This window comes from Proteiniphilum acetatigenes DSM 18083 (assembly GCF_000380985.1).
Lineage (GTDB): Bacteria > Bacteroidota > Bacteroidia > Bacteroidales > Dysgonomonadaceae > Proteiniphilum > Proteiniphilum acetatigenes.
Genome location: NZ_KB905692.1, coordinates 1 through 57,671, shown reverse-complemented (window position 1 = coordinate 57,671; position 57,671 = coordinate 1). Strand labels below are relative to the sequence as shown.

Here is a 57,671-nt window from a genome sequence, read left to right as displayed (position 1 = left end):
ATACGGAGAGAAGAGAATGAAGCTGTGGCTCGATCAGCTCTCCTGTCCTGCGAATGACAGACTTTGCGGAGAAGAGGCCGTATGGCTCACACAGACGATGTTACTGGGCAGTAAAAGCGATATGGAAATGATTGCTAAGGGGATAAGAAAAATATCCCGTGAAGCAAAAGCGATCAGCAAGCTGTAATCAGATATATTGATCTTGCTTTTCAGAGCAGAATCAATCACACAGACAGATATTCATAATGATATGCAATATATTTTTTATGAGGAAAAGAATGCCGTTTATTTCCCTGCTGCTATTCTTGTTTCTGAAGCCCTCCTTTTCCCAGAAAATTTATGAAGTAGGAACGGGACAAGCCAGCCTTGAGCCGGATGGTAAATTCGTATCACTTGCACTTGCAGGATATGCATCTCCCTGGGACGGACGATTTACGATTCAGTGGAATGAAAAAGGAGAGATACCTTCCTTTATCAGTATTACAGGAGGTAAGAATGGTCTTTATTCAGTTGACGGTCAATCATTATTCAGGAGCAGTCTGACAAATCCATTGCGCTGGGAGAAGGTCGGTGATGCTGTTGATATCAGATATATCTCCATCGAAGAGAATATAATCATTGGTATTACTTCGGACGGACACCTGAAAAAGGGAGATTTATCCAAGAAGAGGTTGAAGTGGAAGGAGATCGGCATAACGGGTCGGTCGGTAAATGCAATTACCATTGCCGCGGACAGACTATACCTGGCAGATGGGGAAGGATTATTCTGGATTGCTGATATCTCATCAGGGAAAGTGAAATGGGAGAGGACAGGTATTCCTCTTTTGAAAGAGGTTGCCAGCCTCATTGACGTTGACGAAAAACTGGTCGCATTGACAACTAAAGGTGTTCTTTTTCAGCAAGGTAGTACATGTCAACATAATAAATGGATTAAGATTGGATATAAAAACGGGATAACCGTAGTTGAAGATATGGCAAAGATCGCTGTGGCAAATCATCATATATACGGGATAGACGGGAATAACAGACTCTACATAGCAGAACATTGCAGTAAAGGGGATCTCTCTGCCCGTGCGCTTGCCATCCGCTCCGGCGATAATATAGCGGTGATTGTTGGTCTGGATCTGACAGGAATCAACAATAAGTTTGCCGCTATAGTCAAGGAGGAACTCAACAGGAAGAGAGGTCTTCCCATTTCTGCTATCTTTATCAACTCATCACATACTCACTTTGCTCCCGTTACTCAAAATTGGCCTACATGGCAGGAAAGCAACCGATTACCGGATAGTACCTATCTGTATACGACAGTGAAGGAAGCAATCATCAATGCAGTATGTCAATCGCTCGACAATGTGAAATCCGCTGAACTCTTTTTCGGACGGGGCAAAGCACAACTCGGATATAACAGAAGTCTTCCCGATCGCCCCGATCTTTATGACGACGCGGTAGATGTGATCCGTTTCAGGTATTTGCATGATCACAGTGAGGGATATCTTTTTATGGCAGCCTGCCACCCGGTGTTGGGAACTATCGGAAAACTGAACTTCTCCATCTCAGCAAATTTTCCCGGAGTGGCAAGAAAACTGATTGAAGAGAAAAGAGGCACTTCGTGTACTATCTTTCTACAGGGTACCGCGGGTGATATCAATCCTCTGGATGATTCGGCGGATGTTACAGGCGAGAAGCTGGCTAATGAAGTGATAGCAGTGCTTAACCGGCCCATGCAGCAGATTAGCGGTGCGATTACCACTTTTCTCGATACTATAGAAGTGGATATAGATATGAAGAGCAGGGAGGAACTTCTCGTCTTCATCCGTGATGAAAAGAATAATACAAATGTAATGCTCGCAGAAAGGAATCAGATATGGGGGGAGATTATGCTCAGTCACCTGCAAAATGGGATGAAACAATTTTCGATGCCTGTATATGTGCATACTCTAAATATAGGGAACTGGAAGTTGGTGGGATTTTCCCGGGAAACGACCAGTCCTTACAGTTTTCGCCTAAAGGAACTTTGGCCGGGGAAGATGGTCTCGGTAGCAGGTTACACGAACGATGTCTCGAGCTATCTTCCTACTCGTTTACACATCGATAAGAGAAATTATGAAGGGATGGATTCCTTCTACTGGTATGGTATGCCCGATACCTATCCCCTAGATATTGAAGAGAGGATTATTTCCCAAATACAAAAAAATAACAGGTAAACAATTTATACTTTATAGAAAAACGATCACATTATTTATTTTGAATAGAACTATATATATGGAAAAAATTACTGAACAACCTTCGTTATACCGTGATCTGGAGAAAAAGGGCATAGAAGAACTGACCTCCGGATTGATTACTGAATACAAAAAGATTGCACTGGCTGTAGAAGCAGCAAAGCCGCAACTTGACAGGTTATTGACGGCGGTTGTAAATAAGGTAAAATCGGGGGGAAGAATGATTTATCTGGGAGCCGGTACCGGAGGGAGACTCTCCGTGTTGGATGTCCTGGAACTGCCTACTACCTTCGGGATGGAGGATGATACGATTTTTTCTGTACTGGCCGGAGGAATAGATAAGTTGATCCTAGCGCTGGAGGAAAAGGAGGATGATACGGAAGAATCCTGGGAGATGCTTACCGAAAGGAATGTCTCATCGAGAGATATTGTGGTGGGTATCTCGGCGAGCGGAACCACACCGTTTGTGTTGCACGGTCTCAAAATGTGCAGAGAACATGGTATCACTACCTGTTGCATTGTAAACAATCCGGATTCTCCGATTGCTGGGATGTCCGATTATCCCGTGGAAATAATTACCGGTCCTGAATTTGTTACCGGTAGTACCCGGATGAAAGCAGGTACCTCTCAAAAGATGATCTTTGATATGATCAGTACCACTGTTATGATCCAACTCGGGAGAGTTCTGGATAACAGGATGATCAATGTTCAACTCATCAATCACAAGATTACCGACAGGGCTGTTCACATCCTGATGGATAAATCCGATATTACCGACTATGATCAGGCGCGTGACTATTTACTTCAACACGGGAGTGTGGCCAATGCTCTGAAATCATTACACCAATCCGGGAAATAAATTCCATATGATGGATGTAACATATCCACACAAAAGGTGATACGGCTGCTGTTTTTTACACTATTTTTGATATATAAAGAAAGTAAATAAGAATATTTTACTAAAAAATACCCTGACATGATACTGATTGCCGATGGAGGATCTACCAAAACGAGTTGGTGCTTGTTAACCCCAAATGGACAGGAAACGCTGTTCGAAACCGAGGGATATCACCCTTTTTTTGTGGGAAGTGACTATATCAATGAATCTTTAGAGAATAATATGCCTGAAGGAGTAAAAGAAAAAAAACACCGTGTAGAACGGATCTTTTTCTACAGTGCTGGCGGGGGATATTCTTCCGAGACCGATGGAATCCTGATAGAAGGGATAGGAAGCTTTTTTCCTTCTGCTCAGATCACCATAGAGACTGACCTGCTTGCTGCAGCCCGCGCATTACTTGGAGATAGGGAAGGTTTTGCCGCCGTACTGGGTACCGGTACCAACAGTTGTATCTATGATGGAAAAAATGTGATAGCTAATATCGAATCACTTGGCTTTCTGTTGGGGGATGAAGGCAGCGGCAGCTATATAGGTAAGAAATTGATCGGTGATTATATCCGGGAGGTAATGCCCGATTTAGTTAAGCATACTTTCTTCCATACTTTTCAACTGACAGGGGTGGAGTTGTTGAACAAAGTCTATGAACACCCTATTGCCAACCGTTACTGTGCCTCTTTTGCGAAGTTTGCAGGAAAACATTTACAGGAGGCCGATTACTATTATGATCTGGTATACAATTCTTTTCAGGATTTTTTCCGGAATATTGTGATAAGGTATCCTTACTACCGGGAATACAGTTTCAATTGTGTGGGATCTGTTGCTTATTATTTCCGTGAGATACTGGAGAGGATAGTGAGGGAATATGGAATGAAACTTGGAAATATAGAAAAAGATGCAATGAATGGGTTGATTGCCTACCATGCCACGAAATATCTGAGTATTTAATAACAACTATTTATGAAAGAAATAGTAGAATAAATTCAAAAAGTCATGAAAGAAAAAGTAATCTGTCTCACATTTTTGTTCATTATAACGACTTTCAGTATAATGGCAAAATCCCGACTGTATTTCTACGGAGAAAAATCAAATGACCTCTACCAGCTATTGACCATAAATGAAATTCCATTTATATCCGTCTCATCCATTGATGAGATTGCAAAGCAGTGTAAACAAGGTGATGTCGCGATAATTACATCTCCTGGTTACCCCCATAAAACGGTTGATATCTCACCTGATAGTTACAAACAGTTTTTTAAGAAAAATATCAGAGTATATATTGAATATCCCACGTATTTACCCAATCATTCCATGGATTCGGTCGTACACAAAGGGTTGTTGGAAAGAGGAATCGTCTATTCCGATTTTTTCGGGGAAAAGCTTCCTTCCATGAGCATATTTAGCGTAAACGATTGTCATATCAGAATGATATACAATGTTACCGATACATTGCTTTGCTATGCCAAAGTTGCGGGATTTGACTTCGCTGAATATGGATTAACCAATACCACCGTTTATCCACTTCTTTTCAAGGAAAAGAATATACTGATTGCTGCTTCTTGTTTGTCAAATTTCAGTACAGCCCGTTATGGACCGCATAAAACTATGGAGATCATATGGGAAAAGATCCTCGGATGGTTGACCGGTAACTCGCTTGAGTTGATAAAATGGGAACAGGATCCGAAGCCCATGTACGGAAAAAATGAGAAATTGAATCCCGAGGCGATTGTTCAATGTATAGAAAATGGTCACAATTGGTATTATTCATCGAACCTGTTATTGGATCCTTCCTGGGAGGGTGAGTGGAAAAAATATCAGGGAGATGGTACATTTCCTTTTGGCCCTCCTGTAGGCAATGATAAAAAAAGAGGAGATGGCTCGAATGGGATTTTGGAAGGTCATGCATCCAGGATAAATTATGACGGCACTCAGGAATATCGTTATTGGATGAGAGCTGACGTACAGGCCGAATCGGCAATGGCACTTGCTGCTGGAGGAAGATATTTGCATAGAATGGATTCTGTTCCCGGTAATCTATTGTATTATCTCTATGATTCATCCATTCTTCGCAATGGACCACGCAATGATAAACTGAGTAAATCATACGGCTTAATCGGTTGGTCTGTTACCCATCCGTATGTGTTTTACGGTGACGACAATGCACGGACCCTCCTTGCTACGATAGGAGCCTCTGCATTTTTAAATAAACAGCACTGGAACAATAAAATTGTCGAAGGAATACTGGCTAATTATCGCCTGTCGGGTAAATATGGTTTTCAGGGAGAAAGGCTTAATGAAGGTGATATTATTGAAAGAGGGCTAGAAGTGTATCAGGGCTCAGAATTAACCCATTTGAGCGCTCATTTTGAATCATGGCTTTGGGCTAATTATCTCTGGCTTTATAAACAAACCCAATATGGACCACTCTTGGAAAAAGCAAAGGCGGGCATAAAAATGATGATGGACAATTATCCGGATAATTGGAGATGTGTGCAAAGTATTCAAATTGAAAGAGCGCGAATGATTTTACCTTTGGCATGGTTGGTGCGTGTCGAAGATACGCCTCTTCACAGAGAATGGTTAGAGTTGATGGTATCGGATATATTAAAATATCAGGTAGAATCCGGAGGAATTCGGGAAAGTTTCGGGGACAATGGTAAAGTTGATCTGGGAAAAACCATATCTAATGATCAATATGGTGTATATGAAGCGCCTTTGATCTTTAACGAAGGAGACCCCGCTTCTTGTAGTTTATATACCTGCAATTTTGCCATTTTCGGATTAAACGAGGCATATTATGCCACTGATAATATACAAATTAAAGCTGCTCGTGATAAATTGGCAGAATATCTTATAAGAATTCAGGTAACGAGTGATCGTCACCCAGACATCGCCGGGGCATGGTTCAGAGGTTTTGATTATAACAGATGGGATTATTGGGGTTCAAACGCCGATGCCGGTTGGGGTGTTTGGTCCACATTGGCCGGTTGGTCACAGCCATGGATCTTATTATCCCTAATATTAACTGATAAAGAGGAAAGTTTTTGGGATTATACTCATACTATGTTGGATATGAAAAAAGCGATGGAGGAATCATCCTGGATAGTAGAATAGAGGTTCATCAAAAGTCTTAGAAGCCAAAGTTCGAAAGAATGCAAATCGTACTTTTCGAAGTTGGCTTCTAAGTACTCCAGTGGGCTCAAAAGGGTATTTTATAACAGAATAAAGGGTAACTGTTTGGTTTTGATCGGGGGATGAGGATGGGATGACCAGTCAATCAAGTCTAAACTTTTACACATAAAGAAAAGTATTTGATTTACTTAGTCTGATATATATAATTAAATCGTCCTTCAGGCGCCACATCGCCGTTGATATACCAATCCATCGGATCTTCGGTTTGCATATTGTCAGACCATTTAAATTCAAAATTGAGTTCACCTTTGCGGCCGGAAATTGTTTTCAAGGGAAAACTATACATAAGTTTGTTTCCTTCCGTTTTGACTGTGATTTTACTGATTGTCTTCCATTGCCCATCGGTATACTGTTGCAAGTGTGTTCCCGCATTGATTCTAAAGTCATATCCCATCCATCCGGTAGTGTGATCTCTGTCGCTGTTGATATAGAGCCTCATCCACTGTTCGTCATTACTATTGATAATCGGTTTGGCAGTCTCTGCAAGAAAATAGATCGTTTTTCGGTCTCTTGCTACTTTCAGTATTGTGAAATCATTTCTGCCGGTGGTGTTAGTGTATTGGATATGAGGATTGATTACTGCCGATGGATGATCTCTTTTTTCAGTGTCCTCTTTATAGTCTGTATAGACCGGGGTAACTTCTTCCCAGTTGTTCCATCCTTTGATACTCTTTTCGTTACCGGCTTTTTGTACAGGATTCATACCCTTGTATTTCCGGATGTTTGCCACCATCTGCATATAGTAGTTGTCTTTTAATCCGGCTGTCATTGTGGGTTCTATGTCTCTGCTGTATTCCGGATCAGCCTGGTCGCAGAAGTAGGAGTGCTCCGGATTTCCATCCGTGCTGCCCCATCTTCCGGCTATCCACTCGTTCCATCCGGTGATAAACACAAAAGGAACATCCTGTTGAAGGGCATAATCCCACTGTTCCTGAAAATTATATCCGTAGAGAATATCCTTTTCCGGATTACCCGGGTTGCCATTTCGATAACTACGTCCCCAATTGTTCTTGTTGCCATAAAAAGCAGAACCCCCCATTCCCGCTCCCGGATCAGGGTGCTGGCATACCGACACATTGATGATTTCCCTTTCTCCCCTCCGGTTTTTGTATACATGCTGCGGCCTGATAAAATCAATCCATGGCCATCCGTTATCCTGGATTGGTTCATTGGGCCATTGTGATTCCCTAAAAGTAAAAAAGGGTTGGAACTCTTTTCCGTCGACCTCTTTGGTCCTCCCGATGATAAGGGGTTTTCCTTCCAGATAGTACCAAGTTTCAGGGTATCGGATTGGTGCGTCCAATCGATAAAATGCATCATAAATCTTTTGCATTGTTTTTCCCGATTCTGTATTGGTGTAATAGACTATTTTGGGCGGATTCCTGCCCTGTTGTTGAAGAGTTCGAATGGCCCTCATCAAAGCATCCGATTGCTCTTCATAGATGAGTGTGTTTGTAGCGTCAATTATCAGGAAGTCTACTTGTGCATCGGTCAATAACTGCATATTTCTCAGATGTACCCAGTAATCATCTCCCCTGTAGTAGCCATAAATCGGTTCTCCCCAGAAATAATAACGTCCTCTCTGACGTGATCCCCAGTTTTCGTGATCCCCTTTTTCGAGTACTTCCGGGTGACTGGGAATGATCTTACTTAGATCCCATTTTTGTTCTGATGTTTTAGAGGCATTATCTCCCTGCCAGAGGAAATAAAACATACCAACATTCCTGTTTCCCCTGATATCACCTACTTCCTCATGTTCCGGAAGTATTCTGCCTAACTCATCACATCCTGCCAACGGTTGAATAAGATCTATTGTTTTCGTTTCCTGTTTGGAAAGGAGAGGGGTGTGCACCACAGGATCATTCTTTCTGTCGGAACTGCTCAAAGTGAGAATTGCGAGGAAAAATAGAAAAAAGAAGTATATCGATTTCATACGATTAAATAAAAGTTAATTGGCACTGCCGAATACATTTCTTACTGCTTCCAGATAACCGTATCCCCATGTGATGTCAGGTTCCAGGTAACTTCCTTCAGACCATTCATTCCATGCATTGATGGTGATAATTTTCGGCTTAATAGCGTTCTCGTCGACATAATTCCTGGCTTTTATCAGGTACTTCTCAAATTTCTGAGGAGTTGAGTTATTGATATACCCTGCCTTGAAAGGGAATCGGGGATTGGCATCCCAGCTTACGGTGATGTTGGGATAGTAAGTCATGGAGAACTGATCTCTAAATCCGCCCCACATATCAGTGGAAGCATCCCCCCATACCTCGTAATCTCCATCCGGATTTTGAAGGTGTGCCCAACAATAGTTTGTCAGGCTCTTAAAACCGAAATAACTCAGTACATCATCCTGACTTTTGATCGGATCACCGGGAACACCTTCAATGGTGGAGGGTAGCGCTTCCCATAAAATACTTTGTAGATGAAGTCCGGGGAAACCGGCTTCCACGGTTTTTTGCCTGAAATAGTCAAGTGCTTCTTTTGTCTTTTCCGGTCCTCCCAGTCCATTGATCAGTGTGTTCAACTCATAGATACAGAAGACCGGCTCGCCATCGATTTTAAAATAGGATGGTTCTTTGAAATAGTTGGAGATCACCCGGTCCACTATTATATCAAACTGCTCCCTGTCCACTTCTCCATCCCAGTAAACCGAGTCTACACGAGGATTGTTTACGTCCCAGTAGGTGGTGGCATCGTGATTGGCCCACATAAGATAGAAGTTCATCCGGTCATTGTTCGCTTTAAGAAAACCATCGTTGATGCAACTTTCAAGAAAAGGTGCCTTTTCGAACCAATACCAGTCGAAAATAAATGTATTTACACCGTATTCGAGTGCTGTGGAGATTTTCAAGTCCATATCTTTGGGATTTGCTTCATCGAGATATCCCCAGAGCGGCACCTTGGGTTGTTGATGCCTTTCCTCTTTTGGGACGGCATTGCGGATGATTTCCCATTCACCGGTTTTCTCCGGGAAAAGGAATTCCGATCGTGGCTCATAATGATAGGCAGGCCAGTAAAAGGCTGCAATTGTGTAATCGCTCTCTTTTACGTTTTGTTTTTTATTCTCCGAACAGGAAGAGAGGAAAACAATCGCTGTAAAAAGGATAAAGAACTGAGAAAAATGTTTCATACAATTAAAAAAATAGACTCAAGAACCAAGAATCAAGACATAAGATATTTTTTAATCATAGTCTCGTGTGAACTTGTATCTTATGAGTGTTTTATATGATTGTTTTATTTTTTCCATATCAACCGGTAATTGAACCTTCTGTTAGGTGCGGTATCCCCGTTCAGGCAGAAAGAGATAGGATCTGCCAGTTCTTCCGGATTATCACTCCATTTAAAATCAATTACAAGTTGATCCTGACTGATATTCAGCAGGCGGCGGGGAATTTCAATCTCCATTTGGTTACCTGTGTAGTGGTAAGTAAGGTCACCGGTTTCGATCCACTGTTGACCGTCATATTTCATCAGTGTTGTCATATTTTCACCCTTCACGTTTTGATTAACCAGATAATCATAGCCATACCATCCAGTCTTGGAGTCGTTGTCTGCATCTATCAGTAAAAGCATCCAGTTCTTATCTGTATGTGGAGTAAGAGGTTCCGCCGTTTCCACGTAGAAGTAGATATTCTCTTTGCCAACTGCGGCCTTACCGGTAATGATATCATTCCTGCCCGAGTTGTTGACATACCTGATCCCGGCATACCCTATGGCATCTCTGTGATAGGTATCTCCCCTGGTATCCCTGAATTCATTTCTGATCTTTCCCCAATCACTGAAATTTCCATCGATCACGATCCTATCAAATCCTTTTTGTTCAGGGATAGGACGTACACCCTTATACCTCCTGATATTCTGTGCCATTTGCATGTAGTAGTTATCGGTATAACCTCCTTTCATCGGTTGAATGCCACGATTAAATTCGGCATTGTACTGGTCTACAAAAAAGAAGGGGTTGTCTCTGCCCAGCCAGGGAATGGTCCCTCCGCCATCGGGTTGATATTTTCCGGCAGTCCATTCATTCCAGTCGTTGATATAGAGAAATTCGGGATTGGCTTCAAGTGCTTCATCCCATCTTTCCTGAAAATAGATGCCGTAATCTGTCGGGTTTTCAACCTCTTTCCCCAACCATGGGACATACGCCGATTTGGGCATGTCCTGTTCATTGAGTTCAGGCTGGCCAAACTCTCTGGACCATGATTTTCCTACTCCCATATTTTCATCGGTCATGGTAACGGGATGCTGTGCTGTGGTGACTGCCGCCTGTTCCCTTTTGCCGTTATGCAATGAGAGAAGTTGTTCGGGGGGAAGACTCTTTATACGCTGATCCGCCATACTGTAACCGAAACTCCAGTTGTCTTCAGTACCGATAAAACGTTTCCCGCCCCATTCATAGTATCCCCACCACATTGTCCGCAGGGTGAAAAACTCTTTCACTTCATTGGTATAATCCTGATAAAACTCCTCCGCATAATCAGGATCCTGATAATGAGGATGATCGGGATCTGTGGCTGCAGCAGGGTCATAATGGGGATTAGGGTGCTGGATTCCTCCTCTGTTCGCATCGAGCGACGGTGTTCCATTGTAGAGCAGCAGGGGCTTGCCATCCCAGTAAAACCAGAGGTCACTGTATTTGCCCTCTTTGTAAACCTTGTCATAGAGGTCTTGTACTACTGTGATAGAGGGACCGTTAAAAGACCAGAATGCGAATTGGGGTACTTTGTTTCCCTCTTTTTTCATCTCCTGCATGATACGGAAAGTGACATCCCACTCATCCCAGTATCTGACCGCGTTTGTTACATCCATAATGAGTATGTCCACACCGGCATCTGCGAGCATCGACATATCCTTGCGGATCACATAGTCGTCCTGACTCAGGAAATAACCCATTTCCGGTTCTCCCCAATGATAGGAGTTAGTGTACCATAGCGGGTGGTCTGCTTTGATTCGGGCAGAGGGATCTTTCTTCAATATTTTGGTTACATCTGCATTATAGGGTTGTTCCAGATTTGCCAGTCCCTGGGTATGCCACGTTATATAGAAGATACCGACCACCCTTCTTTGATCTTTTTTTACATCACCTACTTCCTGATGGCCGGGCATCTCCCGGCCAATAGCATCGGTGGCTACCCATGTGTCGGAAAAGAGGTCTCTGTAGTAACTCTCTTCCGTGGAGCCATCCCTGTTCTCTTGTGAGACTCCACACGATAAAAGGATCACCGGAAGCGAGAGAATTAGAGTAATAAATTTGATTATTTGCATATTCGACATCCTCAATACTTTACCGACTGAATGGTTACAGGCCCGAAAAGACCGGATGGTTGTAACGGACTCTGTGCATTATACGGATTTACAAAACACCATGTCTCTCTTTGTTTTTCAGGAAGGTTCTGATCCCCGATCAGGCGATTCATCCAGTTATTGACCACCTCGATCACCAGTTCATTCTCTCCTGGTTTTACAAAATCAGAGATATCGAGTTTGTAGGGATATGTCCAAACTCCGCCCGCATAAGTGCCGTTTATACTCACTTTTGCCATTGCAGTCAGATTACCCAGATCAATCTCGATAGTCTCATTCTCTTTTGCTTCGGGAGCAGAGAAATTAATCCTGTAATGTGCTGTTCCCGAGTAGTATCTGATAGATCCATCCGGGGAGGAGGTCCAGTCATGAAGCGTTTCAAAGACCACTGGTTCGGCAGGACCTCTGAATGCGGGATCAAAGCTGACACTCCACGGCCCTTTCAAATCCTGAATAATTTCGGGTATAGGGTAATTATCCAAAATATCCGTCGAGTTGCTGTTTCGGGCTTTGTTCCTGAATACTATAAAAACGCTTTCATAGGCGGCCAACCTGATGGGTACGGAGGTTGTCTGTTCCTTTATCTCAAAAGCCGGAAGAATACGGATTGATCCGGAGGTTGCATCCCATAATTCAGGTTGTTTTCCCGTTACCCTGAATTCAGGATGGATCACTTTTTCCTCTCCTGCCTGGTTAGAGATAAAGTAAATATCGATACCTCCCATCGACCTGTGTCCGTAATGAATGGAATTGTCTTCGGGTAGTCTGCAATCGGGAGGGAGTTGGAGCATTCCAAAAACCTCCTCCAGCGTAAGACCGTCCATAATCCTACCCTTGCCATATTGTCTATGTGTAACTTTGACTCCATCAATTTCACCCCATAGTTCTGCGGACATCTCGCGAACCTGTGCATCGGCTTCAGGTTGGTTCCGGAGGCTTGGCGAACGGTTGGGTGCCGGACCGAGTACCACGGCCCCGTCATGGACCAGTTTTTTGATCTTTTTGAGCACTTCCGGACGCATAGTCTCTAATTTCGGTAGTACAAGTAGCCTGTATTGCGTGCCGTGTGGTAATGTAAGCATTCCATCTTTTACCTGCATGTCTCTCAGAATCACTTCTGCATTCATGTAGTCGAACTGGTAACCTATCGGGAGAGGAGGATCTGCGATCCCTGTCATTTTGGGTGCATCTTCCCCGATAAAATAGGCCACATCAGCGACATTGAGCCCCTGTTGTAACATGAAGTTGGTTCTTTTCAGATATTGCGTGAAGAGATCCAGTTGGGAAAACCATGTATTCTTCCTGTCAAATTCATTCCCAAACCACGCATTCACTCCCGGATTCTTATCCTCATAAGGTTGCATGATATAGACATGCAGGAGGGTATTGTTGATCCCTTCGGCAAAGAAGCGGTCGGTCCGTTGTTTCATCATCGCCGGATGCCGTGAATAAGCGGGCCCACCCGATGTATTGGACTCGGCGGAGATTTTTGTTTTTCCGTAGATATGCCCGGCAGAGGTAGCAGCCCGGTTTTCAATATCACCCAGTTCTCCCTGGCTCCAGAATTCTCCTCCGATCTCGTCAGACTGTCCGCCGTACATCAGGAATTCTCCGGGGAATCCCCAATGGCCGTAATTCTCCAGCCAGGTGGTCAACCCATGTTGATGACTTACGTCTCTCAGGCCGCCCACGTAATCATATGCCACTTTATCTGCTATCATTCTCCTTAAATCCCATAAGAACCGGTCTGATTCCTGCGGGCTGTTCACAACATATCCCCTGTAAACCGGTAAATAGGGAAGAGCATCATAGCCGTATCTCTCTTTGAATTCTTCCAGCATATTATCTGTAAAATTCTGGCCTCCGGTTTCGTAGCTGTCCTGTACAACTACTTTGAATGTTTTTCTGTCAGCTGCCGGGATCTTCCTGAGTATTTCCCCTATAAATTGATCGAAATGACTGGCGACCCATTCCTTGCTCATCTTATCTATCTCGAGACCGGTTGCTTCGGGTGAAGCGGGACTATTGGTTACCTGTGTGGGAGTCATTCCCATGCGTAATATCTTCCATTCTCCTTCCGGTACATCCCAGTTTAGCATTCCATCGGGGGACATCTTTTCGGAGATATCGACCACCTGATGAGCATGGATGATCAGGTTCTTATTGTCGATTTCCGGCTGTTCAGGCCATAGATAAGCATCCCAGTAGGGTAGAGGGGTGGGGTGCATTTTAGCCAGTATTTTTTCACTGTATCTTTCCATATGAGGGATAGCACTCAGATTTACTTCTGCCAGTCCCGCACCCTGTGAATGATAATTCAATATCAGCCTGAATTCTTTGGCAGTAGTGGCCGGTAAAGAGATAGTAACCGGCGCATAGGAATCAAAACCCACATTGAGCGACGGGTTCGATCTGTTAATTTCGAATCGTGAGATAGTGTTGAAGCCGTTATTATCCCCTTTTACCTGTAGTTCCGCATCTGCTCTCAATGGTGAAGGGGTTGTTTGAATAGTCAGGCTTCTGGCTGTAAATGGTTTTTCCGGTGTAAAAGTGATCGTTACATTATTGCCGGGTAAATTTATACCTGTGAGCGGGTTTTTGTCTGTCAATGCAGATAGATTGGGAATAGCAGGAGATGTTTCAATTTTAGTGTTGTTGTAATTCAACTCCATCCCTTCGCTTGTAATAGACGGAATGGCGATGACTTTTACATCCTGAAACATCTCATGCGGCTTTTTGAGCAGTTGCGTTATTTTTCGGGGTCCTTTGACAACTACTTCCGACGAGGCAAGATAGCGCATCGATTGTTCCGGTCTGACCCATGGTCCACCCGATTGACTCCACCCAGGAGAGTTGAAAATACCAATTTCTATATCCAGCTCCGTGGCAGTTTTCAATGCGACATGCAATATCTCCCACCACTCATCACTCAGCATTTTAATGTTTCCGTAAGGAAGATCGTGAATCCCGATATTACCGATAAATGCACGGTTAATTCCCGCTTTCTTCATTGCATGCAGATCTTTTACAGCTCCCTCTTTTGAAATGTTATCGGAAATCCAGTACCAATAGACACTTGTCTGGATTGAATCGGGTGGATTCACAAATCCTTTTTCCAATTCCTGCGATAGTTGTGGCAGATTTTTTTCGGAATTTTGCATACATGCAGTCAGATGTAAGGCGAAAATCACAATCAACAACATCTCCATTTTTAGCTTCATAATTTTAATCTTTTAAATACTGATTCGTATTAGTAATTCTTTTATTTTTACGTAGAACTGGTATTCTCCTGGCCGGAGTTTCATAATTACTCTTCCCTTCTCTTCTCCCACGATTTCAATATATTTTGATGATTCAAGCGATTTGTTGTTTTTACTTCATTTTAGATAAGTGAGAGAGGATATGTCTAATTCATGTTTGGTAAGTTATACAATTGTGACGTAATAGTTTGTCTGACGATTATTTGGATTTGTTTAATTGCATGCACTTCCCAAGATATAAGTGAAACTTAAATAACTAAATAATCCAAAGATAATTAAAAATTAAACTAATTAACTCAGGAAAATGATATATCAACTATGTAATATGGCTGTTTGTAAGAATTTCCCTTTGTCTGTACCTTTTAATGTGATTTCGTAATATGTTCATTTTACTGCGATTACGGATACACTTAAAGGGTTCTTTTGTTTCATACGTCCATTCGTCAGGATTTTATTCCATATAAAAAAATTCTATCAAAGGTATGGATATAGGAGAATTATCCTCATTTACTTCCATTATATCCGCCATGTAGTCCCACCATTTTTGTACTATCGGCTCTATTCCTATTTCCTGAGAAGATTGTTCTCCGTAAATTTTTTGAACTGCAAACAGGATATTTGTATCTTTATCCCAAAAGATTGAATAATCTTTTACTCCCGTATCGGATAACAGCTTCTTCAACTCCGGCCAAATCTCCGAATGTCTTTTTTTATACTCTTTTTCAAATCCGGGTTTTAAGAACATTTTGAAAGCGATTCGTTGCATAATTTTATTGTTTTATTACACTGATATATCGTTATTTTTATCCGCGAAACGGAAGAGGAACTTTTAAAAATGTCCAATTTCTGGTGATAGTTAATAGCTGTTCCGGAATTTCACCTTCATAGCCTTGAATAATTCCTTCGATCTCTCCGTTATCGTTTCTCCATAAAGCAAGATCAATCCGCTCTTCCAGGTCAATAATAAAGTCTTTGGTCTTAAAATATTTTAAACCGCCTGCTGCCAATGCCTGAACCTGACCGTCTTTATCGAGTCTGACAGCTGCAATGCCGACCGCATCAAAAATTACAGTATATTTCCCAATTTTCTTTTTTGAGTGTATCACATCTCCTGCCGGATTATCTTTTCCTGAGACTTGAATTAGGGTTCCGTCAATTAAACGGGCATATCCCTGTGTGGGAGGAGTATTGGAAATATATCCAAACCCCTCTGATAACCGTGTCGCCGGGATCTGAAAATCAATATTTTGCTTTCTCAGCTCTTGTGAAACCGCCAATACAATTGTTTTTATATCTTTTCCAACAATCATTTGTTCCGGTAAAGCAGTGTTACCGTCAAAAGCGTTACCTTCAAAATCCATAGTCCAATCCCCCATCCGAAAAAGTTTGCTTGGTCCCCGGGAGGCCTGATTGAAAAAACCGGCAGTAGTTATTTTTTCAAATTCGGGGTTATATAGAATAACCGCTGCGTATTGTTGTTCCCCATATCTTATTCCCCCATTTTCGCCAATATATAAACTGCCGTCTTCTATTTCACTGGACGGAATTAAATCCGTAGGAATGCCGGTATGCCAAAGGCTGTTCACCAATTCCATACCTACATCATCGAAAGACAAGCTGGCCGGATTTATTGCCGCCGGATGGCCGAAGACAACCGCCACGGGACAGTCCAAAGGGCTTTTGCTTATAAAATTTAATAGGCGAATCTTGCTTTCCGCATGCATCAGGTCGCCGCCAAAGAGTTGCGTATGTCTATCCGGACGTTTTTCTTTACTTGGATACAGAGGATGGTAGTTGATCCTGCCCCCGGCGAGTGCACAACTCCAGATTTCGTCTTCATAATCCTTCCTGCTGGTTGAGTAATACTGGTTATACCAGACGGGACTGTTCCACTTTTTTGCCAGGGCGGTCCGTATACCCAGAGGTGTTACTTCATCTGTTTGTGCCCAATCGCGTCTTGCCGCCCACCAGTACAATCCGTTTTTTTTACTTTCCAGCCTGTTGGGGTACGGATACCAGGTCGGATGGGTTACTACCGCTGCATCCGGCCCAAAAACTTCTTTTACGGTTCGATAAAAATCATCTTCCAGCATTTTGTTTTGCTGCCGGTTTAATTCCATATAATGGTTTATCGCCATATATCTTTCCTGTTCTTTCCCTTTTATGCCGACAGACATTAACAGGCAGTCCGCCAATAATTCTCTTCCTCCTGTTTTTTTTGCATAGGCGGCAGCATAATGTATGGAATACCAGAAATGATTTCCTGAGACCATTCTATCGGCCGGAATACTGGGTGGAAACCCCCATTCGTCACGCATGCCGCCCGCCAATGGAATATCTGAATAGCTTTGGATGATATTCTGTGTAAACTCCATTAGGTGCGGAGCAAAAACATCAGGTACAAGATGTGTGAATGTGACCATTACGCAAGCATGTAACCGTCTGTTCTCTTTATTTTCGGGAAGCCGGACGACAATCGAATCTTTTGAAGAAACGGTTACTGCACATTCTTCAGTTATCTCCCGAAGGGTCTCCGGGCTAATTCCCTCCGGTGTCTTATCGTAAGCATACACACGCAGCAAAGAACCTTTCAGTGAGATATAAGGAGTTCTGCTTCCCGTCATATGGTCATTGAGATCTATACTTCTGATAACGGCTTCAACCGGTGTTTTTTCTGAAAGAGATATTTCTTCCAGCCATAATGATTCCTGAAGTTCATCCGGATACATAGCTTCAAACTTTCGACAGGCCAGACGGGGATCCAGGTCCGGCGCAATTTTTATTCCTCGTTCTTTCGCGTACTCTGCTGCCAGCTTCACCTGATCGTGGACGTCGATGTCGGTGATATCCCTCCCGGCGATTCTAATCGCCGTTGTCAGTAAATTATAACTGGAATATTTGTTTACCTGATCGATAAAATATTTATAACCATCGGTTTCGAATTGCTCTTCTCCCCAGAACCATGCTCCTATCACAGGGGGTATCCGGTAAGGAATATATTCCGATTCTTCTGTTGGAAATAAGGTCTCAAAACATTGTTTCTCCCCGTTTTTTGCCATCACGTTTGTGGTAGTGCAAACAATGATTGCATACAGAATACAGGTAAATCGAAAGTTCATAGGAACTGCGTGTTTTATTGTTGGTGATTATAGATGTGAAAATTCCCGGAGGGAAATCTGTAACTGACAACTCCCTGCGCCGATTCAACCCGTGAAAAGTCACCATCTTCCAGTTTATTTCCGTTGACCGTGACCTCCCCTTTAAAAGGGAACGTTACCAATCCGGTTGAATTAGGCGGAATTGAAATCTCCCATTCTAATATGTCATTTTCTTTTTTCCAACTGCTTATCACCTCGCCGTAAGGAGAACGAATACTTGCTTTTGCCCAGGGGAGATAATCACAAAAAAGCGGTTGAAAACGAATCACTTTGAAACCGTAACCGGCAGGATCAGGAGCTATACCGGCAATATCTTCGAAAAAAGATATGTCGAACCCGGCCTGCATAGGGTGGTTATAGGAAGCGCTTAAAGCTCCTTTCCTGCTTATCTCATTGATCGGTAATGTTTCCCATAGGGTAGTGGCATCCGCTGATTTCCACATCCATTCGAAACTGTGTTCCCCTTTTTTGGTGAACATGGTCCATGCGGCTTCTGCGTTGCCATGACGTGCAAGCATACTTCCTATTCTGCATAATCCGAATATTCCACAGTGCATAAATCCTTCACTCTTTTCGTTCATATTTTTCACGATGGATGCACTTACGGCGTTCTCGTCACCGTCAGGGACAAGTCCCAGATCCAGCGCGATGGCATCAGCGGTTTGCGTTCCGAAGGTTTTATTTACCGGATCGTACATTATTGCGATCATTTCACGGGCAATCTCCTCTTGTAGAATAGAGAAATACTCTTCATCCTCTTTTTTACCCAGCAGACGTGCTGCCTCTTCCATGATCTTCGCGTCCAGATAATGAAAGGCGGTGGAAGTAAATTCAACCGGTGTCGGATCAGTTGATTCGTACAATGGAGGGCACCAGTCTCCCAGTCCCTGGTAGACTACGGACGTGGTCTCCCTGTTATAAAGTTTTTTCCTCTCTTCATTTTTTGCCAGTGAGTTCACGTACAGCGTCCATTGTTTCATCTGCGGATAAAACTCTTCAAGAATCTGTTGGTCGCCGTAATACACATAAATCCACCATGGGAGTTGTACGAGAACGGTTCCCCAGTCGGGAGAAGCTACTCCGCAAAGCCTTTTGCCGGGTGCAATCATATAAGGTATTCCGGCTGCTTTGTCGGTAAAGTAAAAGGTGTTATTGTATCTTTCGTGAAAGAGAGTGCTTTTTTCCTCCTTTGAAGCGCCGGAACGAATATCTTCCAAATATTTATGCCAGAAATTTTCCAGTTGGAAATTCATATTTGCCATTTTGACATATGCGTGCACATCTCCCAGCCATCCGCATTTCTCTCTGATGGGACAATCTGTGGGAATGCCGTGAAGGTTACTCTTCACTGTCCGTAAAGCCATTTCATGCAGCTTATTGATCTGTTCGTCTGCGCATTCAAAGGTGCCACTGTGCTCGATATCGGAATGGACAACAATCAATTTCAATGTTTCTCTATCCGGCTTTTCTGTAACACCCGACAACTCTGCATACCGGTATCCGTGGTAGGTGAATCGCGGTGACCATTCTTCCATGCCCTTTCCGTTACAAATATATTGGTCCTTAAAGATATCACCATGATGAATCCATCCGGTTGATCTGAAATCCAGTCCTTTATGCTGATCAATCCCTTCCGCAAAGCGGATAGTAATTTTAGTGCCGTTTGATTCATTCACTTTCAGCAGAGGAATACCGGCCACATTTACACCAAAATCAAAAATCCAGTTTCCTAATGAATCCTGCCATATCTTTTCGGCTGATAAAACCTCTTTCTTCCTGATGGGAGGGATCAATTGCGGTAATAGTCGCGGCGGCATATTCTCTTTGACTACCAATGCTTTCTGCCAACCTTCTGATGAATACTCAACCTTGTTCCACCCTTCAATTTCATAATTGGCATCGTAGGTTTCTCCAAGGTAGATATTACTTTTTCGTACAGGCCCTTCGGTCCATTCCCACTTTTCGTCACTCCCCACGATCATTTGTGTACCATCTTTGTAGGAGATTATCAGTTGTAATCTGAGCATAGGCTCTCCGTATGAGAAATTTGCCCCGCCCCATGCATCATCCTGGGAGAACCAACCGTCACCCAGCATCACACCAACGACGTTCTCTCCGTTTTCCAGGAGACCGGTTACATCAAAGGTGCTATAAAGCGCGTATTGCTCATAATTGGTCTGTGCGGGATCAAGAAAACGTGTAGCATCAACGAGCCGGCCGTTCATATAGAGCTCTCCCGCTCCCAGTCCACAGAAGTACACAAGCGCTTTTGTGATCTTTTTCTTTTGGTCTGTTGAAAATACTTTCCTGAAATAAGGCAATGCATGTTGATCCGGATTGGAATAGGTTATCCATTTCGCATTCCAGGAAGCCTCATTCAACAGACCGATGGAAAAGCAGGCCGGTTCACTCCATTGAGTTGCTTCACCATTGTTTCCCCAGATCCTGACTCGCCAAAAGTAGGATGAGCCCTCTTTAAAATCTGCTTCCGGCTGAATACCGAACTGTTGACCGGAGATCTGCTTCCCGGATTTCCAGACGTCGGCCTTTCCTTTTTTGAGCAGGTCTTGCCGCGAGGCGATCTCTATTTCCCAGGTTGTTTGTTCCACCCCCGGCCGGGATGATTTGATCTTCCAACTCAGCAAAGGAATATCAATCCCCTCCGGATCAGTCATATTGCAACATTTTAAATCCGCGATATATATGTCGCGGTCACTTGTATTACACGCATTGAATAGCAGAACGGAACTGAAAATATACAGAAGTACCCCGATACTGATATTGATAGATCTTTCTTTTTTTCGTCTCATATCTTTTTCATTAATTGTATCGTATGAATAATCAGTCATTGAAACAGTTATTTAAGATTCCAGAATCAATTTTTACTCGGCATAAACGAAGTTGAAGCGACCTCCCGGTGCGGTATCACCATTGACATAGAAATCCATGATGTTTCCGTTTTCCTGCATATTGTCATTCCATTTAAACTCAAAATTAAGCGGTTTCCCATTCAGGTTGAGCGTTTTTCTGTCGATCTTTATTTCCAGTGTGTTATTTTTCACTACATAGGATGTTTTTTTCACTTCTTCCCATTCCCATCGGTTTCCGATATTTTTTTCGACAATCACTTTTTTTGCCGTGGGACTCTTGCGGTTTATAATATAGTCGTATCCATGCCATCCTGTTGATTTATCTCTGTCGATATCAATAAAGAGGAGCATCCAATTCGGGTCTTTTCGTGAGGTAAGCTTTTCGGTGCTTTCCACATAGAAATAGATGAATTGATTGTCCCTGGCCACTTTGGCTTTGACAATATCGTTCCGCCCTGTATTGTTGGTATAGTAAGTGTTGTTCCTGCCCATATGGTCGCGGTGAAAAGTATTGCCCTTGTAGTGGTTATAGTCGGGTGTTACATTTTCCCACTGATCGGATCTTCCCATCTTGATGGTTTTTGGAGATGATACCTTTGCCGGAGGTGTCATTCCTTTGAATTTCCTTACGTTATCCACCAGTTGGAGGTAATATACATCGCCTTTATCCCCCCATCCTTTATTGGGTTCGATGTCCCTGCTTCTTTTCCAGTCGAACTGGTCGACGAAAGAGAAAGGATCTCCGGTCCATCCGTGTTGCGGAAGCCATTGTCCTGCAATAAACTCATTCCATCCTGTGACAAACACCAGTTCGGGATCTACTTCAAAGGCACGATCCCACTGTTCCTGAAAATTCCAGCCATAGAGGTAGCCATCCACTCTGGGGTCGAAGCCGTTCCGTTGAGAGAAATCACGGCCTTGCGATCCCGGGAGATTGAAAGCGCTGCAATGTCCGTTGGTCTCAGGTGCGGCATTTTGGGCTACTCCCACAGATATTTGTTCAAAACCGCCTTTTTGATCGGGTATATATCCATGTTGAGGGTAGTTCTCGAGCCATGCCCACTGATCCGCTCTCTGAGGACCATCGACATAATCAGGTTGTCCGGGACGGAAAGTGAAAAATTCCGCAATCTCGCGGTCTTCGGGTGAATCAGTCAGGTTGTCGGGATAAGCCATAATTCCCGGTTTTCCTTTCCAGTTAAACCAGAGATTCTTATATCTTCCCGGTTTGTAGACATCCCGGTAAAGTTGCCTGAGGGAGACCAGCGAATGAGGAACCGGGCCAAAGGGAAGCATGAATGCAATCTTTGGAACCTTCACCCCATCTTTCTGTGCCTGATCCCAGATCCTCATCAGCGCTTCGTATGATTCAATCCAGGTAAGGCTCCCATTTGTACAGTCGAAAAAGACCACATCCACTTTTGCGTCTGCCAGCATTTCTGCGTGTTTTCTCAGTACCCATGGGTCGGTTGTTTTATAATAACCCAACAAGGGTTGTTCCCAAAAGAAGAATCCCGGTTTGGATTTACCCCATGCCGGATGATGGTAATCTTTCATGGCTTCGGGATGCTTTCTGACGATTTCTGTTATGTTTTTGACTGTTGTTGTGGTGTCGTCCTTTCCCTGATGCCAGGTCCAGTAAAACATTGCCACATATTTGTCTCTTTTATCTCCGGCATCGGGATATTCCCTGACTTTTCTTTCCAGCGCATCGGTAGCAGACCATTGGTCGCTGTCTACCACTTGCGCTGTAAGCAACTGGCCCGAGCAGAATAACAGAGAGATAAAAGTCAGATTTTTTTGTATTGTCTGTTGTACGCGCATAGTGTGATCTATTTTGATTATGGTGAAATAAAATGCATAATTTCACCCCAGTTAGTAATACCTATAATTGATTTGTAGGGTTCGAATACCTCATCTTCCTTGTCAGTTCCCGCAGCCTGGTAGGCATACCATACTGGCTTGGCTCCTCCCGGATCGCTTAAATCATCGGGAAAACGCCTCAATCCAATTCTCAGGCCAAATTCCGCCCTGTTATCTATCCAGTTATGCCATTGGATGGCATCAATACCATCCAGGTTTATCAGTTTTTTCCATGCATAGGCAAAACCTGCCGCCTGTTCCATCAAGTCTTTATCCTCATAGGTTCTGGAATTCGTACCGTTCTCAGAGAGCCATAACGTCCTTTTGACCGAACTTTTATAACTGTTTTCCGGTTGTTTGATCCAATGATCTATCACTTCCAGATTCTTGAATGTTACCAAAGGGCTATTAGGGTCAAAAGTAGCTTTTGCATCGTTCCACGTCTTTGGTTCATTCAGATCCTGAGGATAGGGATGATAGGCGACTCCCCATTGGAAATCACCCTCGAGGGAACTGAATTGCTGCAAGGCTGTCAACATCTCCCTGGAAGAATAGAGTTCAACCGGTTCGACCCATGAATGGGTGAATGAACCCATTACCTCACTGTTTTGATCGTATTGTCGGGTGATATTATGACAAATCCTCATTGATCTCAGGTAAGTATCAAGGTAATTCAACATGGGTTTTCTTCCCATATTTGTCCAGGTGAGCCCTGCATCCACTTCGTTGTGCATGATCCACTTGTGTACTCTGCCGTATGTATTATCGGTTCGATTATAGCGGGATGCAAGAAAATCGAGGGCTGCGGCATAGCAGTTGACTCCCTCATCCGTTGTCATATTGGGCATAGTATAAATACCCTCCGGCGTGAAATCGGGATGCTGCAATATTTTCCCTATTTCCGGATCTGCACATTCTGCTGCTTTTTGCACCAGGATGATTGCTCCTACAACAATCTTTTTTGAAGCTGCCAGTTTCAATGCATTGTCAATATGGTTGAGATAATTGAGTGAGAAATAATATTTCTTATTGCCGTAAGTATGGGTGATCGTATTGGCAGCCGGATAGGAATAGAGCATGGCTGTAATGGGAATATTGACGGTAATACTCGTAATGCCGAGATGATCAAGGTCATCTACGTAACTATTCATGAAAAATCCGCCCAACCCCTTCTTACTCATTAAAATACCCGGAGGCATAGACTGTTTGGGTTCAATTATATCGGCATATCTGGCATGTGAATCGATCGATTCGTCGTTACCATCCTCTTTGACAATCACCCATCTGGAAAGTAGGCGGTCATATTCCAGATTGTTTTTAGTGATTACCCGGGGGAGTGTGATCCGGAATGAATTATTGTCAAGTGGAATTTTATTCTTGAAGATTGTAGTGGTAACCAGTGTGTCATTCGGGAAAACTTCACACAGGTTAAACTCTCCTTCACCGCTGTATTCTCCTACGATTGTGACTTCGGACGAACCTACCTTCACTTCGGTAATAGCGGAAGAAAAGTGCTCTTTTAGATAAGATGCCAAAGCTTTTTGGATCGTCTCATCTTGTTTGATTCGTGCCTCTTCCTCTTCAAAAATCTCTTTTTCCGATTGATTCATCGCCCTGAAATAGATATCTCTGATCTCGATATCAATTCCACTTTTTGTGCCGAAATCAAATCTCATAAAATCATCCCGTTTCCCCCACGAGAATTTATTTATCTCTCTGACCAGATTCACGGAGTAGATTTTCCATGTAGAGGTACTGGACATGGTGGGGCCGAAGACGGATCGATCCTCGCTAATGGTGGGGCCGAAAAAGAACTGCATCCGTTCGATACTCTGCGTGCTTTTGTATTCAAATGTCAGTACAACCGAGTCCTGATGGAGTGGTTTTGATATACCTTCCATCATGATATAGGGATCGTCCCCCGTGGTCTTGATAGAATAACTGTTTTTCTCGTTTTGCGATATGGTCAGTTGATTTGCCGAACCGAGGTTGAATTTTAGGTACTCGGTTCCCGGTTTGACGACAACCGGAGGTGTGATTTCCGGTTCTTTGCTGCATGAAAAGAGAAAAACCGATACGATTATAAACTTTATAAGAAAGATCCTGATATGTTGCATTTCAATTTTGATCTTGTTGTATACTAAAATCCTTTTTGGAACATAACGCGAGAATAATTATGTCAGAGTGTTGCACTAAGCCATTTGCCCGAAAGTGAAGCGTCGATATCGAGTAACAGCAATTGTCCGTTTACTTTCGAAGGAATGATTTGTTCTCCTGTTCTTACCACTGGCACTTTTTTACCAGTTACAATGGGTAATGACACACGTCCTGTTCCCTGTATCTGTATTTGATAAACCGTTCCCTGTTCGGTTATTTCAGGAATGAAGACAATCTTCGCCAGCGGTTGTTCTGCAAAGGCGTATTTACGACCGTCAACAGTGATGCCCTTACAACTATTTCCGATAAAGGCTATCAAGCGGTTATCAGGGTCTGTCCTGAAGGCCATCGAAAGTTTTCCGTTATAGGTGATCCGATGTCCGTTGATAGCTGTATTATGAAGTTCAATGGTGTCGGTCGGCAGAGGATTAACCGCCAGCGCTTGCGCATCTCTTTCGGCATTACGGGAGAATCCGGTATCCCAATTCTCTCTGTGTGTACGGTAATGGCGTACTACCATCGTTGTCTTATTGGGGAAAGTGGTCACGAAGTAATCTGATGTACGTGATACCACGGAAGGATTATCGTTGACATCCTTCAGTCGTCCGGTGGCAGGATAAGCATTGGCTGCATGAAGTAGTTCGAAAAATGTCCGGGTTTCGTAACCAAGGCTCTGCGACTGATCATCACGGGGCCGGAATCCGAGATAGTAAAATGTCCCTTTTCCATGATCGGTTTTTACGCCGACAATTTTACCATCGCATTGTGCAATGACTTCATTATTAATGGTATCCACCGGGTAGATCCGGTCTACGAGGAAATCGGTGAGGATCGTTTGCGGTGGTACAGCAACAAAACTTCCACTGAAAGTAATCTCTTTCCCTGTGGCAATCTCTCCCATAAATGCATCGTGTCGGTAACGAACTCCCGCCAGCTTCTGCCATTGTTCCGCACAAGCGTTCCCTTCCGAGTCGAGCAAGGGTGGGGTACCGAACCAAAGCACTTTACCTCCGTTTTTCATGAACAACTCCATCATATCGAGAAGTCCTTTTTCCGGTAACGGTTCAAACATGACGACCAATGTACCGTAGGTTTTGTCTTTTACTTTTAGTTTGCCATTCGCCAATACTTCTCCCATCTCCATTAACTTCTGCGCAGTCAGGTAGTTGGTGTAGCCATACTGGGTGATCCAACTCCCGAAACGTTCTTCAACTGCTACCAGGCTCAGGGGATAAATCGTCAGTACATCTATATCACGGTGGACATTTCCCGTAATCATCGATATATCCCGGGGTGGTTGGGCACCAAAAGCGTAATTGATTGCCATACGGCGGGCATGCGCCTCCACCGGGAAACCCCATGCTGCCGCATATGCATTGGGGTATTTATTGATTACCCCGATGGAAGTAGCCATCGCTGCCCCGTAATAGTTGCGGTCACTCCAGCCACATTCAGCAAAGTCGTTACCCGTAGGTTCCAGGTATTCGCCCCATTTAAAATAATCATAACAAGCAGATGCTGCCTGATGCACTGTATTACTCCACACAAAGTTGGAGGTATATTCATACTGAGCGGGTATCGGAGACAGTTTTTCGGTATTCCACAGATCGATAGTCGGACTTTCCGCCCATGATGCATGTGCGCCCGTTCTCAGTTCCCGTCCGAATAAAGATTCGGCATATTTTTTCGCATCGTTAAAAAGGTCGACAACCCCGTTATTCAATAGCTTGTAATAACGATCGCGCAATTGATACGTTTTGTGGATATCTTCCGGTGCAATTCCCATTACATACTGAATATTGAGTACCGAATGAGCAAACGGTTCATAGTTTGGTGCACCATACACGAAGTAGAGCAGGTATTTGTCATCAAATGGTTGTCCATACTTACGTGTGTAAGTATCAGCCATACTTTCAGTGAGATAGAGGGAGTTGAACTGTCCGTTCTCATGATGGCTGAAATAACTCCAGTCTTGCTGGATATGCATCTCATCGGAGTAAAGTTCTGTAAGGTTCACACCTTTATCGTGATATTTTTCTATCAGTGTTTTAAGGAAAGCAGGTGCGTTAGCGTTGAAATAATCCATTTCCTGAGTTTCATACTCGAGCATGACCATGACACGGTCGTACCCTTCCACCTCAGGTTCTTCGCCCGAAACCTGCAATAATCGCATTTCGATACTTTGTCCGACCCCCTGTGCCTGGTAATTCATCGTGTCGGTTGCTTCGTATGTAATCTGCTTTAACTCTACAATATCCGCAGGCTTTACTACCCGATAGGGTATAAAACCGCCGCTTTCTTTAAAAGCATACGCCTTGATACTTTTTAATTTTACCGGCGATTTACCCTTGTTATTGGTCCAATAGAGCTGATGCCATATAGGAAGGTGGAATTTACCGGTTTTGGCATCCCGGAACCCTACTTTATAAGCCAGCCAACGTCCACTGTTGCCGGTCTGTTTTTTATAGGCGGGTCCCAGTTCCAGCGGACTCAACAGGCTCAGACAGATACCCATATCGTATTGTTTGACGAAATCGCTGATGATCTTGATATTATCAACATATTCGTCTGTATCAGGTGTCAGTTCTCTTTTGGCACCTGTATCGTTACGGTACTGCCTGAAAAACTCGTCGAACGCGATAATAAGTTGTTTGGAACCATGTCTGCTCCCTTCCTCACAGATTTGTCTCAGACTTCGGATGTACTTGTTGTAGCCGAGGGAGAGATCCATTTCCTTGTCCGGATCGGTGAGATCTTTCAGTTGCTGATCACTGGTAAGAATAATTGACTGTGCCTGAAGAGATAATCCCATTCCAAAAAGGCATTCCAATACGCATGTTAAAAAGAAAATTTTTATTGTTTTCATGATTCTTTTCATTGATTATTCCTAATCCTGTAATTTATTATAGTGAAAGCTACAATGGTTATCTCATTCCACTTTATGTAATACTTCCGACCAGTCACTGATCCCTATGATCGGTTTGTATTGGTCGAAGACCTTGTCTTCCCATGGGGTATCGGCTGCCTGATAAAGATACCAAACTGGTTTTTTCCCGGCAGGATCTGTTTCATCGTCAGGATATTTACGAAGCCCGATGCGAAGTCCGAATTCACCGCGGGCATCCATCCAGTTGTGCCACTGGAAAGCATCGATACCATCAAGATGTTTCATCTTTTTCCAGGCATAGGCGAAACCGGCTGCCTGTTCGGCAAGATCTTGTTCGGAGTAGGAGCGTGAGTTTGTTCCGTTTTCCGACAACCAGACAGTTCTTTTCTGTGTGCCGAGATATTTATTTTGTGGTAGCTTAATCCATTTATCCAGCACTTCAAGGTTCTTGAAGGTGACCATCGGTGAATTCATTGTAAAGGTGGCCGTTTTGTCGTTCCACGTTTTTGGCTCGTTCAGGTCTTCCGGATAGGGATGATAGGCTAAACCCCATTGGAAATCGCCTTCAACTTCAGAGTAACGAAGTAGTCCGTTGAGAAGATCGAGCGTGGCGTAATCTCCGTCGACAGGCACCGGTTCAGCCCAGGAATGGGTGAATGATGCCAGCACTTCGCTATTTTCGTCGTATTTTCGCGCGATATTGTAGCATAAGCGCATTGATTTGTAATAAGCATTCAGAAAGACATGCAGCGGCCTATTACGTCCCATATTTGTCCATACATGCCCCGCATCCACTTCGTTGTGCATAATCCAGTGGTGGATGCGCCCATATTTGTTATCCTCCCTACCGTAACGACTGGCGAGGAAATCGAGTGCGGCAGCGTAGCAATGGACACTCTCTACGGATGTCATATTAGGCATGGTGTAAAAAGCATTCTCTCCTCCGAAGTTTTCATCCTGTAGTAGTTGTCCCACTTTGGGGTCAGCAGACTGGCTTGCAGGATTAACCAGGACGATTGCTGCCACGATGATATTATGCCTGAAGGCTTCAAGCATCGTGCGATCGAATCCCTCCACCGTAGTACTATCGAAATAGTAGGTCTTCCCACCATACTCATGGGCTATTGTATTCTCTCTTTCGTCGAAGTACATAAACCGGGTGAACCAGATATTGACAGTGATACTGGTCGCCGGAAAATCAACCAGGTCGGAGCTATATCCTCTTCGTATGTGATAACCTCCAATACCTTTTCTTCCGGCAAGTTTCCCTTTCGGTAAGTTTCGTTCCGGTTTAATATAATCAGCATAGCGTGCTGACGAAAGAAGTCTATCCCCTTTGGTTATTACCCACTTGGATAGCGCCTGGTCATAGAGGAATCCGTCGATATTCACATATCTCTCCAGTTCAATGGAAAATGGTGATTGAGTCAGTTCCACCTCTTCATACTGTTCCAGCGAAGTGATGTTTTCCCACGGTTTCACCGTGTGAAGTATTGCCTTTCCATCGTCGGAACGGTAGTTGCCCTCTATGCGAAGAGCGGAATCCAGTACCTCGACACGAGTGATGGAGGAGTGGTAATCATTGGATAAATAGTTTACAAATTTATCGTTGGCTTGTTGATCGAGCGCTTTGAAAGCCTCTTTCTCCTTAAAAAGATCATTCTCAGCTTCATTACGTTTACGGAAATAAATATTGCGAATAATTATTTCGATATTGTCCTGATCACCGAAATCTAACCGGATAAAACCTTTTTCCGAATTCCAGTTGAAGTTTTCAATGGATTCACCCAAGTCTACTGAATATACAGCTATTTCTTCCGTTGCTTCCAGTCCCGGGCCTTTCTGGCTGCCTGCTAAGTTAGACCCGAAGGAACCGGTTTCTTCGGAGAAAAAGAAAACCTCTAAAAAGTTGATCCCCTTTACTGAACTGTATTCAAAGGTCAATACTGTTTGGTCCTTAGCGAGTGGCTTCTTTAATTTCTCCAGGAAAATATAGGGATCGTGCCCTTTCGTCGTTATTTTATACTCATTCTCTTCCAGGGAATCTATTGTCAGATGGTGGGCAGTGGGCAGATCAAAACGCATGTATTCGGGACTCCCATTGTTACAACTTACTGCCAGTAAGCTTGCAAGTAATAATATGATGATGGGATATCTTGATTTCATAGTTATATGAGTTTTTTATATTATTTCCAGAAAAACAGGTGTTACTTTCCTAAATAAATCCTTGTAATATTGGCCTTGCCGGCATCTGAAAATGAAATTTTAATATCTTTCATAGCGCCCTGGTAATCGGGCACTGCGGATAAATCAATCCTATATTTATGAGGATGACCATCCGAAACAATGGTTTGTTTGACCGTTATTGCTGGTTTCGTTGGAAAGAGGAGTGCCTTCATCTCTTTCTCCTTTTCTACACTAAATTCCCCTTCACTCCAGTTCAGCCAGTCCGTAAAATCCGATTTACTGACCGGTCGGATTTCAACAACTAATTCCAGTTCCTTACCTCTTTCGGAGGTGAACGTACCTTCAATTTCCAGGAATGGAGATTCGGATGCTAGCCAGAATGCCAGAGGACTTATCAGTGTTGCGTTTTTTTCGAATTGTATATTTAATCCGCCTTCAATAGGGAATCCCGTATCTTTTATTTTACCTTGATAATACCAATTGCAGCGTGAGTTTTCAAAACTCCATTCGGAATTCGATCTGGTGGTCCGGTTTTCTTTCGCATATGACCGGATATCATCCAGGGTACCCAGAATGAATGATGTCTTATAAGTCCAACGAATGTTATGGTCAATAATCTGTCTCGCCACCGGTGCAATATGTCCTGTTTGTCCATCTTTTTCTCCGCCATATCCTTTGAACCCATCGTTGGGATGAAATCCTCCGTTGAAGTTCATTACTTCTGGTTGAAATACTCCTATTCCATACCCTTTGTCATCCAGTAATGCAGCCCAATTTTCAGGGGTATAAAAATGTACCCAGGGCCATCCTTTCTTATCGTTTTTGTCGACGATAACAGTTACAGGCTCATCGGTGAAAGGTTGATCTCCAAGATAGGCAACCAGTTTATACCAGGGACCGTTTGTGTAAACTGCCGGCATTTCCTGTCCGGCGGCGTGATACTGAGTTTTATCCTCCCTGTTGTTCACAAGGGTGGCCTCCATTGTGATCACATTACCTTCCAGCGTATAAAGGCTTTCAAACACGCATTCACCGGCAACACCTGTTTTATGGGGCCATTGCATCGGAATACTTCTGACAAAAATAGCATTATCTCCCCGTCTTTCATAGGAAATCACCTTTGAACGGTTACCTCCTGCATCTCCCGATTGAATGGGGTTCCATCCTAACCCTTCCCATTCAGGCGTAGGCCTTTCGCCATTTGGACCAATATATGGCCAGGGTCCGCTATAAAAGGACATCTGTATCTGTCGACCCCAGTCGAAACTGTTGATCATGTTCTCACCGCCGTTGGCCTTGTCGGAGAGATAAGTGATTGCACCTCCCAGGGTTATATCCACGCCGAGTTTTAGTCGCTCATTTTGAATGTACACCATAGATGTGTCTTTACTGGAAGGAATTGTATGAGGATGGGTTTGGGTGTTTCCACCGGTACATGCCATAAAGCCTCCTGGACATAAGTATATGAGCAATAAATGAAGGTACTTTCTATACATTTTCTCCGAATTAAGTGTAAATGAAAAATCAGAACTTCGAAGACTCACGTTATTGTATTAGGGATCAACGAAGTTCTGATATAAAATATTAGCTAAAGAGATTCTTACCAACCAGGATTCTGCCAGTCATCACCAGTGAGGGATTCTATTTTGGAAACCTCAGACTGGCTGATAGGAAACATCAGATATTTATCTGTATTGGTTCCACGTTCTTGCAGTTTTATCCTATTGTAGATATAATTATCTCCATCTTTTGTTATTCTCATACCTGTAACGAACTTGTCAGTCTCGTTGAGTATCTTCCATCTTCTTACATCAAAGAAGCGATGCTCTTCAAAAGCAAGTTCCACTTGACGCTCGTTACGATATCGAACCTGAAATTCTTCATTGGACAGTCCTGCTGGAAGAGGGGGCATTTCGGCACGCGCCCGGACAATATTTACAGCCTCTCTTGCAGAAAGTGCACCTACTCCGGTTGCTTTGCCCGGTACCGCTACATCAGGGCCACCTGCATTTGAAGCAGCCTCGGCAAAATTCAGATATAACTCGGCCAATCTGAAAATTTTCATGAGTCCGTCATTATCCACATTCACATTTGACCTGTAGTCATTGAACTTCCTCAAATAATAACCGGTGCGTGTAAATCGGGTCTGTGTGATATCATCGGAAATGCCGCAGTTACCTCCGACAAATGTTTCCACTGGGATTGGTGCAGGAGGAGGAGTGAAGGCTTCGATCTGAAAATCTTTGATCGTTATTTCATATCCGGCTCCGCCTGTGATATCAAATCGTAAAAAATGGTTTTGCGGTTCTGCTCCGCCATTTGCATTCATACCAAATCCAAACCTGGATATTGCTGAGGAAAGATCATATTCGAATCTCGTCCATTCGGAAGCTTGTTCAATCACGATGTTCTCTCCTGAAGAAACTCCTCCTTGTGGGCCGCCTGCCACACAGAAGAAAAACTCGGCGTTAGTCACTCTTATATTACTTTTGTATTGAAAGCTAATCACCTTTTTTTCGGCAGTGCCCAATGGTCTTCCAAGGGTGGTAGTATGGATCCATGGATCACTTCCGGTACTTCTCAGGGTGATTTCACCATTATTCTCTGAAACCGAGATATTATTTATTGTGGAAGTAAATCCTAAGGGAAAGATATCTTTCTCTACATTACCACTGGAAAGCGATCTGGGAGAATTATTGTAATATATGGAGGCATAAAATCGTGGATCCCTTCCTTCATAGGGATTGTTTGGATCATATCCGGATGCCGCATTGATAATGGGATTCAGATGATTAGCATCATTATATCCCAAGATCGGCATTTCTCCCGTAGCTTGCATTCCATACGCATCAACCAGCTCTTGTGAAGGGCCTGCGCCTGCTTTTTCAGCACCTCCGGTGATGGGTGTGCCTGCCCATTTCCATACATTCGTTCTGGCGCTGGTTGATTCGAAGATGGTCTCTTTATCTACAGAACGACTTGGATCGGAACGGAAAATGAAATAATAGGCGTAAGCATTCTGGGCTACATCCCCACCTGGTGTGACGTTGAATAACTCAAATCCGTGTGCCAGACATTGGTCCAATGCTTCTTTGGTGATTTCTGTGGCTTTTTCCCAGGTATATTTACTCCCTGATATGTACCATAACGGACTTGTAGCATATAGCGCTGCCTGCGATTTGACAGCATATGCAAAGGCGCGGGTAATGGTTCCCCTTTCATTGTCACTTATATTCCAGCGGAAACCTATATCTGATTTTCCACTTTCAGGGATCGCCAATGCAGCATCGCAATCGGCAATGATAAAGTCTACACATTCTTCGAAAGTAGCACGGCGATCATTGGAAAAATCATGAGTAACTTCATAGGGTGTACTTATGATCGGCACGCCTCCATACCTTTTTATCAACTGTAAATAATAAAATGCCCTTAATACGTGCACTTCACCAATCCATCCGTTTTTTTCGTCTTCGTCGATTGTTGCTGTAGCCATTTCAGGATCATTGATATTTGCCAGAAAGGAGTTGCATTTTCTGATCCCCTGGAAATAGTGGCCCCAGGAGTACGCTCCTGCTACAGGATTGTTGTTGGAAGAGGTGCGGTTATTATACCAGTCGAATACGGCACCGCTAACACCGTCACTCGCGTCATGCGCTTCGTCACTAAAAGAGGCAAGAGGAGTTCGCTGGTTCTGGTACATGAATCCAACCTGGGGGAAATATGAACGGCAGGAGCCGTAATAGTTTCTTGTACGATGATAGCTGTTGAATATATCTTTAAGCGTTAATCTGCCGTCTGAAGGCAAATCCAGATCAACACAAGAATTTATGCTAAAGAGACTGACAGCTATTATACATATTTTAATAATACTTTTCTTCATGATCTACAATATTAAAAGTTTGCACTAATGCCAATATTAAAAACCCGATAAGGCTGGAATGTAGCTATACTTCCAATTTCCGGATCGATGTGCCTGGATTTCATATTGTCTAGTGTGAACAAATTTTGAATGTTGAGTATAACTTTAATTCTTTCGGAACGAATCTTTTCCGATACCCGTTCAGGTAAAGAATATGCCAGCGTAACATTGCGTAAGCGCAGGTAAGAACGATCACTCAAAAAGAAATCATTGGCGACATGGTTTGTCGACGGTGACAGAGAGAGTGCAGGGAAACTGATCTCTTCGCCGGCTGCATACCGTTCGGGTGTCCAGGCATTCATATGGATGTCATTGAATATCCCTTTTCCTTGATTTTCATAAGCCCCGATACCGCTTAAGAATTGTGAACTTTTTCTTACACCATGAAAAAGGAATGAAAATTCCACGTTCTTCCATGCGAATCCTCCTGTCAAGCTATATTCCTGCTGAGGGATTCCGCTGTACCCCATAGGAGCTTTATCTTTCTCATCGATAATTCCATCATTGTTCAAATCTTTGTAGATAAAATCTCCGACTCGTGGTGTACCAAAAGAGTAACTGAGTTTTGAGTTGGCAAGTTCTTCGGCCGAATTGAACATCCCGTTGCCGTTGCTCCTGTCAATTTCGTATCCCCAAAGTTGTCCAATGGAGAAACCTTCGGTACGGTATGGATAAGCGTAATCATCTCCCAGTGGAGCCTCATTGATGTTAATCACTTTGTTTTTAGCCTGCATGAAGTTTGCCTGTGCAAAAACTGAGAAATCTTTTGAGAGATGTTTGTTGAACCCTAATGACACTTCAAATCCTTTATTTTCCATTTCACCTTCATTTAGTTTTGGAAAATATAAAAGAGGAACTCCCTGGTATTCAGGTACCCTGTAGCTGCTATTGATCAGCATATTATTTACATGATCGGAGAAATAATCAACATCGAGGGTAAACATGTTTAAGAATCCCAGATTGATTCCCACGTTCAACTTTTTGATTTTTTCAGCCTCCAGTCTCGGATTTCCGATTTCCAGTTCCGAACCATCCGCGCGGATATTATCCAGGTAAAGGAATCTTGCCCCGCCAAGCTGGTCATTACCACTGATACCATACGACGCCTTAAGCTTTAGTAAGGAGATCAATTGAGTCTGAAAAAAGTCTTCGTTGGAAGCGATCCAGGCGCCAGAGATAGCAGGCGTGAATGAATACCGGTGGTCGGGATGGAATTGTTCCGAACCGGAATATCCCATGTCTGCTTTTAAGAAATATCGATCCTTATACCCATATAGGGCGGAGAGTCCGAAGTTTTGCCGTTTATATGGCAATACATCACTGGAGGAGCCGGCCGATTCTTTTTCCTGCTTTAAATAATAGGTGTGAGCAGAAGCATTGATACTGTGGTCTCCAAAACGACGGTTATAATCCACACTCGCCAAAAAGTTCAGATAATAAAAGAATAAAGAACCTTTGCCGTAACTTAACGGTGTATTTTCGAATGTTTTATATTGAATGAAATTGTCTAAGGTAGAAAAATCATCCTCCCGTATAAGCCTTCTATAACTCTGATTAGTCCCTGTTTCGTTTCGCACATAGGTTTGATAGGCCATACTGCCACTGACAGAAAGCCCTTTGGTGAGGAAATCCAAATCGAACTTTAACCCTGCCTGGGCTATGATATTTGTCTCGATCACCGTACGATACCCGGACCGGTTCAATATACCATATACGGGATTATCCAACCCATCTACCGTTACTACCTGTTCGCTCATATCCGGATCATCTTCATTGATGGGTGAAAGCGGGCCGTACATTGTAGGGGGCTGCTGGAAAATATAGTTATATATAGTCCATCCCATATTTCCTCCTGCTAATATTTCCCGTTTTACATTTCCTGTCAACCTCATATAACCGGATATATAGTCGTTGAAATTTACATCCATGTTTGTGCGGAAGTTACCGATATTCACATTGGGTGTAGGATCATACTTTCTATTGGGTTCGTCTGTAATAATCAGGGGTTCATCCTGATGCACAAAACTTAAATTTGAATAGTAACGGAACTTATCCGTACCGCCTCCCACATTCACACCTACACGTTGCCTCATCACATAATCCTTGATAAACTGGTCGAACCAGTTGTTGTTCGGGTATCTGGGGTCATCGCCTGCTTCGAACAGACCGATTTCCTCCTCCGAAAATTGAGAATATTTACCCAATCCGTCCCGTTCTCCTGCCTCATTGCGTAGTCTTGCATATTGGGCGGAGTTGACAAATTGCGGACGCCTGGTCATTTGCTGAAATGAGTAGTCGGCATAACCCTCTACGTTCAATTTACCGCTATATCCTCTCTTTGTAGTGATGACGATCACCCCGGCTGATCCTTGAATACCGTATGCTGCTGTGGCAGATGCATCCTTTAATACCGATATGCTCTCTATTTCTTTGGGAGAAATAAACTCGATATACTGTGTAGGAGCAATTACGCCATCAATGATTACTAATGGGGTATATCCATTCACAGTAGAAATGCCCCGGATCGTTTTGGTGAAATTCCCGTATCCGAAGAAAGTCAGCTCGGCAATGTTATTTATAACCGTCAAACCGGGTAATCTCCCTTCATAGGTGTCGGACAGTACATTGGAAGGTGTCCTGTCCAATATCTCCCCTGAGACGGAAGAAACAGCTCCGGTAATCGACTCCTTATTATAGGAGTTATATCCGAAATTAACTTCTCCTCCCATGTTGTGCGGATCGAAAGCGAGTTGTATCTTTCCGTCATTTATCAATTGATCTACGGAAATACGGGTATTTTGATAACCGGTTGCCGAGACATGAATAAATTGACTCTCCATTTTGGAGGGTAATTGAAAAGTACCGTCTTTGGCTGTTCGTGATGTAAATTTACCATCTTCCGTCTTGATCAGTGCACCCTGAATCGGTTGGTTATATTCATTCACAATCCGATTCAGTTCATCATCTGTTCCCTGCGCGTATGAAGGCACGGCCATGAGTAAACAAATCATGTATAACGCTATGAATTTTATATTTTTCTCCATTTTATTCATCATTATTGAAGTTACCATCCTGGATTTTGCCATTTTTCTCCCGTAACAGCTTCAAGAGTTGCTGCTTCATTTAAAGGCAGCGGAAGCAATAAATCGCGGTTTTGCCATCCACCCCGCGGGTTGGTCGAGATATTCCGTCGGGTGTAGGTAAAACTACCATCACTTTGTTTAGTGATGACCATTGCTGTAAACCACTTGCTTGTCTCATTTAAATCGCCGTCTGGCTTTTGCCAGCGCCTGATATCGAAATAGCGTTGCTCTTCCCATGCCAACTCTACACGACGCTCATTGCGTATGCGTAAAATCAACTCTTGCTGAGATAAACCTGCCGGTAGATCGGGCATTCCTGAACGGCTACGTACTTCATTCGCTGCGGCCCTCGCTTCCTCTAAATGGTTGGCTTCCGCTGCTGCTTCGGCTAAATCCAATAAAGTTTCCCCCAGACGATAATATTTCCATCTTGAATTATTGACCTGTCTATTGCCGCTTGAGCCGGGTGTAACCATTTTGTTGTGGTAATATCCCGTCCTTGAGGAACTGCGGTTTGTTATATCGAAGCTGGGGGCATGTGCTCCGCCGGTAAATGTTTCAATAGTCACTTCTTTACTGTCGAATATGATCTTGCTGCCGTTATGAAGCACTGTTTCTCCAAGACGAGGATCTCGGTTGGCATAAGGATTGTTAGGATCATACATTGTATTCGAAGTATTGTAATTGGGCTGTAGGTGTTTTTCATCTAGATAGGGTTTGCTCAGGTCGAGCACCGGTTGCCCGTTTATTGTTTCAAAAGCATCGACCAGTTCCTGCGTCGGTGCGACCCCGCATTTGTAGGTATTGGCCATATTACTTCCAATATAACCAATATGCCAAACAAACACGTCACCTCCCCGTACCTGGAAAATAGTCTCTCTGTCGCGCGGCGTGGCGGAATAATCGGCGTTTTGAGTGACCAACTGCCGGAAGGCGGCAGCAGGCCCGTTCCCATATACATCAGGTTGTGTAGTTTTGGTGAATAATTCATAACCGTTCGCCTTTAATCTCGTAACAGCATCTTTGGCTGTAGCATAGGCCTCTTCCCAGTGGTCTTGATCTTCATTATGCAGAGGACTGGCAGCAAATAGTATTGCTTTCGTTTTCAGCGCTAAAGCCAATGCTTTGGTTACCCGCATGGCATCATTGCCATTGTCAATTCTCCACGGTAAATTGGGTTCTGCAAGGGCTGCATCGCAATCGGCAGCAATAAATTTTGCTACATCGTAGACTGATGACCGGGTCATGGTGGAAAAATCAGCATCGAAAGGCACAGTTGCTTCCAATACCGGTACTTTACCAAACCACTTGATCAACTCCATATAGAAAAATGCTCTTAATACACGGGCTTCCGCTTTGAAACGCCCTCTGTCGGTTTCCCTGTGCACGGCTGCTTCGTCTATTACTTCAATAAATTGGGTACATAAACGAATCTGTTGCCAGGAACGTGTCCAGTAATCCGTATTTCCTCCTCCATGTCCATCATGGGCATCCCTTATATGGTGGTAACTTGCTGAGTTATTATCAGCATAAAGACCACTGGAAGGTATACCTTGTGCTTCCTCTGAATTATATCCATCATCGCTTGCGGCTATCACTAAAGCGTCAAAAAACCAATAGCTATAACCTTTTTGGGGGATATTATTATAGCATCTGTTTAAAAGCCCCTCCACCTTATCCGGATCAGAAAGCACTTCATCCATCTGCATGTTTCCATCAGGAGCCATGTCAAGAGCATCAGTACAATTACTGAGACCCAGGATTAAAGGCAATATGATAAATATTAATTGTTGATATTTTTTCATACGATTAAAACTTTTATTTTTAAAGATATCATATGGAACTCGCTTTTAATCATGTTCACTGAAGTTAGTCGTTTTCTACGCTCAACATAGTCAAAACAAGTTTTTCCTCTGTATTCGCTTATCGAAAACGTTCTTGTGTGAGAACAGTTATCATGCTCGTTTCATATCTTATATTGTTATTTTGTTGATTAGAATGTAATGTTAAGTCCAAAATTTACCATCCTTGTCAAAGGATATACTAAGGTGGCAGGTTGTTCCGGATCTACAGTATCTATCGGCAACTTTTTGAAAGTAAGTAGATTATTTCCATTTGTATAGACTCTTATACTTTCAACGCCAATAGTTTTTAACCATTTATCCGGAATGTTATATCCCAATTCTATGGTTTTTAAACGTAGAAAAGAGCGATCCATGATAAATACATCATTGGGATTCTGGCTAACACCACTTGACATTCCCAGGGCAGGATAAAGAATTTTTTCCCCGTTCGCATATCTTTCGGCAGTCCAGGCGTGCTTATGCCATCCACTATAAAAACCGACCAATGCAAATTCTGTTGCTCCCCATCCGCTGGTATATCTGCTGGTTTGTCCTACACCCGTAAAAAGAAATGAAAAATCGACATTCTTATAATTGAGTGAACCCGATAACCCATAAGTAACACGTGGGACATTCGGATGTCCTATGGGTACCATATCGCGGTCATTGATAACTCCATCTTCATTTACGTCTACATACATAAAATCACCTAGGCGTGGAGTTCCACCAACTTCATATTTCGGTAGATTTTCTAATTCCTCTTGCGTGTTAATGTATCCGTTTCCATTACTGTAGTCTATCTTATATCCGAATGGTTGGCCAATACTAAATCCTGTAACACGGTTTCTATAGGCATAATCCTCTCCATACTGCACTTCATCGGCATAAATAACGGTGTTTTTATTGTATGCGTAGTTTACTTTCACTAAGAAAGAAAAGTCTTTATTGATTGTTTTCCTGTAGGTTAACTCAGCTTCATAACCTTTGTTATCCACTTCACCGATATTTACCCTGGGAATATTTCCCAGTGGCACACCTTGAAGTATAGGAATCGTATTACGTCTGATTAGAATTTTTTCGCGGTGTTCCTTAAAGAAGTCCACCGTCAGTGAAAGACTTTTCAGTAATTCCACGTCGATACCCGTATTGGTTTTCTGGGCTATTTCCCATTGGAGAGCCTCATTTCCCATTCTCCCTTGTACCACACTTTGCCCTCTTCCTAAACCGGGAAAGACACCGCCTTCCATATTGATGAAACTTTGATAGAGGAACCTTTCATTTCCCAATTTATCATTACCCGTCAATCCGTGTGAAAATCTTACTTTCAGGTTTGTGAGAAAGGGACTCTCCCTCAAAAACGCTTCATTACTAATGACCCAACCAGCTGAGACTGCGGGAAAAGAACCAAATCGATTTTTGGGGGCGAATTGCTCTGAGCCATTATGTCCGTAGTTGAATTCGGCCAGGTACCTGTTATCGTAATTATAGGTCACACGGCCTACAATACCTACTATATTGTAAGGTAAATCGGCGCCTTCTTTATCCCAGTTATCACGCTGATAAAGAAACATACCGGTAACGTTATGTTTCCCGAAAGTCCTGGCATAATTCAATGAGGCTTGGTAATTCATATAATAACGGGTTGACATACCTTTCGATAAACTAATGGCCGGGTCCGTGTTGGAGCGGATTGGGCTGTAACCACTGGTTTCATTGGCATTGCGGGCTACATGAAAAGCATAGGAGTCTAAATCACGAACCCCCTGAAATACGGTATTGGCATGACTGTCAAAGGCTATCATACCTTTGGCAGATAATCCTTTGGTAATAAAATCCAATCCCCAATCCAATGTCAGGGAAGAGTTCAGATTATTGGTCGTTTCCTGGCGATAACCCCTTCGGTTTATCTCTCCATAGGTATTTCTATCCTGTCCAGATTGTGCTACTATTTCATTTTCCGGCACACCATAACCCGGAGCGGTAGTAGGTCCGGGATCTGTCGGTGGCGTAGCCCATGTGTAAGCGATCATATTTTCCACCATTCCGGCCACACTCCCACCAAACAGAGCAATGGTTTGAGGTGTGTTCATTTTCTCAAGATAAGTGGCAATATTCAGCGACGCTTTTAAATTACTGGCGATGTTATAATCAATATTTCCACGAAAGTTATAGCGATCCATTTTATAGCTTGGGTCATAACCGAGGAAACTTTTCGGTTCAGTTTTAAAGTTACCTCCCTGACCGATATAACCTGCGTTGAGAAAATAGGTAAATCTGTCACCACCCCCATCGAAGTTTGCATTTACACGTGTTTGTGGCGCCCAATCTCTAAAATAATCATGATAAACATCCCGATCGGGATAGAATACACGGTCCTCACCACTACGATATTTATCGATCATGTACTGCGTAAACGGTAACTCATCCTCTGATGCTCCCGGATAGTCGTTCATATAAGCCTGGTTTCTTAGTTCTGCAAATTCCCATGAGTGTATACGGTCGGCTTTCGCCAGAAATTTCTGCATGCTTTGGTCGACTGAAATACTAAGTCTTGCTTTACCGGGCTGCCCTCGCCGGGTGGTCACTATCACAACACCATTGGCACCTCGCACCCCAAATACTGCAGTTGCTGATGCATCCTTAAGGATACTGATCGATTCAACTTCATTGGGGTCTATTTTACTTATATTGTCTCGTGGTACCCCGTCTATAAGGATAAGCGGGGAAGCGTCATTCAAGGTACCCAACCCACGAAGGTAAAGATTAACCGCATCACTTCCCGGCTGTCCGGAGGTCTGGATAGCTGTTAATCCGGGTAAGCGACCAGCCAGAGCAGCAGACAAGTTGGCCGATGAACTCTGTTTCAGATCTTTAGTGTCGACTGATGATATGGCTGCGGTAACAGATGCTTTCTTTTGTATGCCGTAACCAATCACCACTACTTCCTCCAGGAGCTCTGTGTCTTCGTGAAGTACGATGTCAATCGTGCTTCTGCCATTTACATCTATTACCTGGCTTTCCATACCCACATAAGATACTTCGATTTTTGCATTCGGCGGAATATTGGGGAGGATATACTTTCCGTCAAAATCGGTGATCGTACCTTTCTCACTTTCCCCAACAACCCTGAGGGTTACACCGATAAGAGGTTCATTCTTGGTGTCCGTTACGAATCCTGTAACGGTAATATTCTGTGCAAATATTCCGATGGAGTACATGCATAAAAAAAAGAACATGAGCCTTTTCCCAACATTTACTGGAATTGTCTTTTTCATTCTTTCATTTTTTAGATTAATTGATAATTAGAATTTGTTTTAAATTATTGCAATCGTCCGGTATTTTTGAAAACTATCTGTAATTATGAAATTATTTAAATGGTTGATAATCGTATTTTTTTGTTTGATTTCATTATAATATTTTATAAGATTCGGGTATGGAAATGTATCCTTGTTTTTATTTTATAAACAGAGAAAACAGATGGAATTTTACCACCTGCTTGTTTGGCGGTATTTTCAGAGAAGACAATACGGGTTTATCCCTTATCGGAATTATTTCCGGACAAGGGACATTTTTTAGTCGAAAGAAATAGAATTTTATTTTGTTAAATAGAGTTAACGGGGGGGGGTAAAATTGTATATCTATCCATCTCTATAATAGGAAGAAACGGATTCTTTTCCGGAAAAAAGATATAATTGATTGGTGTCATTTCATTTTTAAACTATCATTATTGCTAAATAATCCGTCATGATATCGTTTAATAGGACAGCATATTGTTGTAGCAATGAAACCGCGCTATTAAGAGCTCTATTCGGTATTATCTCTTGTTTAAAAGGTTTTTCTGTCTTTTAAACATATTACAAATATAAAGTAGTTATATTGTTTATAACTGTAGAAAATGGTATTAAAACTATATAAAATGGTTTTTTATGTTAAAATGAGTTTTTCCTGATATTGTGATTTTTATCCGTTACAAATCCCTTTATTGTTACAGGTCCTAAAATCCCTGATTTTTCGAGTGGTGAATCGGCCGAATAATGCTTATAGGTGGTAAAGGTATAGCGTTTACCGGGTCTTTTCTCCTTGCGGACAATCCAGTCAGGCCATTCTCCCTGCCGGATACCGTCGTCAGGTAAATTTTCATCACCGATCAATCTGTTTATCCATAAATTGGCAACTTTAATTTCCAAAAGGTTATTTTTACTTTTTACCAATGATGTAACATCAAGTTTCCAAGGGTATGTCCAAACGGTGCCTGCATCTTTCCCGTTTAATTTTACCTGTGCCATATTTTTTACATCTCCCAGATCGATATAGTATTTGTTGAATTCTTCCGATAGTCCGGAAGGCAGGTCGAATTCTATAGTGTATGTGGCAATCCCGGAGTAATATTTAATTCCATCCAAATGATGATCAGTCCAATCGGTAAGCGAATCAAATACAATTTCGGCAGGCCCTCCGAATGTAGGGTCGAATGATACGTTCCATGCCCCGTTTACAGTTGTAATAACCGATTCGGTATTAAAAAAGGAATCATACTCATGGGATATATTCTTTTTATCAAAAACAATAAAATAACTCTGATAAGGCTCAAACTCCAGCGTCATGGAAGTGAGATGGCGATCGCTTGCGACATCATTTATTTTGTACATATTTCCGGTAATTGGGTCCCACAGCACTGGACGGGCTTTTTCCACTCTGAAACCACAGTGAGAGGTAATGGGGCCGTCTGTTTTGTTGGATAAAAAATAGATATCCCACTCCGAATCAGTTCTGTGGGTATAACGGATCTCCTCTCTGTCCGAGATGAAATCTTCTGTCACATGCATTTCCTGAAGTGTTTTTGAGATGATCTCATAATGGGGGTATAAATTATCCGTTTCTTTTGCAAGGATCTCCCCCCATGTTATTTTCCCTTTTCCGTAACGTACAGTTGAAAGTGTCTCCGGCAATTGATGATCACCCCAAACCATTTCTGCAATCTCTTTTACTTCTTTGTCGCAATCCGGATACCCGGTGAGGCCCGGGGACTGAAGAGGCGGGATTCCTATGATGTGAGCCCCGTCATTTACCAGCGATTTGATTTTTTTTAATAAGTGAGGGGTCATGGTCTGTACAGAAGGTAACACCAGGATACGATATGTAGCCCCACCCGGAAAAACGATCCTGTTGTTTTCCACCTTTGCCTGGTACAATTGACCGGGTGAGACACCGTCGAAATTATACCCTCTTCTGTCGGGGATGGTATCTGAGCCGGACATTGCTGAAAATGGAGGTTTAAAAACATGTGGCGCTCCTTCCGGGGTTAAAAATAAAATGTCTGCAACATGTCTTCCCTGTTGTAGAAGGTATTGGCAGCGGGAAACATAATCATGATAGGCATTTACCATGGGCCACCATGTCTGGCTTCGGTCCCAATGTACTCCGTAGGGTCCCATCGTTGCCCCCGGCTTAAGGGAATCATCCAGGAATTGATTTTGAAATGTATGGTAGACAAATCGATTGATCCCATTGGCAAAAGCCCAGTCACCCTGATTTTTCATAACTCCCGGATATTGTTTCCACCCTTCACCCGGATCAGCAGTAAAAGCTTCGGCCGCAATAATGGGACTGCCGTTTATATGCCCTATGGATGTCGCTTCTATGCAGCTAAACGCCGAATTGAAGCCGAACCCTTTGCTCCAGAACTCACACATCGGAATATCGGCAACCGCTCCCAGTTCCAGATCGGCGGTCGGATTCATATCATAGGGCTCAATGGAAAAACCCATATTATGTTCTTTGGCATATCGTTTTGCTTCCTTCGCATGATTTTCAATTACTAACTCTTGTGATGTTTGACGTAAATCCCAAAGAAACCGTTCACTGATCTCTCTGTTTTCAACGACAAGTCCCGTGAGTACAGGATAAAAGGACAACAGGTCGTACCCCCTCCGTTTTTTAAATTCTTCCCTGAAATTTCGGCTCCAGTTTTGTGCGCCCATTTCCCAGCTATCCATATGCAGTCTTTTTAATCCTCCTTTTGAATTTTTCTCAGGTATCCCTGTTTTATTTAACAGAGAGCCGATAAAATGGTGCAAATGTTTATTGAGCGCATCCTTGTCAAATTTATCCGATTCGAATCCCAATCCGGGGAATGGAGCGGGCCTGGTGGATGCGCCATTGTTACGGCTTACAAACCGCATGAGGGTCCATTCACCATCGGGAGCATCCCAATTCAGTTTCCCGTTTTTATCCATTTTATCTGTCAGGGCAATAATTCTCTCTTTATCGATCCCTTTTTCTTTTAATGCGGGATCAGTTATTTCGGAAATAAAATAAGGCTTCACTCCCGGTACTGAGGTGTATGGAGGGCGGTAATAAAGCGCTTTCTCGTCAATATCATCAATGGAATCTATCCTGTGTATATTTGGAAAGGCAATTACTGCAACGTCTTCATAATATTCGGACCACTGATCTTCCATTTCTGAAGGTAACCCGAAAAACGGTTTTTTAGGAAGTGGAACAGGCAAAGTAATATCAGTCGGTTTACCTCCTTGTACAATAACAGAAGCCCCTACGATATGCTGCATCGATTCTTCGGGTTTTACCCATGGGCCACCACTTCCTGTCCAGCCGGGACCCAAGCCCAGTGAAATCTCAATCCCTAATCTTTCAGCTTCTTTCACTGCATGGGCGAATAAATGCTGCCACTCTTCACTGAAAAAATCTATATTTCCTCTTGGAACGCCCACATTTACCTCAAGATACATCAGGTTGCCTATCCCTGCCTGTTTCATCGATTCAATATCTTTTGTCAAAGATTCCCTGGTGATATTTCCATCCATAAAATACCAGTATACACCCGGTTTTGCTGAATCCGGGGGAGATTTAAATCCCTTCCTGAGCAGATCGATATTTTGCGAACTCAAACCCGAACAGCAAATAAAAAATAAGGTAAGGAGTAAAGAATTAAGTGTTTTCATTTTTTGTCTTATTTAGCCATAACAGAACAGTCGTAATTTCTTTATTTTATTTTTACGCAGAACTGGTATTCTCCTGACCGGAGTTTCATAATTACTCTTCCGTTCTCTTCACCCACGACTTCAATATCTTTTGATGATTCGAGCGGTTTGTTGCCTTCTTTGATCATATCCGCACCTGTAGCCTGGAGATAAAGTGTAGCTCTGGTGTTTGCCGGTATCTTAAAACGATATTGACAGAGGTCGTCTTTGATTTCCCAACTACTCTCGATCCGTCCGTACATCGAGTCATAATATCCTTTGGCGAAAGTCATCTCTCCTGTCGGGTCGGGGTTGGGTTGTAAAACAAAGGACTTGAATCCGGGATAGTTTTCGTCACGTTCTATTCCCAGGGAATGGTTGTACATCCACGAACCAATTGCTCCAAACGAGTAGTGGTTAAAGGAGTTCATCGAATTATTACCGCTAAAACCGTGCTCGCGGGTATAGGAATTGAGCCGTTCCCAGATGGTTGTAGCGCCTTGTTCTACAGAGTAAAGCCACGAAGGATAAGTGGTTTGCTGCAATATCCGGTAGGCCGCTTCGGAATATCCCAGTTCCGATAATACCCGGTTGATCCATGCCGTACCGATAAAACCGGTCATCAGTGAGTAGGGAGGATAAATTGTATTTTCATCCTGATGATATTGATTCTCTATACAATCCATCAGTTGCTTGACAACAAGGTCTTTTATTTCTTCGTTACAGATATCGAATGCTAACGGGAGGATATAAGATGTTTGTGTACCGATCAACTCGCCTTTTCTTTCAGGCTGCCGGAATCCTGAATGCACGGTTTGACCTGTCTCCGGATTGAAATAGGTCTTGTTGAAAAACACTTTTCGTTCCTGGTGCAGCTTACTGAACCATTCGGCGTCTTCTTTCCTGTCCAGCACGTTTGCCATGCGATACATCAATTCCAGATCGAATATAAAGTAGGCCTCCCATAATAAAGTATTGTCGTTCTTCTCCTGTTCCGGTCCGAGCCAGTCGCCAAGATTTCCTTCAGTCAATATACCCGTGTCGGGATCTATATAATCCAGTAAGTAGTCGATATACGATTTCATAGCATCATAGTGTTCTGCCAACAGTCTTACATCATTGTATTGCATATAGCTTTCCCAGGGCACGGTAATGCCTGCGCTACCCCACAGTATACCGCCAAAACCGCCGCCGATGGGGGCTACATCGGCAAAGCGTCCATCTTCGCGTTGTGTATCCCGCATAGCCAGCATATGGCGGTGAAGAAACGCGGGTATATCAGCCAGATAAGTTGCCGTACGCGAGAAGACCGATATATCCCCGCTCCAGCCCATACGCTCGTTACGTTGGGGACAGTCGGTGGGTATCGACAGGAAGTTGGCCAGTGTCGACCAGGTAATATTTTCCCACAGTTTGTTTACTTTGGGATTGGAGGTTTCGTATCGTGACGCCAGTTCATGAATGGAACTCAGGACATCGCCCTTTACCGCCTCCAGAGGGAGGGGTTTGTCTATCCCCGTTATCTCTATAAAACGATAACCGTGGAAGGTGAACCGTGGGAGGATGACTTCGTTGCCACCCTTCGTGATATAAATATCCTGGGCCATTGCCCCACGGATATTTTCGAGCATAATCATTCCCACGTTGTTTCCGAATTCAGGTAAATCGGGGTATTTTACTTCTGCAAACCGCAATTTGATCTCGTTACCGGGCTGTTCTCCCTTCAGGGTGATTCTTGGTACACCTACCATATTTTGTCCCATATCATACACATAGACACCGGGCCTGACCTCTTCCAGCGAAATGGCGGTAAGCTCTTTGATCTTTTTGACGGTTTGACCATACTGGCCTACCAGCTTCATTCCTGAAAAATCATTCACCGCAGGCATTCTATTGGCTTCTGTGGCTTTATCCTCAATGATCGCTTTTTCCTGATTGACTTCTACTGCTTTTTTCCAGGTTGAAGCATTATATGAGGCTTCTGTCCAACCTTCTATCAATGATTCTTTCCGGGCATCATATATTTCGCCCTGAAAGAAGCTGCCGTATATGATGGGACCATTGTCAAAATATAGCCATGTGTCGGGATTGCTTACAATCGTTTCTTTCGTACCATCGGCATAAGTAATTACCAGTTTGGCAAGGAGTGATTGCCTGTCTCCAAACAGATTCCACAGGTATCCCATATAGGTGATCGCTCCGCTCCACCATCCTTCGCCCATAACTACTCCGAGGGCATTATCGCCCGTTTTGACATGGTTGGTGACGTCGTAAGTCTGATAGAGATGGTGCTTATTATATTGAGTCAGGCCGGGATTGAAATAATCATCTCCTATTTTTTTCCCGTTTATATATACTTCGTATATCCCTCTTGATGTAATATAGAGACGTGCATTGGTGACTTTCGTTTTTTTTGATGAGAAAGTTGTCCTGAGCAGCGGCATCGATTTTTTCTGTATATTGGTGGTAATGAATGTCCCAGACCCTGCCCCATCTATCCGATAACTATTGTTGTCGATTGTGATATTTTTCTTATCTGCAAAAACACTTTTCGACCCGTCTTCATCCAATTCTTCGGAAAACAGGATATTATTAGGTACCCGATAATTACGTATTTCCACAGCCGAGAAACTTGCCGATTGTCCTGGTTTTACTGCGAAACCAATTTCACAAAGCAACGGAAAACAGATATAGTCCCAGCTGTTTCCGATGGGGTTGATCGTTACACTTCCTATCTTGTCCGTTTCCTCTTCACCGCCGATATAGAAGTCGGTGTTGCTATACATGGTTTTAAGGTGAACGGTATGCTTGTCGTATTGATTCCCTTTATTGATCGTCGAAATGGGAACGATCAGACTTTGCAGCGGGGTTTCCTTATTATCCCCCGGAGCATACCCTACGCGATAAATATGTAAGAAGGCATTTCCTCCTGTATCTACCTGCGAAATATCCAGCTCCACTTCAATGTAAGATTCGTCTCTTCCATTTTGCAGATTATAGATATTCATGTTTTTATCCATCAGTCGGGGGTCGTTGGCCCCGAAAAGAAATCCTGCTTTGGTTGTACCGCTTTCCTTGTCCAACTGCAGGGTATAATTGATATTATAGGCAGGCAGGTAATCAGGATAAAGGATCAGATCATCATCTCCACCGCCAATCCACTTAGCACCTTCCCATGCATCTACTGAGGGATTCATCAACCCGGTCTCAAACCATGATTTAGCGGATAGCAGGCTGTTATCCTGATCCCATACCTGTACTTCCCAGTCATATCTGGTGCAGGGTTGCAAAGGCTTTCCCGCATATTCAATGTTCAGAGATATGCCACTTTCAATTTTCCCGGTATTCCATACTTCTTGTCCTTCCTGGTCGGTAACGGTAATCTGATAAGCGGATTGCGATTGCCCCCGCTTGTCGGATGCCATCTGCCAGCTAAAACGCGGCTTTTCAGCATCGATTCCCAGAGGGGTCTCTTCATATTCTACTTTTAGAGAAGAGAGTCCCTTACCTGAGCAGGCAGTGAACAGTAATAGTAAAGAGAGTAATAGAATAACTTTGGGTTTAATAAAAATGATGTTCATGATTGTTTTTTACTCTGAGAATATATTAAACGCCGATTGATAGGTAAATATCCCTTACTTGATTGCTTACCGATCGGAATAATTTATTGTCTCTGCTTGAATAGTAGAGGCCATACAAAATCACTGTCCATTTCTTCCATATTTTTCCTTACCATAAATATCATTCTGTGCTGTAATGGAACTGACAAGCGGATCGCCGCCTATGGGTTGAACCCATCTTATTATTGGAATGTTTATGAAACAAGCATAATATCGAATGTCACTTATTCTATTTTTGTTAATCCGGCAAAACTGAAGTACTGTTCGGTAATATTTAATTCTTCTACTGTTTCGCGGGTTTCCATGGTTTTCAGATGGGCGGTGTTGAAACCTTTTCCTCCATCGTTATTGTACACCCATGTTGGAGTGGGCCATAAGCATGCCCGAAACTTTACCTTACGGTAAAAGTCCATAGAAACACCCTGTTGTCCGTGATGCGACATTTGGATGTAATCGCAGTCCAATTCGTTTTTAAACGAACCGTTCAGCAATTTATCCCCTGCTTCTTTTCCCGTATCCGCAAGGAACAATACCGATTTAACCGGATCAGAAACCCGTATTACCACGCTGGAGTTGTTATATGGATTAGTTCCTGCGAGTTCTTCATTTTTAATTCCCAGGATTTTAAATATGGTATTCCCGAATGTGAAAACCATACCGGGAGTTACCTCTGTAGACTTTATTCCCGATTTTTTTACTGTTTCGTAATATTTTACGGCATGCTCTTTAGAACCGGGTTCCGTATTCAACAGGCTTTCAGAAAAAGTGGATTGGCAGATTTCCCGTATCGTGATCCCTTTCGGATCTTCTAAGATTTTTGTCAATGCTCCGATATGGTCGGCATGGGGATGAGAAACAAACCAGCAGTCTACCATATTGCCCAATGCGGCTAAAAAACCTCTCAGATAGTTTTCTTCTTCCTTTACACCTCCGTCTATTACAATAATTTTATTATTGTCGGTACGAATTACATAAGAATTTCCAATGGTGTTTATTTGTGAGGGTAATTGCCAAAGAGTGAAGGTATCGTCTTGCCGGGAGAATGAGGGTTGCTGATTGAAATAACCCAATTTCCGCCAACGGCGCTCGGTATTTTTTACCCGCCGGCAAAAATCCCTATAATCCTTGTCTGCGGCTTTTGTCCAGCCACTTTCCGCGTAAGCCGCAAGGCGGGGGAAGGTCTGGTAATATAGACGTGTCAGATTCGGTGTAAATTCTCCCCACATCTGGCATCCGGTGCCGAGTATTTTGGATTCTTTCGGTTTTTCCAGCCCTTCGGGTATCGGATCAAATGAATAAGCTTTTTCGAGAGGTATCACTTCGTAGGGGTAGTCGAGATAGGTAAAATGTCGGTTTGAATTCACCACATCATACCCTTTCTCTATGGCTTTGTTCACAAGGGTGATGTCGCCATCCCAAAAATGGACGATTGTGCCTTTTGCCAGCTTTTCCGACTGGCTCTCCTGGATATGTGCTTCATTACGGATATTATCTCCCGTAATCTCATTCCAACCCATCATTTTCACACCTTTTGATGCAAGGTATCTGGAAAACCGGTTGATCGACCAAACCTGCAGATCAGCAAATGTAGGAATGCTATTCTCTTCCATGAAGCTTACAACCTGAGGGTCATTCTGCCAGTGCCCGTAATCAGCTTCATCCCCGCCGATATGTACTATTTTTGAGGGAAACAGTTCAATCACCTCATCCAAGACATCATGCAGAAAAGCTTCAACCTTTGGATCGGTCACATTGTAAAGGTCACCCCAGATACCTTTGCCTTCTTTTCTGCTACTTGTGCCAAGCCAGGGATAGGCGGCTATGGATGCGGAAGCATGTCCAGGGACTTCAATTTCAGGTATGATTTTGATTCCTCTGTCGGCAGCATATTGTACGATTTCACGAATTTCTGATTGAGTGTAAAACATTTTTTTGTCGGGAAAAGTCTCGTCCCATTTTTCGGGTGTAAGATCTCTATGGGAAAAATCTCGTTTGGACCCGATTTTCGTGAGTTCAGGGTATTTCTTGATCTCGATTCTCCAGCCCGGATCATCGACCAAATGCCAATGGAAAGTGTTCATCTTTAAGCGGGCTATTTCGTCAAGTAATCGTTTTACTGTTTCCATTCCATGGAAATGACGGCTTTCATCGAGCATAAATGCGCGCCAGGGAAATGCCGGTTCGTCCGAGATTCTGCAGACAGGCAATGTGACTGTACTATTGTCTGTTTGCACTATCTGGTTCAAGGTCTGGAATGCATATAAAACCCCGTTTTCAGATGAGGCGGATATAGTTATTTTACCTTTACCGGTAATTTCAAGATGATAGGCTTCAGGACTTTCCGATAGTTTTTTATTCACATTTACAACAATCTGTGCTTTATCTTTTCCGGAATTTACAATCTCAATGCCAAACTCATTGAATAAAGAAGAAAGGTATTCTCCGTATATGTCGAATTGAGAAGGAATATAAACACTCCACTTTTTCTGTAGGGAAACCTGTTGACCTGAAGTGCTTTCGTGAGCCGGTTTAGGAACAATCGGTAAAGAAGTATTTGATTGTGCTGCCGGAAAAATAGATAAACAGAGAAAAAATGTCAGAAGCAGGTATTTCATCTTTAAAATATTTGTTTTAACTACAACAGGGTTATTGAAAATAACTACAACCGTAAACAGCTGTAAAAAACATCGAACAAATATAAAACTTATCACGTTCTGTTCTACTATGTAATATGATAAAAAGTAAAAGAATAATGACAATCTGAGTCATGATGAATGTCATTATTCTTCCAATTCCTTTATTTTCGCAATCAGAATAAACCGGTACGGATTTTTACGGTGTTTTTCGATTTCTCTTTTTCGGCCTGACAAAATTTGTTCTCTTTGTTTTGTTCGCAATACCTTTCATATCCACTAATTTCCCTTTTTCAAAAACCATTTGAAGATAGGCGCTTTCCATCCAGTTCTCAAAGTTTTTTTCGTAACTTTCATAATCCAGTCCTCTTTTTGGATTAAAAGCTTTTTTCACAAATAATGTATCAGTGAACCATGTAGCGGGCATTAATCCATGTATTTTTCTTCCTCCTAGTGAAATATATTTATAATGAGTATTGAATTTCTCCCCGGTTAGTTGTTCCATTATAAGATATTGATCTTTCCTCCCCTTTTCTACGTCATCTATTTCGCTATCATTGAAAAGTATATTAGCCAAGTATAATTGTTTGTTTTTTATAAACCATATACATTGGAATATTTTATCGTCAAATCCCGTTGTTCCGAACACATCGGTAGTCAGTACCCGATATTCTAAGAATTTATGATTCTGATAGATTTTTTTAAATCCCTCGAAAAAGGATAAAGGTGAATCGTTCATTAAATATTTATCATTATCGTTATAAATATATAGTTCATCGTCCGTTTTTACCATTTTCGCATAGAAATCATCCTCAATAATTATAGTTGTATGTTCTTTTGTATCTTGGGGAAACAATTGCATTGTAAGAAATATAGTAATAATTGAAAGAATTTCTTTTTTCATTGTAAATAATATTTATAAGCTATGAAGATCAACTAGTTAGAATAATGGCTATAATTTCTTGCGACAAGATCTTTGTAATAAGGACTTGCATAATCGTATTGATCCTGATCTAACACGTGATTGTAAGCATCTCTCTCCATCTGGGCTGTACTACCATTGGGGATATAATTATTTTTATGATAGTTTTCATGTTTTAAAGTGCAGTAAAAATCATTGTAGTTCCCAAATTCAAATAATATAGAATTAGAGTTAATTGTAACCATACCAGTACTATGATTATATTCTCCATTTCTGGTATAATTATCTAAATCCCTTATATCCATATAATAATTACTTAATCCAGCTTGTATTCCTATTGAGCGGATAATATTTGTTCTTTGTTGAAGAGTTGAGTCTCTAAACGGGGTACTTCCCATCAAATTATTCCTCCAATCTCCATCACCACTGATACCACCTAAGCCTCCAGCAATAGCTGCACCATAAAGGCTATTGTCAATTACTCTAATTTCAGAGCTATCACCGCAAATTCCTATTAAGTTTCCATATAAATCATAATAATACGCCCTGCCTAACATAGATTCTTGTTCTTCTTCACTCATCACATGCATTTCTTTTGCAAGTTCATCCAAACTTTTCTTTGTTAACTTTTTCATAATGATAAATGTTTTAAAAAATTAATAATCACTAAGTACTCAAAGTATTTTATTTTTCATACTCTTTTACAGTTGTTTTTAATATTTCATTGACCTTATTTTTCCACACATCCCAGTTTAACCGTGTCTCAAATTCATGACGCGAGGATTTTCTAAGTTGTAAATAACTTTCCTTATCGGTAAAAACCGATTTTATTTTTCCGGCATAATCATCCGCGGTGGCATTGAGTGGTAATAGGTAACCGTTTTTACCTTCTCTTACCGGCTGATTGACTCCACCCACATTGGCGGCTATGCTTGGCACGGCATACGCTGATGCTTCACAAAACACAATACCAAAGGCATCGTACTCTGTAGGCAACACAAGGAAATGTGACTCAGACAATATTTGACACAATTTTTCCATATCCCTTTTTCTAGATTTATCAAGAAAAGGTATGATAATCAAATCTTTTTCTTTTGGTATGACATTAGGCATACATCCTATTATTGTAAGTGTACAAGGAAATCCATCCGTTTTCAATTTTTTATAAGCTTCCAGGACCTTATTTCCTCCTTTCTTCTCCCAGTTTCTACCTATAAAAACTAAACGGCATATGTCCATATCAATATTAATTGTGTATTCTTTCAGATTGGGTATATTGGCACCGAACTCCACTACATGAACTTTATCGGGCAATATATTATAATATTCAGTTGTGGATTTTTTCATCCACTCAGAACTGTAAATTATAGTATCATACTTTTCTAATCCTTTTTTTTCAATTTCCTCTGTCATTTTGATTACTTCTGCATCCCGTACATCCAGATATTCCTTGAAGCTATGATAGGTTACATCACTTAATCTAATAATAGGTTTATTTATTTCTAAAAAAGGTACAAAGTATAAGTCTCCGAAAAATATTAAATCACAATCTATTTTATTAATTCTCTCCGATAGCAGTTTATTAATTATCTTGATATAACGATACTCATTCCCAGGATCTTTTCGTTGAAAATTATCTTTTGTGAAAAATCCAAGTTGATTAATCACTTCCATTCCTAAGGGTATAACATGATGGTCTTCTTTCAATTTGTTATAGATATGAAATAATGTTCCCGACCATGTATTAATGTCTGAAGGATCATATCTTGTAAGAAATAGAATATTCATAAAATATAATATTTATTGAGACTATGTTTTTAATTTGTTATTATTTTATCCTTATTTTTCGAATATAAATTTTGATAAAACATAAGTATTTCTTCATTAGTTAATAACTCCTTTTGGACAAGACTTTCAAATTGTGAGAAGAGATCCTCTAACTCCGGATAATTTGCTTTGTTTTTAATTATAAGATATTGTACAATTTCATTCCGGATTTTAAGGCTTGCATCTTGTTGTTCCTTTTGGAATTTTTGAGAGGCTTGACCTTTGGATAGCCGGTAATACATCAATGGTTGTGATTCAATATAGAATATTCCACCGGCTTTTGCTACTTCCACCCAGAATTTATAATCGGATGCAAACGAATAATTTTCATATCCTATATTTTTTTTCCGTAAAAAATCCGTACGTATCATGCCGGTAGGATTTGATATATAATCCCCGCCGATAAATTTAAGTAAAGGGTTTTTGATAATTCCGCTCTCTCCCCCTGTAATCTTAAGATCGACATCTTTCCCGAAAAGTTTCATCGTTGAACTACATACCGTTATATCCGGCCATTCTTCCATTATGGCATGCTCTATCTTTAATCTGTCTATATGCATTATGTCATCGTTATCCATAAATGCAATGTATTTTCCACTTGCATGAGAAAGTCCTTTATTAATAGAATCAGTAAAATTATGTTTGTTTTCTATCAGTCTGATTCTGTTATCAACATAGGAACGAATAATATCTCTTGTAGTATCCGTTGATCCGTCATCCACAATGATAAATTCAAAGTCGGTAAATGATTGTCGTAGTACGCTGTCAATCGCCTCTTTTATATATTCCTCTGCATTATATGCAGCCATTACTATCGAAATTTTCATCGATTGCTTATTTGTGTTTTCTCAATTGATAAAATCTTTATACAAATAAATGCTTTTTATTTGTCACAAATACGAGTAATCGTGACAACCCAAAACCATATCCTGTATCTTTTGCATATTGGGGAATACGATAATTCAATTTATCCCAAGAATTTTTAGGTTGCGAGTTTACCCATTCTTTTTCAACTGTTTTTATTATTCCGTCTTTTCCATTTCTGGAATCTGCCTGTTGTAGCAAAGAAAGTAAATCTATTTGCTCATGTAGATGTAACGAACAGTTATGAAAATTTAAAAGTCCGTACTGTTTATTGTCTTGAATAATATCTTGGTAATCGTTTTTATCCTTTACAATATTTTCCAATAAACATCCTGTATAATAATTGCTTACGATTTTTCCATTGCGATATAATTGTGCATATGAATCTAGTAATAATTGGGAAAAATCAGAATAACAAGCGAAATCAACTAACTTTAAGTATTGTTTGAATACATTCAATACCAATGACTTATTATTTGTATACCGTCTGTCGTTAAAATCGAAAAATTGCAAGGACAAATATAATTCAATGCCTTCGAATATTTTTGGGACTATTCTGCTTATTCTGTCATCTTTTTTAGTGTCACGTATTTTTGCAAAGAAATAAATAACATGGAAAGAAGATAATAATTTGTGCGGTTCATTCTCTAAATTTGTAAACCTTTTAATAAGGGATTCGTATTTCTCTCCGAATATTTCATTAAAATCGGCATCAATAAATTTATTCTCTATTAAATAAAGCAATACATACCCGATTCCGGATAATCCGTTTTCAAAACCATAGTCCTTATTCTCTGCCACTAAGGACTCTTGCAATAATTGAAATGCTTTATTTTCGATATTCTTATCATTCAGATATCTGGATGCTTCGAATAACGAAAGCGATACCCCAACTTTCCCATTATATAATCCGGAAGAATTAATTGAAGCGGAATTCAACAGAATATAATCGACCAACTTTAATATATCTTTCTTTTGGATCATGGAGAGATTAATTTTATCGTGCTCATTTTTTTAATAAATCTCCTGTCATTAAACGTATTAGTCCCCAATTATATAAAAATTTTCAGTATAAACAATGCGGATTATGTTAAATAATTGGGAAATATCAGATTATATAGTTTTTATATCATTTTCTGTAGTATTCCTGCTTTTAGTCTGATTTCCATAAAATAAGCCGTATCGTTTAGGATATTGTGGGGACATGAATTGCGCTCGGCTATACTATAAGGATAAAACAAATTTAATTGGATAAATAATATGTATTCCGGGATTCCGGTGATCTTCGCACATGGTTACTATGCCTTCATCTGCGTAGAAACCAAATTGTAATACTGTCCTTTCTTCTCCATCAACGAGTCATGGTTGCCGACTTCCACCACAAATCCCTTGTCCAGCACCACGATCTGGTCGGCATTGCGGATAGTGCTTAACCTGTGTGCAACAACAATCACCGTCCGGTCTTTAAAGGCGCCGTTCAGGGCATCCACGATCCTGCGTTCATTGATCACGTCCAGCGAATTGGTGGCCTCGTCCAGGAACAGCAGTTTCGGGTTCCGGTAAAGCGCCCGGGCGATAAGCAGCCGCTGTTTCTGTCCGCCGCTTAGCCCACGGCCGTTTTCACCGATCACCGTCTCGAAACCTTTCGGCATCTCGTTGATCTCCGTTTCGATCTGGGCAATGCGGCATACCTCCCGTAACCTTTCATAATCGATACGCTCATCATCCAGCACGATATTGTTCAGGACGGTATCGTTGAATGTCTTCCCGTCCTGCATCACCACCCCGCACATCTCACGCCAATGGCGCAGGTTGATAAGGTTTACGTTCATCCCGCCCATCCTTATATCCCCGTAACTGGGCTTGTATAACCGTACGAGCAGTTTCAGCAGGGTGGATTTCCCGCTGCCGCTGCCCCCGACAATGGCCGTTATCCTGTTTTCGGGTATCGTGAGGAAGACGTTCCGTAAGACCAGGG

General features: G+C 42.3%; 30 protein-coding genes (1 of these 30 running past the window's edge). 5 read left to right on the top strand and 25 right to left on the bottom strand.

Annotated features, from left to right (window positions below; translation table 11 throughout):
- The 5 genes from F597_RS0100150 to F597_RS0100130 form a co-directional block, all read left to right on the top strand.
- Positions 1-187, top strand: partial view of a DegT/DnrJ/EryC1/StrS family aminotransferase gene (locus tag F597_RS0100150; protein ID WP_044059903.1) — the end only. 1,169 nt of this gene lie to the left of the window's left edge; 187 of the gene's 1,356 nt are visible here — the last part of the coding sequence; the start codon falls outside the window, past its left edge; its stop codon occupies positions 185-187.
- 79 nt (positions 188-266) lie between these two features.
- Entirely contained in the window at positions 267-2,204 is a 1,938-nt protein-coding gene (locus F597_RS0100145; protein WP_139224119.1) for a PQQ-binding-like beta-propeller repeat protein, read from the top strand.
- Between the two features lie 58 nt (positions 2,205-2,262).
- Complete coding sequence (locus F597_RS0100140; RefSeq protein ID WP_019537674.1) at positions 2,263-3,081, top strand: N-acetylmuramic acid 6-phosphate etherase; 819 nt, start codon at positions 2,263-2,265, stop codon at positions 3,079-3,081.
- Positions 3,082-3,198: 117 nt separating this feature from the next.
- A complete protein-coding gene (locus F597_RS0100135) occupies positions 3,199-4,065 on the top strand; it encodes a BadF/BadG/BcrA/BcrD ATPase family protein (RefSeq protein WP_019537673.1) in 867 nt (288 codons plus the stop codon).
- Between the two features lie 102 nt (positions 4,066-4,167).
- On the top strand, positions 4,168-6,231 hold the full coding sequence (locus F597_RS0100130; protein WP_139224118.1) for a hypothetical protein: 2,064 nt from the start codon (positions 4,168-4,170) through the stop codon (positions 6,229-6,231).
- Positions 6,232-6,433: 202 nt separating this feature from the next.
- Here the strand turns inward: F597_RS0100130 and F597_RS0100125 are convergent, their stop codons facing one another.
- The 25 genes from F597_RS0100125 to F597_RS19820 all read right to left on the bottom strand — a co-directional run.
- Entirely contained in the window at positions 6,434-8,242 is a 1,809-nt protein-coding gene (locus F597_RS0100125) for a hypothetical protein (RefSeq protein WP_019537671.1), read from the bottom strand.
- Positions 8,243-8,257: 15 nt separating this feature from the next.
- Entirely contained in the window at positions 8,258-9,445 is a 1,188-nt protein-coding gene (locus F597_RS0100120) for a glycosyltransferase WbsX family protein (protein ID WP_019537670.1), read from the bottom strand.
- 104 nt (positions 9,446-9,549) lie between these two features.
- Positions 9,550-11,580 (bottom strand): glycoside hydrolase family 71/99 protein, encoded by a 2,031-nt coding sequence (locus tag F597_RS0100115; protein WP_139224117.1) that lies wholly within the window; start codon positions 11,578-11,580, stop codon positions 9,550-9,552.
- Positions 11,581-11,591: 11 nt separating this feature from the next.
- Positions 11,592-14,840: a glycosyl hydrolase gene (locus tag F597_RS0100110; RefSeq protein WP_026326942.1), complete on the bottom strand. Its 3,249-nt coding sequence runs from the start codon at positions 14,838-14,840 to the stop codon at positions 11,592-11,594.
- 490 nt (positions 14,841-15,330) lie between these two features.
- Positions 15,331-15,645 (bottom strand): L-rhamnose mutarotase, encoded by a 315-nt coding sequence (gene rhaM / locus F597_RS0100105; RefSeq protein WP_019537667.1) that lies wholly within the window; start codon positions 15,643-15,645, stop codon positions 15,331-15,333.
- Positions 15,646-15,682: 37 nt separating this feature from the next.
- Entirely contained in the window at positions 15,683-17,998 is a 2,316-nt protein-coding gene (locus F597_RS0100100) for a hypothetical protein (protein ID WP_139224221.1), read from the bottom strand.
- Between the two features lie 14 nt (positions 17,999-18,012).
- Positions 18,013-20,847 (bottom strand): alpha-L-rhamnosidase, encoded by a 2,835-nt coding sequence (locus tag F597_RS0100095; RefSeq protein WP_044059934.1) that lies wholly within the window; start codon positions 20,845-20,847, stop codon positions 18,013-18,015.
- 72 nt (positions 20,848-20,919) lie between these two features.
- A complete protein-coding gene (locus F597_RS0100090; protein WP_019537664.1) occupies positions 20,920-22,731 on the bottom strand; it encodes a glycoside hydrolase family 71/99 protein in 1,812 nt (603 codons plus the stop codon).
- Positions 22,732-22,748: 17 nt separating this feature from the next.
- A complete protein-coding gene (locus F597_RS19845) occupies positions 22,749-24,887 on the bottom strand; it encodes a DUF5722 domain-containing protein (protein ID WP_019537663.1) in 2,139 nt (712 codons plus the stop codon).
- A gap of 62 nt (positions 24,888-24,949) precedes the next feature.
- Entirely contained in the window at positions 24,950-27,793 is a 2,844-nt protein-coding gene (locus tag F597_RS0100080; protein ID WP_157278854.1) for a hypothetical protein, read from the bottom strand.
- Between the two features lie 63 nt (positions 27,794-27,856).
- Positions 27,857-29,980 carry a DUF5722 domain-containing protein gene (locus F597_RS19840; protein ID WP_019537661.1) on the bottom strand — a complete coding sequence of 708 codons (2,124 nt, stop codon included), beginning with the start codon at positions 29,978-29,980 and terminating at the stop codon, positions 27,857-27,859.
- Positions 29,981-30,021: 41 nt separating this feature from the next.
- Positions 30,022-31,377: a hypothetical protein gene (locus tag F597_RS19835; RefSeq protein ID WP_019537660.1), complete on the bottom strand. Its 1,356-nt coding sequence runs from the start codon at positions 31,375-31,377 to the stop codon at positions 30,022-30,024.
- A gap of 224 nt (positions 31,378-31,601) precedes the next feature.
- Positions 31,602-33,881, bottom strand: a complete 2,280-nt coding sequence (locus F597_RS22765) for a RagB/SusD family nutrient uptake outer membrane protein (RefSeq protein WP_157278851.1) — start codon at positions 33,879-33,881, stop codon at positions 31,602-31,604.
- Positions 33,882-33,892: 11 nt separating this feature from the next.
- Entirely contained in the window at positions 33,893-36,964 is a 3,072-nt protein-coding gene (locus F597_RS0100060) for a SusC/RagA family TonB-linked outer membrane protein (RefSeq protein WP_157278848.1), read from the bottom strand.
- Between the two features lie 20 nt (positions 36,965-36,984).
- A complete protein-coding gene (locus F597_RS0100055) occupies positions 36,985-38,808 on the bottom strand; it encodes a RagB/SusD family nutrient uptake outer membrane protein (protein ID WP_019537657.1) in 1,824 nt (607 codons plus the stop codon).
- 188 nt (positions 38,809-38,996) lie between these two features.
- A complete protein-coding gene (locus tag F597_RS0100050) occupies positions 38,997-42,122 on the bottom strand; it encodes a SusC/RagA family TonB-linked outer membrane protein (protein ID WP_157278845.1) in 3,126 nt (1,041 codons plus the stop codon).
- Between the two features lie 654 nt (positions 42,123-42,776).
- Positions 42,777-45,809, bottom strand: coding sequence for a glycosyl hydrolase (locus F597_RS0100045; protein ID WP_019537655.1), 3,033 nt, complete (start codon positions 45,807-45,809; stop codon positions 42,777-42,779).
- Between the two features lie 41 nt (positions 45,810-45,850).
- A complete protein-coding gene (locus tag F597_RS0100040; RefSeq protein WP_019537654.1) occupies positions 45,851-49,408 on the bottom strand; it encodes an alpha-L-rhamnosidase in 3,558 nt (1,185 codons plus the stop codon).
- A 263-nt stretch (positions 49,409-49,671) separates the two neighbouring features.
- Positions 49,672-52,062 (bottom strand): family 20 glycosylhydrolase, encoded by a 2,391-nt coding sequence (locus tag F597_RS21405; protein WP_019537653.1) that lies wholly within the window; start codon positions 52,060-52,062, stop codon positions 49,672-49,674.
- A 217-nt stretch (positions 52,063-52,279) separates the two neighbouring features.
- Positions 52,280-52,984, bottom strand: coding sequence for a hypothetical protein (locus tag F597_RS0100030; protein WP_157278842.1), 705 nt, complete (start codon positions 52,982-52,984; stop codon positions 52,280-52,282).
- Positions 52,985-53,016: 32 nt separating this feature from the next.
- A complete protein-coding gene (locus F597_RS0100025; protein WP_019537651.1) occupies positions 53,017-53,637 on the bottom strand; it encodes a hypothetical protein in 621 nt (206 codons plus the stop codon).
- A gap of 49 nt (positions 53,638-53,686) precedes the next feature.
- Positions 53,687-54,709, bottom strand: coding sequence for a glycosyltransferase family 4 protein (locus F597_RS0100020; protein ID WP_245541964.1), 1,023 nt, complete (start codon positions 54,707-54,709; stop codon positions 53,687-53,689).
- 110 nt (positions 54,710-54,819) lie between these two features.
- The gene (locus tag F597_RS0100015; protein ID WP_019537649.1) at positions 54,820-55,656 is read right to left on the bottom strand and encodes a glycosyltransferase family 2 protein; all 837 of its coding nucleotides are present in this window, start codon (positions 55,654-55,656) and stop codon (positions 54,820-54,822) included.
- Between the two features lie 37 nt (positions 55,657-55,693).
- Positions 55,694-56,677 carry a lanthionine synthetase LanC family protein gene (locus F597_RS0100010; protein WP_019537648.1) on the bottom strand — a complete coding sequence of 328 codons (984 nt, stop codon included), beginning with the start codon at positions 56,675-56,677 and terminating at the stop codon, positions 55,694-55,696.
- A gap of 314 nt (positions 56,678-56,991) precedes the next feature.
- A partial coding sequence (locus tag F597_RS19820; RefSeq protein ID WP_044059902.1) for an ATP-binding cassette domain-containing protein occupies positions 56,992-57,671 on the bottom strand: 680 nt, incomplete at its 5' end.

Excerpts from the sequence above, each read along its gene's own strand:
- F597_RS0100040 (WP_019537654.1), bottom strand. The coding sequence starts at position 49,408 with ATGAACATCATTTTTATTAAACCCAAAGTTATTCTATTACTCTCTTTA.
- F597_RS0100120 (WP_019537670.1), bottom strand. The coding sequence starts at position 9,445 with ATGAAACATTTTTCTCAGTTCTTTATCCTTTTTACAGCGATTGTTTTC.
- F597_RS22765 (WP_157278851.1), bottom strand. The coding sequence starts at position 33,881 with ATGAAGAAAAGTATTATTAAAATATGTATAATAGCTGTCAGTCTCTTT.
- F597_RS0100095 (WP_044059934.1), bottom strand. The coding sequence starts at position 20,847 with ATGAGACGAAAAAAAGAAAGATCTATCAATATCAGTATCGGGGTACTT.
- F597_RS0100135 (WP_019537673.1), top strand. The coding sequence starts at position 3,199 with ATGATACTGATTGCCGATGGAGGATCTACCAAAACGAGTTGGTGCTTG.
- F597_RS0100090 (WP_019537664.1), bottom strand. The coding sequence starts at position 22,731 with ATGCGCGTACAACAGACAATACAAAAAAATCTGACTTTTATCTCTCTG.
- F597_RS0100060 (WP_157278848.1), bottom strand. The coding sequence starts at position 36,964 with ATGGAGAAAAATATAAAATTCATAGCGTTATACATGATTTGTTTACTC.
- F597_RS0100045 (WP_019537655.1), bottom strand. The coding sequence starts at position 45,809 with ATGAAAACACTTAATTCTTTACTCCTTACCTTATTTTTTATTTGCTGT.
- F597_RS0100115 (WP_139224117.1), bottom strand. The coding sequence starts at position 11,580 with ATGCAAATAATCAAATTTATTACTCTAATTCTCTCGCTTCCGGTGATC.
- F597_RS0100125 (WP_019537671.1), bottom strand. The coding sequence starts at position 8,242 with ATGAAATCGATATACTTCTTTTTTCTATTTTTCCTCGCAATTCTCACT.
- F597_RS0100050 (WP_157278845.1), bottom strand. The coding sequence starts at position 42,122 with ATGAAAAAGACAATTCCAGTAAATGTTGGGAAAAGGCTCATGTTCTTT.
- F597_RS0100015 (WP_019537649.1), bottom strand. The coding sequence starts at position 55,656 with ATGAAAATTTCGATAGTAATGGCTGCATATAATGCAGAGGAATATATA.
- F597_RS0100145 (WP_139224119.1), top strand. The coding sequence starts at position 267 with ATGAGGAAAAGAATGCCGTTTATTTCCCTGCTGCTATTCTTGTTTCTG.
- F597_RS0100055 (WP_019537657.1), bottom strand. The coding sequence starts at position 38,808 with ATGAAAAAATATCAACAATTAATATTTATCATATTGCCTTTAATCCTG.
- rhaM (WP_019537667.1), bottom strand. The coding sequence starts at position 15,645 with ATGCAACGAATCGCTTTCAAAATGTTCTTAAAACCCGGATTTGAAAAA.
- F597_RS0100130 (WP_139224118.1), top strand. The coding sequence starts at position 4,168 with ATGGCAAAATCCCGACTGTATTTCTACGGAGAAAAATCAAATGACCTC.
- F597_RS21405 (WP_019537653.1), bottom strand. The coding sequence starts at position 52,062 with ATGAAATACCTGCTTCTGACATTTTTTCTCTGTTTATCTATTTTTCCG.
- F597_RS0100010 (WP_019537648.1), bottom strand. The coding sequence starts at position 56,677 with ATGATCCAAAAGAAAGATATATTAAAGTTGGTCGATTATATTCTGTTG.
- F597_RS19845 (WP_019537663.1), bottom strand. The coding sequence starts at position 24,887 with ATGCAACATATCAGGATCTTTCTTATAAAGTTTATAATCGTATCGGTT.
- F597_RS19840 (WP_019537661.1), bottom strand. The coding sequence starts at position 29,980 with ATGAAATCAAGATATCCCATCATCATATTATTACTTGCAAGCTTACTG.
- F597_RS0100025 (WP_019537651.1), bottom strand. The coding sequence starts at position 53,637 with ATGAAAAAGTTAACAAAGAAAAGTTTGGATGAACTTGCAAAAGAAATG.
- F597_RS0100030 (WP_157278842.1), bottom strand. The coding sequence starts at position 52,984 with ATGAAAAAAGAAATTCTTTCAATTATTACTATATTTCTTACAATGCAA.
- F597_RS19835 (WP_019537660.1), bottom strand. The coding sequence starts at position 31,377 with ATGGTGTACATTCAAAATGAGCGACTAAAACTCGGCGTGGATATAACC.
- F597_RS0100080 (WP_157278854.1), bottom strand. The coding sequence starts at position 27,793 with ATGAAAACAATAAAAATTTTCTTTTTAACATGCGTATTGGAATGCCTT.
- F597_RS0100100 (WP_139224221.1), bottom strand. The coding sequence starts at position 17,998 with ATGAACTTTCGATTTACCTGTATTCTGTATGCAATCATTGTTTGCACT.
- F597_RS0100140 (WP_019537674.1), top strand. The coding sequence starts at position 2,263 with ATGGAAAAAATTACTGAACAACCTTCGTTATACCGTGATCTGGAGAAA.
- F597_RS0100110 (WP_026326942.1), bottom strand. The coding sequence starts at position 14,840 with ATGAAGCTAAAAATGGAGATGTTGTTGATTGTGATTTTCGCCTTACAT.